At 61.8% G+C, this 56,497-nt stretch carries 53 protein-coding genes; 30 read left to right on the forward strand and 23 right to left on the reverse strand.

Annotated features, from left to right (window positions below; all coding sequences use genetic code 11):
- Positions 1–413 precede the first annotated feature (413 nt).
- The 6 genes from ABQX22_RS24375 to ABQX22_RS24400 all read right to left on the reverse strand — a co-directional run bounded on the left by ABQX22_RS24375 (position 414) and on the right by ABQX22_RS24400 (position 6,273).
- Positions 414–752: a hypothetical protein gene (locus tag ABQX22_RS24375; protein WP_349802446.1), complete on the reverse strand. Its 339-nt coding sequence runs from the start codon at positions 750–752 to the stop codon at positions 414–416.
- Positions 753–814: 62 nt separating this feature from the next.
- Positions 815–1,891 (reverse strand): nucleoside hydrolase, encoded by a 1,077-nt coding sequence (locus ABQX22_RS24380; protein ID WP_349802447.1) that lies wholly within the window; start codon positions 1,889–1,891, stop codon positions 815–817.
- Between the two features lie 139 nt (positions 1,892–2,030).
- A complete protein-coding gene (locus ABQX22_RS24385) occupies positions 2,031–3,344 on the reverse strand; it encodes an MFS transporter (RefSeq protein ID WP_349802448.1) in 1,314 nt (437 codons plus the stop codon).
- Positions 3,345–3,515: 171 nt separating this feature from the next.
- Positions 3,516–4,148: an N-carbamoylsarcosine amidohydrolase gene (locus ABQX22_RS24390; protein WP_349802449.1), complete on the reverse strand. Its 633-nt coding sequence runs from the start codon at positions 4,146–4,148 to the stop codon at positions 3,516–3,518.
- A gap of 161 nt (positions 4,149–4,309) precedes the next feature.
- Positions 4,310–5,128 carry an alpha/beta fold hydrolase gene (locus ABQX22_RS24395; protein WP_349802450.1) on the reverse strand — a complete coding sequence of 273 codons (819 nt, stop codon included), beginning with the start codon at positions 5,126–5,128 and terminating at the stop codon, positions 4,310–4,312.
- A complete protein-coding gene (locus ABQX22_RS24400; RefSeq protein WP_349802451.1) occupies positions 5,125–6,273 on the reverse strand; it encodes an FAD-dependent monooxygenase in 1,149 nt (382 codons plus the stop codon). Before ABQX22_RS24400 ends, ABQX22_RS24395 begins: the two co-directional genes overlap by 4 nt.
- Positions 6,274–6,611: 338 nt before the next feature.
- Here ABQX22_RS24400 and ABQX22_RS24405 point away from each other — a divergent pair, with 338 nt between their 5' ends.
- The 4 genes from ABQX22_RS24405 to ABQX22_RS24420 all read left to right on the forward strand — a co-directional run bounded on the left by ABQX22_RS24405 (position 6,612) and on the right by ABQX22_RS24420 (position 12,614).
- The gene (locus ABQX22_RS24405; protein ID WP_349802452.1) at positions 6,612–7,664 is read left to right on the forward strand and encodes a 2,5-dihydroxypyridine 5,6-dioxygenase; all 1,053 of its coding nucleotides are present in this window, start codon (positions 6,612–6,614) and stop codon (positions 7,662–7,664) included.
- A gap of 176 nt (positions 7,665–7,840) precedes the next feature.
- The gene (locus ABQX22_RS24410; protein ID WP_349802453.1) at positions 7,841–8,296 is read left to right on the forward strand and encodes a MarR family winged helix-turn-helix transcriptional regulator; all 456 of its coding nucleotides are present in this window, start codon (positions 7,841–7,843) and stop codon (positions 8,294–8,296) included.
- Between the two features lie 245 nt (positions 8,297–8,541).
- Positions 8,542–9,030, forward strand: a complete 489-nt coding sequence (locus ABQX22_RS24415; RefSeq protein WP_349802454.1) for a (2Fe-2S)-binding protein — start codon at positions 8,542–8,544, stop codon at positions 9,028–9,030.
- Positions 9,031–9,044: 14 nt separating this feature from the next.
- Positions 9,045–12,614: a molybdopterin cofactor-binding domain-containing protein gene (locus ABQX22_RS24420; protein ID WP_349802455.1), complete on the forward strand. Its 3,570-nt coding sequence runs from the start codon at positions 9,045–9,047 to the stop codon at positions 12,612–12,614.
- Positions 12,615–12,730: 116 nt separating this feature from the next.
- On the opposite strand, the gene ABQX22_RS24425 is transcribed toward ABQX22_RS24420, so the two are convergent.
- From ABQX22_RS24425 to ABQX22_RS24445, 5 genes are all read right to left on the reverse strand, one after another.
- Positions 12,731–13,372 carry a TetR/AcrR family transcriptional regulator gene (locus tag ABQX22_RS24425; protein WP_349802456.1) on the reverse strand — a complete coding sequence of 214 codons (642 nt, stop codon included), beginning with the start codon at positions 13,370–13,372 and terminating at the stop codon, positions 12,731–12,733.
- Between the two features lie 16 nt (positions 13,373–13,388).
- The gene (gene pssA, locus ABQX22_RS24430) at positions 13,389–14,732 is read right to left on the reverse strand and encodes a CDP-diacylglycerol--serine O-phosphatidyltransferase (protein ID WP_349802457.1); all 1,344 of its coding nucleotides are present in this window, start codon (positions 14,730–14,732) and stop codon (positions 13,389–13,391) included.
- A 528-nt stretch (positions 14,733–15,260) separates the two neighbouring features.
- Positions 15,261–16,265, reverse strand: coding sequence for an NADP-dependent oxidoreductase (locus ABQX22_RS24435; RefSeq protein WP_349802458.1), 1,005 nt, complete (start codon positions 16,263–16,265; stop codon positions 15,261–15,263).
- Between the two features lie 238 nt (positions 16,266–16,503).
- Positions 16,504–17,838: an ATP-binding protein gene (locus ABQX22_RS24440; RefSeq protein WP_349802459.1), complete on the reverse strand. Its 1,335-nt coding sequence runs from the start codon at positions 17,836–17,838 to the stop codon at positions 16,504–16,506.
- The gene (locus ABQX22_RS24445) at positions 17,835–18,545 is read right to left on the reverse strand and encodes a response regulator (protein WP_349802460.1); all 711 of its coding nucleotides are present in this window, start codon (positions 18,543–18,545) and stop codon (positions 17,835–17,837) included. Before ABQX22_RS24445 ends, ABQX22_RS24440 begins: the two co-directional genes overlap by 4 nt.
- A gap of 162 nt (positions 18,546–18,707) precedes the next feature.
- Between ABQX22_RS24445 and ABQX22_RS24450 the strand changes: the two genes are divergently transcribed.
- The 4 genes from ABQX22_RS24450 (at position 18,708) to ABQX22_RS24465 (ending at position 24,430) form a co-directional block, all read left to right on the forward strand.
- Positions 18,708–19,541, forward strand: a complete 834-nt coding sequence (locus ABQX22_RS24450; RefSeq protein ID WP_349802461.1) for an MlaA family lipoprotein — start codon at positions 18,708–18,710, stop codon at positions 19,539–19,541.
- Positions 19,542–19,612: 71 nt separating this feature from the next.
- Positions 19,613–21,082, forward strand: a complete 1,470-nt coding sequence (locus ABQX22_RS24455; RefSeq protein WP_349802462.1) for a mechanosensitive ion channel family protein — start codon at positions 19,613–19,615, stop codon at positions 21,080–21,082.
- A 77-nt stretch (positions 21,083–21,159) separates the two neighbouring features.
- Complete coding sequence (locus tag ABQX22_RS24460; RefSeq protein ID WP_349802463.1) at positions 21,160–22,089, forward strand: S66 peptidase family protein; 930 nt, start codon at positions 21,160–21,162, stop codon at positions 22,087–22,089.
- 370 nt (positions 22,090–22,459) lie between these two features.
- Positions 22,460–24,430, forward strand: coding sequence for a methyl-accepting chemotaxis protein (locus ABQX22_RS24465; RefSeq protein WP_349802464.1), 1,971 nt, complete (start codon positions 22,460–22,462; stop codon positions 24,428–24,430).
- 137 nt (positions 24,431–24,567) lie between these two features.
- Here the strand turns inward: ABQX22_RS24465 and ABQX22_RS24470 are convergent, their stop codons facing one another.
- Both ABQX22_RS24470 and ABQX22_RS24475 read right to left on the reverse strand, forming a co-directional pair.
- A complete protein-coding gene (locus tag ABQX22_RS24470) occupies positions 24,568–25,758 on the reverse strand; it encodes a benzoate/H(+) symporter BenE family transporter (protein ID WP_349802465.1) in 1,191 nt (396 codons plus the stop codon).
- Between the two features lie 202 nt (positions 25,759–25,960).
- Complete coding sequence (locus ABQX22_RS24475; protein ID WP_349802466.1) at positions 25,961–26,425, reverse strand: MarR family transcriptional regulator; 465 nt, start codon at positions 26,423–26,425, stop codon at positions 25,961–25,963.
- 81 nt (positions 26,426–26,506) lie between these two features.
- Here ABQX22_RS24475 and ABQX22_RS24480 point away from each other — a divergent pair, with 81 nt between their 5' ends.
- Genes ABQX22_RS24480 through ABQX22_RS24490 form a run of 3 tightly spaced genes read left to right on the forward strand, consistent with a single transcriptional unit; the run spans position 26,507 to position 28,746 of the window.
- Positions 26,507–27,673: an aminotransferase-like domain-containing protein gene (locus ABQX22_RS24480; protein WP_349802467.1), complete on the forward strand. Its 1,167-nt coding sequence runs from the start codon at positions 26,507–26,509 to the stop codon at positions 27,671–27,673.
- A gap of 44 nt (positions 27,674–27,717) precedes the next feature.
- Entirely contained in the window at positions 27,718–28,320 is a 603-nt protein-coding gene (locus tag ABQX22_RS24485) for a glutathione S-transferase family protein (RefSeq protein ID WP_349802468.1), read from the forward strand.
- A gap of 33 nt (positions 28,321–28,353) precedes the next feature.
- The gene (locus ABQX22_RS24490) at positions 28,354–28,746 is read left to right on the forward strand and encodes a lysozyme inhibitor LprI family protein (protein WP_349802469.1); all 393 of its coding nucleotides are present in this window, start codon (positions 28,354–28,356) and stop codon (positions 28,744–28,746) included.
- Between the two features lie 110 nt (positions 28,747–28,856).
- On the opposite strand, the gene ABQX22_RS24495 is transcribed toward ABQX22_RS24490, so the two are convergent.
- The gene (locus tag ABQX22_RS24495) at positions 28,857–29,222 is read right to left on the reverse strand and encodes a glutaredoxin family protein (RefSeq protein ID WP_349802470.1); all 366 of its coding nucleotides are present in this window, start codon (positions 29,220–29,222) and stop codon (positions 28,857–28,859) included.
- A 69-nt stretch (positions 29,223–29,291) separates the two neighbouring features.
- Positions 29,292–29,837 (reverse strand): GTP cyclohydrolase I FolE, encoded by a 546-nt coding sequence (gene folE, locus ABQX22_RS24500; RefSeq protein WP_349802471.1) that lies wholly within the window; start codon positions 29,835–29,837, stop codon positions 29,292–29,294.
- Positions 29,838–30,057: 220 nt separating this feature from the next.
- Here folE and ABQX22_RS24505 point away from each other — a divergent pair, with 220 nt between their 5' ends.
- Positions 30,058–30,264 (forward strand): hypothetical protein, encoded by a 207-nt coding sequence (locus ABQX22_RS24505; protein WP_349802472.1) that lies wholly within the window; start codon positions 30,058–30,060, stop codon positions 30,262–30,264.
- A 104-nt stretch (positions 30,265–30,368) separates the two neighbouring features.
- On the opposite strand, the gene ABQX22_RS24510 is transcribed toward ABQX22_RS24505, so the two are convergent.
- From ABQX22_RS24510 to ABQX22_RS24520, 3 genes are all read right to left on the reverse strand, one after another.
- The gene (locus ABQX22_RS24510; protein WP_349802473.1) at positions 30,369–30,926 is read right to left on the reverse strand and encodes a Smr/MutS family protein; all 558 of its coding nucleotides are present in this window, start codon (positions 30,924–30,926) and stop codon (positions 30,369–30,371) included.
- A gap of 93 nt (positions 30,927–31,019) precedes the next feature.
- Positions 31,020–31,340, reverse strand: a complete 321-nt coding sequence (locus ABQX22_RS24515) for a hypothetical protein (RefSeq protein WP_349802474.1) — start codon at positions 31,338–31,340, stop codon at positions 31,020–31,022.
- Positions 31,341–31,444: 104 nt separating this feature from the next.
- Entirely contained in the window at positions 31,445–32,047 is a 603-nt protein-coding gene (locus ABQX22_RS24520) for a cysteine hydrolase family protein (RefSeq protein ID WP_349802475.1), read from the reverse strand.
- A gap of 220 nt (positions 32,048–32,267) precedes the next feature.
- On the opposite strand from ABQX22_RS24520, the gene prmB reads away from it, so the two are divergent.
- Positions 32,268–33,218, forward strand: coding sequence for a 50S ribosomal protein L3 N(5)-glutamine methyltransferase (gene prmB, locus ABQX22_RS24525; protein ID WP_441005324.1), 951 nt, complete (start codon positions 32,268–32,270; stop codon positions 33,216–33,218).
- 114 nt (positions 33,219–33,332) lie between these two features.
- On the opposite strand, the gene ABQX22_RS24530 is transcribed toward prmB, so the two are convergent.
- Together ABQX22_RS24530 and ABQX22_RS24535 are read right to left on the reverse strand one after the other, a co-directional pair.
- Positions 33,333–34,139, reverse strand: coding sequence for a hypothetical protein (locus tag ABQX22_RS24530; protein WP_349802477.1), 807 nt, complete (start codon positions 34,137–34,139; stop codon positions 33,333–33,335).
- Between the two features lie 104 nt (positions 34,140–34,243).
- Positions 34,244–35,239: an alpha/beta hydrolase gene (locus ABQX22_RS24535; RefSeq protein WP_349802478.1), complete on the reverse strand. Its 996-nt coding sequence runs from the start codon at positions 35,237–35,239 to the stop codon at positions 34,244–34,246.
- Between the two features lie 128 nt (positions 35,240–35,367).
- Between ABQX22_RS24535 and aroC the strand changes: the two genes are divergently transcribed.
- The 4 genes from aroC (at position 35,368) to ABQX22_RS24555 (ending at position 39,260) form a co-directional block, all read left to right on the forward strand.
- Entirely contained in the window at positions 35,368–36,459 is a 1,092-nt protein-coding gene (gene aroC, locus ABQX22_RS24540) for a chorismate synthase (RefSeq protein WP_349802479.1), read from the forward strand.
- A gap of 37 nt (positions 36,460–36,496) precedes the next feature.
- Positions 36,497–37,645 carry an MFS transporter gene (locus ABQX22_RS24545; protein ID WP_349802480.1) on the forward strand — a complete coding sequence of 383 codons (1,149 nt, stop codon included), beginning with the start codon at positions 36,497–36,499 and terminating at the stop codon, positions 37,643–37,645.
- An 86-nt stretch (positions 37,646–37,731) separates the two neighbouring features.
- Positions 37,732–38,277, forward strand: coding sequence for a 1,2-dihydroxy-3-keto-5-methylthiopentene dioxygenase (locus ABQX22_RS24550; protein ID WP_349802481.1), 546 nt, complete (start codon positions 37,732–37,734; stop codon positions 38,275–38,277).
- Between the two features lie 266 nt (positions 38,278–38,543).
- Positions 38,544–39,260: a helix-turn-helix transcriptional regulator gene (locus ABQX22_RS24555; RefSeq protein WP_349802482.1), complete on the forward strand. Its 717-nt coding sequence runs from the start codon at positions 38,544–38,546 to the stop codon at positions 39,258–39,260.
- Between the two features lie 156 nt (positions 39,261–39,416).
- On the opposite strand, the gene ABQX22_RS24560 is transcribed toward ABQX22_RS24555, so the two are convergent.
- The gene (locus tag ABQX22_RS24560) at positions 39,417–39,695 is read right to left on the reverse strand and encodes a DUF3509 domain-containing protein (RefSeq protein WP_349802483.1); all 279 of its coding nucleotides are present in this window, start codon (positions 39,693–39,695) and stop codon (positions 39,417–39,419) included.
- Positions 39,696–40,172: 477 nt separating this feature from the next.
- Between ABQX22_RS24560 and ABQX22_RS24565 the strand changes: the two genes are divergently transcribed.
- From ABQX22_RS24565 to ABQX22_RS24590, 6 genes are all read left to right on the forward strand, one after another.
- Positions 40,173–40,709: an ankyrin repeat domain-containing protein gene (locus ABQX22_RS24565; RefSeq protein WP_349802484.1), complete on the forward strand. Its 537-nt coding sequence runs from the start codon at positions 40,173–40,175 to the stop codon at positions 40,707–40,709.
- Positions 40,710–40,778: 69 nt separating this feature from the next.
- Positions 40,779–41,306: a hypothetical protein gene (locus tag ABQX22_RS24570; protein WP_349802485.1), complete on the forward strand. Its 528-nt coding sequence runs from the start codon at positions 40,779–40,781 to the stop codon at positions 41,304–41,306.
- Positions 41,307–41,410: 104 nt separating this feature from the next.
- Entirely contained in the window at positions 41,411–41,602 is a 192-nt protein-coding gene (locus ABQX22_RS24575; protein WP_268800545.1) for a PLDc N-terminal domain-containing protein, read from the forward strand.
- Between the two features lie 378 nt (positions 41,603–41,980).
- The gene (locus ABQX22_RS24580; RefSeq protein WP_349802486.1) at positions 41,981–44,053 is read left to right on the forward strand and encodes an LTA synthase family protein; all 2,073 of its coding nucleotides are present in this window, start codon (positions 41,981–41,983) and stop codon (positions 44,051–44,053) included.
- A gap of 151 nt (positions 44,054–44,204) precedes the next feature.
- Positions 44,205–44,441 carry a hypothetical protein gene (locus tag ABQX22_RS24585; protein ID WP_349802487.1) on the forward strand — a complete coding sequence of 79 codons (237 nt, stop codon included), beginning with the start codon at positions 44,205–44,207 and terminating at the stop codon, positions 44,439–44,441.
- Positions 44,442–44,694: 253 nt separating this feature from the next.
- Positions 44,695–45,033 (forward strand): ribonuclease E inhibitor RraB, encoded by a 339-nt coding sequence (locus tag ABQX22_RS24590; RefSeq protein WP_349802488.1) that lies wholly within the window; start codon positions 44,695–44,697, stop codon positions 45,031–45,033.
- 92 nt (positions 45,034–45,125) lie between these two features.
- Here ABQX22_RS24590 and ABQX22_RS24595 read toward each other — a convergent pair whose 3' ends face one another.
- Positions 45,126–45,398, reverse strand: coding sequence for a hypothetical protein (locus ABQX22_RS24595; RefSeq protein ID WP_349802489.1), 273 nt, complete (start codon positions 45,396–45,398; stop codon positions 45,126–45,128).
- A 141-nt stretch (positions 45,399–45,539) separates the two neighbouring features.
- On the opposite strand from ABQX22_RS24595, the gene ABQX22_RS24600 reads away from it, so the two are divergent.
- The 7 genes from ABQX22_RS24600 (at position 45,540) to ABQX22_RS24630 (ending at position 55,258) form a co-directional block, all read left to right on the forward strand.
- The gene (locus ABQX22_RS24600; RefSeq protein ID WP_349802490.1) at positions 45,540–46,949 is read left to right on the forward strand and encodes a circularly permuted type 2 ATP-grasp protein; all 1,410 of its coding nucleotides are present in this window, start codon (positions 45,540–45,542) and stop codon (positions 46,947–46,949) included.
- Between the two features lie 12 nt (positions 46,950–46,961).
- Positions 46,962–47,921: an alpha-E domain-containing protein gene (locus tag ABQX22_RS24605; RefSeq protein ID WP_349802491.1), complete on the forward strand. Its 960-nt coding sequence runs from the start codon at positions 46,962–46,964 to the stop codon at positions 47,919–47,921.
- The gene (locus ABQX22_RS24610; protein WP_349802492.1) at positions 47,918–48,775 is read left to right on the forward strand and encodes a transglutaminase family protein; all 858 of its coding nucleotides are present in this window, start codon (positions 47,918–47,920) and stop codon (positions 48,773–48,775) included. The genes ABQX22_RS24605 and ABQX22_RS24610 overlap by 4 nt, the downstream gene beginning before the upstream one ends.
- A gap of 1,436 nt (positions 48,776–50,211) precedes the next feature.
- Positions 50,212–50,709 (forward strand): hypothetical protein, encoded by a 498-nt coding sequence (locus ABQX22_RS24615; protein WP_349802493.1) that lies wholly within the window; start codon positions 50,212–50,214, stop codon positions 50,707–50,709.
- A 291-nt stretch (positions 50,710–51,000) separates the two neighbouring features.
- Entirely contained in the window at positions 51,001–52,206 is a 1,206-nt protein-coding gene (locus ABQX22_RS24620) for an acetyl-CoA C-acetyltransferase (protein WP_349802494.1), read from the forward strand.
- Between the two features lie 57 nt (positions 52,207–52,263).
- Positions 52,264–54,405, forward strand: coding sequence for a 3-hydroxyacyl-CoA dehydrogenase NAD-binding domain-containing protein (locus tag ABQX22_RS24625; RefSeq protein ID WP_349802495.1), 2,142 nt, complete (start codon positions 52,264–52,266; stop codon positions 54,403–54,405).
- Positions 54,406–54,535: 130 nt separating this feature from the next.
- Positions 54,536–55,258, forward strand: a complete 723-nt coding sequence (locus tag ABQX22_RS24630) for an amidotransferase (RefSeq protein WP_349802496.1) — start codon at positions 54,536–54,538, stop codon at positions 55,256–55,258.
- 137 nt (positions 55,259–55,395) lie between these two features.
- Here the strand turns inward: ABQX22_RS24630 and ABQX22_RS24635 are convergent, their stop codons facing one another.
- Positions 55,396–56,367 (reverse strand): magnesium and cobalt transport protein CorA, encoded by a 972-nt coding sequence (locus ABQX22_RS24635; protein WP_349802497.1) that lies wholly within the window; start codon positions 56,365–56,367, stop codon positions 55,396–55,398.
- Between the last annotated feature and the right edge of the window lie 130 nt (positions 56,368–56,497).

A 56,497-nucleotide genomic window follows, 5' to 3' on the forward strand; every position in this document is an offset into this window, starting at 1 on the left:
TGATGAAAAATCAGGAAGAGTACGTTACGAAACGGGCATAAAAGAAGTTGTTCCCAACCATAGAATCTCCCACGCCTTCGGCTGAGGCGGTGAAGCGTGCAGCGTGGCTTTTGATTCTGGCCGGAGGCCGTGGGCGCTTGGCTTGCCAGTTGGGGGCGAAGGCGCCGGAGTGTGGGTGAAATTCTGGGACCGCATCGCAGGTTTGCTGCCGGTTCCCGGCAGATCGCAGGCAAGCCAGCTCCCACGCCTTCGGCAGAAGCGGTGAAGCGTGCAGCCGCAGGTTTGCTGAGATCGCGGGCCAGCCAGCTCCCACGCCTTCGGCAGAAGCGGTAAAGCGTGCAGCGTGGCTTTTGATTCTGGCCGGAGGCCGTGGGAGCTTGGCTTGCCAGCGATGAGGCGCGTAGCGGCTCCTTTTACGAAACTTCGTCGCTGCGCGTGTCACTGCGCTCGGCCGGATAGAACTCGCCGTCCAGATTCAACTGCGCCAGACGCGCACGCACCGCTTCTTCTATCTGCAGCACCGCCGCGTCGTCATCAATGTTCTCGGCGATCAGCCACACGCGGGTGACGTTCTGGCCGTGGGTGCCTTCGCTGAGCATGTCGTGGGTGAACAGCTCGTTGGCGCGCCACAGGCACAGCTGGTCGTCACTCGGGCCTTGCTGCGGCAATTCAGACGAGGGCGTCAACCAGATTTCGTTGTAGGCGCCTAGGTCGGTCCCGGCGAGATCGGCCGGGGTAATCAGGGTTTTCATGGAGGTTCCTCGTGGGCGGGTGTATAGCTCTGACGCACGAGGAGCTCCAGGCGTTCAGCCTATTAACGCTTGACCGGTGCCGGCAGCGTCACCAGCGAGACATAGTCGTCCCAGAACGCTTTCTGATTGATGCCAAACACGACCTTCGCTTTCTGCGTACCCACCGGTGCCCCTTTCTTATAGGCCATCGAGCGGCCGTAATCCGGACCGAAATGCGCATCGACGTCGACCCACACGTCTTTGGATTCGGTGACCAGTTCCGGGTGCACCAGGTACAGCGCAGGCAAGCTGTCCCAGGTGAAGCTGTGGTACGCCGGGTCCTTGTCGAACTCCGGCCCGAGGACGGTTTTGTACAGGTCCGGGATCGTGCCTTTTTGCGCGATGACGCGGTTGTACACCGACGCATCGAAGATCACTTTCTCGCACACGTCGTTGGGGAAAATCACGTGCTCGATGGGCGAGCGCAGCACAATGCGCGCTGCTTCCGGGTCGAACCACCAGTTGAATTCCGCCGCCGGGGTGGTGTTGCCGGGGATTTCCATGGCGCCGCCCATGTACACGATTCGCTTGATCAACGGCACGATTTCCGGCGCGGTGCGAATGGCCAGTGCCAGGTTGGTCAACGGACCCACGGCCAGCAATGTGACCTCATGGGGGTTGCGCTTGACGCTGTCGATGATGAACTGCGCGGCGGATTCACTGCGCAGCTTAGTGTGAGTCGCCAGGCCGTCCGGCGGTGCAGTCAGCTGTGATGGGGACGTGGGGCGCGGGTGTTTGAAAGCGCCCGGCCAGCCGGAACCGAACAGCGCCTGTTCCTGCGGATAGGTGGCGACGTCGTGCAGCAACGGGTACGCCGCGCCGGAATACACGCCGATGTCCTTTTCAACGCCCATGCGCTCCACCGCCTTGAGGGCATCCACCTGGGCCTGATCGACCCAGGCGTTGCCGCTGACCAGGGTCATGCCCAGCAGGTCGATCTTCTTCTGCGCATGCAGTTGCGCCAGCATGATGAAGGCCTGGCCGTCATCGTTGAGCACGTTGAAGTCGGTGTCGAAGATCACTTTCTCGGCGGCCTGCAGTGAAGTGGCCGAGAGGCCGACGGCGACTGCCAGGGCGCAGTTTTTCAAGAATGCCTGCATGCTTTAATTCCCTTTTTCATGAAAAAAACACAGTCCCTTGTAGGAGCGCGCTTGCCCGCGATAGCGGTGGGTCATGCAACGAAGGGGTTGCAGACCCACCACTATCGCGGGCAAGCGCGCTCCTACACCTGGAAAGAGGTTAGCGATTCACCAACTTCGCCGGCAACGCCACCACCAACAGGCTGCTCAGAATCAAACACCCGGCGAAGAACCACAATGCCCCGGCGCTGCTGCCGGTGACGTCGATCGCGATGCCCATCATCGAGTTGCTCACCAGCCCTGCAATGTTGGCCAGCGAGCACGCCAATGCAAAACCGGTGGCGGCGGCGCGGCCCTTGAGGAAGGTCGCCGGCAGGCTGAAGAACACCGGCACGGCGCCGATGATCGCCGCCGAGGCGATGGCGAACAACACCACCGTCATGACCACGCTGTGGGTGAAGAAGGTGCTGGTGGCCATGGCCATCGAGCCGATCCAGAACGGCACGATGATATGCCAACGTCGTTCGCGACGACGGTCCGAGCTGGCGCCGATCATCAGCATGCCGATCAACGCGGCGACACTGGGCAACGCGGTCAGCAGGCCAATATGGAAGGTGTCCACCACGCCGGCATTCTTGATGAAGGTCGGCATCCAGAAGCCCATGGCGTAGGCGCTGAGCAGGATCGAAAAATCGATGCCGCCGAGCATCCACACTTTCAGGTTGAAGAAGCCGTCACGGAAGCTGTGTTTGCTGTCCTTGCCTTCAATGTCGTCCTGGCGCAATTCGCCTTCCAGCAACGCCTTTTCGCTGTCGTTCAGCCACGTCGCCTGTTGGGGGGTGTTGGGCAATGCCCAGAAGGTCAGCACCCCGAGCAATACGCTGGGGATGCCCTCGATCAGGAACAGCCACTGCCAGCCGCGCAGGCCGCCGGTCATGTCGAAGTGGCCCATGATCCAGCCCGACAACGGCCCGCCGATCACGCTGGAGAGCGGCAGGCCGATCATGAACAGCGCGATGATGCGGCCACGGCGATAGGTGGGGAACCAGGTGGTCAGGTAGAACAGCACGCCGGGCAGAAAACCCGCTTCGGCCGCGCCCAGCAAAAATCTCAGGATGTAGAACTGGGTGGAGGTGGTGACGAACAGGGTGCAGACCGAGAGCAAGCCCCAGGTGATCATGATCCGGGCGATCCAGATCTTCGCGCCGACCTTTTCCAGCACCAGGTTGCTCGGCACTTCAAACAGGATGTAGCCGACGAAAAACAGCCCGGCGCCGAGGCCGAACGCGGTTTCGCTCAGGTGCAACTGGTCGAGCATCTGCAGCTTGGCGAAGCCGATGTTGATGCGGTCCAGGTACGCGGCCAGGTAGCAGAAGCAGAGGAAGGGAATCAGCTTCCAGGTGATCTTGTGGTACAGCGCTTTGATCGGGTCCGTTGCGGCGAGCGCAGCGGTTTCTATATTCGCAGAGGGCATGGGTGGCTCCTGGTGTTTCGGGTTGGTGCTTATGACGGTTGGACGGTTTCTGGCGCAGGTACACCAATCCCCTGTAGGCGCTGACGAGCCCGGGCGAGGCTGCGATTGCGGTGTGTCAGCTGTACCGCATCGCAGCCTCGCCGGGGCTCGTCAGCTCCTACAGGGTCTGCGTTATTTCTGGAAGTACGCGATTGCTTCCTGCTTGGCCACCACATCCCCATATTTGTTATCGATATCGAACAGATTTGCTTCATGCGGCGCGGAATGCCGATCCCCGACGCATTCGCGCACGACGATGGTCCGGAACCCGTGCTGCACCGCATCCACCGCAGTGGCGCGGATGCAGCCGCTGGTGGAACAACCGGCCAGCACCACGGTGTCGATGCCCTGAACGTGAAGCAGCGAAGCCAGCGAGGTGCCAAAAAACGAGCTGGCGTATTGCTTGCTGATCACCACTTCCTCAGGCGTCGGCAGCACTTCTTCGCAGAACGCCGCCAGCGGATTGCCTTCGACCATGTCTTTCATGACCGGCGCCTTGATCACCCACATGCCGCCGTCGATGAAGTGGCCGGCGTGGTAACGGATGTTGGTGTGCACCACCAGAATCCCGTTCTCCCGGGCACTGGCCAGCAGCTCGACACTTTCCGCCACCGCAGTGACCACGCCCGGCGCGTACAACGGCGCGCCTTCCTGGGTGTAGCCCTGCATGAAATCGATCATCAGCAGCGCGGCTTTCTTGCCGAACCCGACCCGATTGCCCCACACGCCCTGATAGTTGGCGTCTGCACTTTGTTCGTTGCTCATGGCGCTCTCACTGTGCAATTAATTGTTCAAGCCAACGCCTGAAACCTGTGGGAGGGAGCTTGCTCGCGAAAGGTCAGTACAGTCGTTGCAGTTCCACTGCCTGAAACACCCATCGCGAGCAAGCTCCCTCCCACCCATACCCGTCCAATCCGGTTGTGCTCTTAGGTAAGCGGCTGGCCGAGGAAGTCACCGAAGGCGGCGAAGAAACCCGGGAGGTTATCCCACGGAATCATATGCCCGGCGTCTGCCACGTGAACAATCTTGATGGTCGGTTGTAACTGCCGGATCTCGGCTTCGTCCTCGGCCTGGATCACACCGCCGCGGGTGGCGACGATGAGCAGGGCAGGGACGGGCAGGTTCGGCAGGTCCTGATGAAAGTCTTCGTCGTGGAAATCGTTGAACGCCTTGATGATGGCCGGCTCGTAGCAGGTGTGCAGCCATTCAGCGCGCAGCTGCAGTTGCTCCACGGTCCAGGTGGCACAGAACGCGCGCATGTCATCGGCCGTCATGCCTTTTTGCGACTGGCGAATCGAGTCCACGTACCACGGCAGTTTGGCCGGGTATTCACGACGACCGGGACCGGACACCGGCGGGTCGATCAGCACCAGGCTTTTCAGGCCGCGCGGGTTGCGCACGGACATACGCACTGCAAAACGCGCGCCCATGGAGTGGCCGGCCAGGTGATAGCTGTCGATGTTCATGGCGTCGGCAAAGGCCGAGATGTCATCGGCGCAGGTGTCGACGCTGTAATTCAGGTCCGGTCCGGTGGAGGACAGGCCGCGGCCCCGCGCATCCAGTACGTAGGTGTCGAAATACTGGCCCAGGTGTTCGGCGACAAAACCCCAGGTGATCGCCGGGCTGGTGATGCCCGGAATCAGGATCAGTGCCGGTTTGCCCTGATGCTGCTCGCCGCCGTAGCGCAGGTAGTGCTGACGAATGCCATTGGCCTGGACGTTGCCGCCGTGGATGAAGGTGCTCATGCGCTGACCCCGGACTTCAGTGCCTGACCGTACAGGTCGTAACCGAAGACCCAGGCCGGATCTTCCTGGGTGCGCAGCCAGGTGTTGGCGTTCGACACGGCCTGCACGCGGGACGCGCGCTCCTTGCGGTTGGCTTCGTAGAGCTGGAACGCAGTGCTGTAATCGGTGAGCCCGGTTTCCTGCAGGCAGCGGGTCAGCATCGCCGCGTCTTCGATGGCCATGCCGGCGCCCTGGGCCATGTGCGGCTTCATCGGGTGGCAGGCGTCGCCCAGCAGCACCAGACGGCCACGGCTCCACAGCGGCAACGGGTTGCGATTGAGCAACGGCCATTTGGTCACGCTGGTGGTGGATTCGATCAAGGCCTGCACGGTGGGGTGATAACCGGCGAAGGCTTCATACATCTCGGCCTGGCTGCTGTCGACCCAACCGGTCTGGAAATCCCATGCCGGGTGTGGCACGCCGGTCACGTAGTAGTACTCATCGCGCTTGCCGGTGGTGTGGTAGACCATCATGTGACGGTCCTCGCTCCACCACTTCACGCAGTTCTCGAAGTCCAGTTTGTATTTGGTCAGCACTTCGCTGGGGATCAGGGCGCGGTGTGCGACCCAGCCGCTGTACAGCGGTTTTTCCACGCCCAGCAGTTCTTCACGGATGCGCGAATTGATGCCGTCGGCACCGATCACGATGTCGGCGTTGGCATGGGTGCCGTCGGCGAAGTTCAGGCGCACGCCGGTTTCGGTTTCTTCAAGGGTGGTCAGGCATTTGTTGAAATGCACGCTGCCCGGCGCCAGGGTCGACATCTGCAGCGCGTGCAGGTCGCCCCGGTGCACGGTGATGTACGCCGCGCCGTATTCCTTGACCGCGAACTCGCCCAGCGCAATGCGCGACAGGTAATCGCCGCTGGCGCCGTCACGGCTGAACCAGTAGTCCGGGTGCGAGCCCATGTCACTGAGCTGTTGCTCGATGCCCATACGGCGGAAGATCTTCATGATGTTCGGGCCCATGTGGATCCCTGCACCGATGCGCGAGAACTCGGCGGCCTGTTCGTAGACATCCACCGTGAAGCCCGCTTTCTGTAGCAGCGTGGCAGCCGCAGCCCCACCCAGACCTGAGCCGACGATGGCGATTTTTTGTGCGCTTGGCATGGGGCGTTTCCCTTGAGTCGTGAAAGCGGTTGTTTGTCAGGCGAACCCGTGGTGCCGCCCTGTTGCGTTTTTCCAGTGTATACACTGTTTTATTTAAATGTGAATAGGTGTTTCGAAAAATACAATCGTGCCGCTAAACGGGACCTGTCACCCGTAGTTACACCGTAAATACGGGATGTGTGTGCTTGGGTAACGAAGTGGCTCAGCTCTTGCAGACAGCATCCATTTGATGTCTGATCGCATTTAATAAGTGTGTACGCTTTAAAAAGTGCACTACTCTGAAGCGCGATGCCTTTCAATGGTGCATTTGGCAACGGCCGAATGACGAGGAGACGAAAATGGCGGTTAGTGATAGCGAATTGACGCAAATGTTTGAACACGTGCTGAAGCTGTCGAAAGTTGACAGCACCCAGAGCGTGGCGATTTTGAAGAGCCATTACTCCAATCCGCGCACCGTGCGTGCCGCGATGGACGCGGCCCAGCGCCTGGGCGCCAAGGTGTACGCGGTGGAATTGCCGTCGTTCAACCACCCGACCGCCATGGGCAACGACATGACCGCCTATTGCGGCGACACCGCCCTGACCGGCAACCTCGCCGCACAACGGGCGCTGGAGGCCGCCGACCTGATCGTCGACACCATGATGCTGCTGCACTCGCCGGAACAGGAACAGATCCTCAAGACCGGCACGCGCATTCTGCTGGCGGTCGAACCCCCGGAAGTGCTGGCGCGCATGCTGCCGACCCTGGCCGACAAGGCGCGGGTATTGGCGGCTGAAGAAGTATTGAAAGCGGCTCGCACGATTCAGGTGAAGTCCAAGGCGGGCAGCGATTTCCGCGCGAAACTGGGGCAGTACCCGTCGGTGACCGAGTACGGTTTTGCCGACGAGCCAGGGCGTTGGGACCACTGGCCCAGCGGCTTTCTGTTCTCCTGGCCGAACGAGGAAACCGCCGAAGGCACGCTGGTCGTCGACATCGGCGACATCATCCTGCCGTTCAAGAACTACTCCCGCGAGCAGATCACCCTGGAGATCGACAAGGGCTTCATCACCTCGATCCACGGCGGCTTCGAGGCCGAATACCTGCGCGATTACATGAAGTACTTCAACGACCCGGACGTGTACGGCATTTCCCACATCGGTTGGGGTTTGCAGCCGCGCGCGCAGTGGACGGCCATGGGCCTGCACGACAAGAACGACGGCATGTGCATGGACGCCCGGGCGTTCTACGGCAACTTCCTGTTTTCCACCGGCCCGAACACTGAAGTGGGCGGCAAGCGCAAGACCCCGTGCCACCTGGACATCCCGCTGCGTCGTTGCGACATCTACCTGGATGACCTGGCCGTGGTGCTGGGTGGGGAAGTGGTTGCGCCGCAGGCGTCGAAGGTTGAATGACCTGTAGGAGCGCGCTTGCCCGCGATTGCGGTGGGTCATCTGACATTTGCGTTACTGACACACCCAATCGCGGGCAAGCGCGCTCCTACAATGGATCTGCGGTGATCGATTCCCCTCCATCCCCGCACACGTTAATGTACCCACCCCAACCTTTCCCGCCGCGAAACGAGCCCTCCGTGTCCACCGACGACCCTTCCAAATCCGAGTCCTACGCCTTTTCCAATCAGGTTGGCCACCTGCTGCGCAAGGCCTACCAGCGCCATTTGGCGATCTTTCAGCAGAACGTCGGCGATTCGCAGTTGACCGCGGTGCAGTTCGTCACCCTGTGCGCCTTGCGCGACCACGGGCCCAGCTCGCAGACCGAACTGGTCAAGGCCACGGCGGTGGATCAGGCCACCATTCGCGGCATCGTCGACCGCCTCAAGGCCCGCGACCTGATCAGTCTCGAGCCGGACCCGCAAGACAAGCGCAAAGTCATCTGCAGCCTGACCGACATCGGCCTGCAACGGGTACAGGAAACCGTGCCCCGCGCCGCGCACATCAGCGAACTGACAATGAACAAACTCAACCCCGCCGAACGCGTGGCGGTGTTGTTTTTGCTGCGCAAGTTGATTGATGACAGCGAAGAATAAACGCATTCCCCTGTAGGAGCTGACGAGCCGCCGAAGGCTGCGATCGCGGTAGACAAACAACGCACATTTGTCTGCCACATCGCTTCGCAGCCTTCGGCGGCTCGTCAGCTCCTACAAAGGCGGGTTATCAGTAAAACCATCCTTCATCTTCCGCTTCCGCTCACTGGCACGCTTCCTGCTCCCATTTCATGAAGTAAACACTTCATCAAACGCCAGGGAAGGTGGGTAACAGGCGGGAGCGGAACATGAGTGAGCGTGCAGTCGCGGCAGAGAAGACCGTGACGCTGCGGGTCAACGGGCAGGCGACGTCGGTCACGGCCATGGCGGACACGCCGTTGCTGATGATTCTGCGCAACGACCTGCACCTCAACGGCCCCAAATTCGGCTGCGGGCTGGGCGAATGCGGGGCGTGCACGGTGATCATCGACGGCGTGGCCGCGCGACCCTGCGTGTTCCCGCTGGCCGGCGCCGAAGGCCGCGAGATCACCACCCTGGAAGGCATCGGCACCCGCGAGTGCCCGCACCCGGTGCAACAGGCGTTCATCGACGAGCAGGCCGCGCAATGCGGCTACTGCATGAACGGCATGATCATGACCGCCAAGGCGTTGCTCGACCGCAACCCGCACCCCACCGAAGCGCAAATCCGCAACGAACTCTCGGCCAACCTCTGCCGTTGCGGCACCCACATCGAAATTCTGCGCGCGGTGATGCGTGCCGCCCGCCAACAGCCTTGAACGGATCGACGACCATGACCCAGACCCCGCCTACCCGTGATCAACTGCTGGCGAAAAACGGCGTACTGCTGATCGTCGATGACATCCTGCCGCCGTCCGGCCCCGTCGCCAAAGGCGGCACGCCCACCGTCAGGCCCATGGAGCTGGGGCTGTTCATCGCCATCGATGAAGACGACACCGTCTATGCCTTCAACGGCCACGTGGACCTGGGCACCGGCATTCGTACCTCCCTGGCGCAGATCGTGGCCGAGGAACTGGACCTGACTATGGCCCAGGTGACCATGATCCTCGGCGACACCGAGCGCGCACCCAATCAGGGCGCGACCATCGCCAGTGCCACCTTGCAGATCTCCGCCATCCCGCTGCGCAATGCCGCCGCCGAGGCCCGGCGTTTTCTGCTGGATGAAGCCGCCGAGCGCTGGTCGGTGGATGCCCGTACTCTGGTCATCGACGCAGGCGTGATCAAGGCCGACGACGGTCGCACGTTCCGTTTCGGTGAGCTGGTCAGCGGCCGGCACGTCGAATTGCGCATCTCCGGCGACGCGCCGCTGAAGAAACTCGAAGACTACAAACTGGTGGGCCAGGCCGCCGCGCGGGTCGACATCCCCGGCAAGGCCACCGGCGAGCTGACGTACGTGCACGACATGCGCCTGCCGGACATGCTCCACGGCCGAGTGGTGCGCCCGCCGTACGCCGGTTACGACACCGGGGATTTTGTCGGCACCAGCCTGCTGAACGTCGATGAATCCTCCATCGCCCACATCCCCGGTATCGTGCGGGTGGTGGTGATCCGTGACTTCGTCGGCATCGTCGCCCTGCGCGAAGAGCAGGCTGCCAAGGCCGCGCTGGCGCTGAAAGTCACCTGGAAACCGTGGCAGCACAAACTGCCGGACATGGGCAACGTCGAACAGGCGATCCGCGACAACCCGAGCATCCAGCGGGTGGTCATGGACAAGGGCAATGTGGTCGAGGCGCTGGACGGCGCCACTGAACGGATGACCCGCACCTACCTGTGGCCCTACCAGATTCACGGCTCCATCGGACCGTCCTGCGGGTTGGCGGACTACCGGCCCGACGGCATTCGGGTGTGGTCCGGCACGCAGAATCCGCACATGTTGCGCGCCGATCTGGCCTGGCTGCTGGAGTACCCCGAAGACAACATCGAAATCATCCGCATGGAAGCCGCCGGCTGTTACGGCCGCAACTGCGCCGATGACGTGTGCGCCGACGCCGTGCTGCTGTCCCGGGCCGTGGGCCTGCCGGTGCGGGTGCAACTGACCCGCGAGCAAGAGCACGCCTGGGAACCCAAGGGCACCGCGCAACTGATGGAAGTGGATGGCGGCATCAACGCCGACGGCGGCGTGGCCGGTTATGACTTCCAGACCAGTTACCCATCCAACAACGCGCCGACCCTGGCGCTGCTGCTGACCGGTCGCGTCGACCCGGTGGCCACGATGTTCGAAATGGGCGACCGCACCTCGATCCCGCCCTACGACTTCGAGCACCTGCGCGTCACCATCAACGACATGGCGCCCATCGTGCGCGCTTCGTGGATGCGCGGCGTGTCGGCCTTGCCCAACACCTTCGCCCACGAGTCGTACATCGACGAGCTGGCGTTTGCCGCCGGCGTCGACCCGATTGAATACCGCCTGCGTTACCTGCACGACGAGCGCGCCGCCGAACTGGTCCGGGCCACCGCCGCCCGCGCCGAATGGGCGCCCCGCACCGAGCCGATGCAGATCCCCGAAGAAGACGGCGTACTGCGCGGGCGCGGATTTGCCTACGCGCGCTACATCCACAGCAAGTTCCCCGGCTTTGGCGCGGCGTGGGGCGCCTGGGTCGCGGACGTGGCGGTGGACAAGCACACCGGCGACGTTTCGGTGACCCGTGTGGTCATCGGCCATGACGCCGGGATGATGGTCAATCCGGCGGGGGTGCAACATCAGATTCACGGCAACGTCATCCAGTCCACCAGCCGGGTGCTCAAGGAGCGGGTGACGTTCGAGGAATCCACGGTGTCGAGCAAGGAATGGGGCGGCTATCCGATTTTGACCTTCCCGGAAGTGCCGAAAATCGACGTCATGATGATGCCGCGCCAGAGCGAACCGCCCCTGGGTGCCGGGGAATCTGCCGCCGTCCCAAGTGCCGCGGCGATTGCCAACGCCATATACGACGCCACCGGGATTCGCTTCCGTGAACTGCCGATTACCGCAGAGCGGGTGCTGGCCGCATTGAAAGGCGCGGGCGAGGCCGCCAACAGCAACCCGCCGGAATCGCCGAAAGCCAAGCGCTCGAAATGGCTGTTTGGCTCGCTGTTCGCCGCGTTCGGCGCCATTTTGGGTGTCGCCGCCACGGCGTTCCCGTTCAAATCCGAAATCGCCCCGATCACCCCGCCCAGCGCGGGCACCTGGTCGGCCTCGACCCTGGAGCGCGGCCGGCAACTGGCGGCGGTGGGTGATTGCGCGGTCTGCCACACGGCGCCGGGCGGGGTCACCAATGCGGGCGGCCTGGCGATGGAAACGCCGTTCGGTACGCTGTACAGCAGCAACATCACCCCGGACCCGGAGACCGGGATCGGCAACTGGTCCTACCCGGCGTTCGAGCGAGCGATGCGCGACGGCATCAGTCGCGATGGCAAGAACCTGTATCCGGCGTTTCCTTACACGGCGTTCAGAAACATCAACGACGCCGACATGCAGGCGCTGTATGCGTACTTGATGTCGCAGACGCCGGTCAAACAGGCGCCGAAAACCAATGACCTCACATTTCCGTTCAACCTGCGGCCGCTGATGTCGGGCTGGAACGCGTTGTACTTGCGCAAGGGCGAGATCCAGGTCCAGCCGCTGCAAAGCGAGCAGTGGAATCGCGGCAACTATCTGGTCAACGGCCTGGGGCACTGCGCGGCATGCCATTCACCGCGCAACGCATTGGGCGCGGAGAAGGGCGGTGCGTCGTTTCTGGCGGGTGGCATGGTCGATGGCTGGGAAGCGCCGGCGCTCAACAGCCTGTCGAAATCGCCGACGCCGTGGACCGAGGATCAACTGTTCAACTACATGAGCACCGGCTATTCCGATGCCCACGGCGTGGCGGCAGGTCCCATGGGGCCGGTGGTAAGCGAGCTTGCGAAATTGCCGAAGGCCGATGTACGGGCGATGGCGGTGTACCTGGCGTCGCTGAACGGTTCGGCCGAAGCGGCGGCAGTGCCCGTGAATCAGGAGGTCGCGCAGCCGAGTGTCAGCGCGGTGACATTGAACAACGGTCAGCGGATTTTCGAAGGCTCGTGCCAGGGCTGTCATGCCGATGGCCTGGGGCCGAAGCTGTTTGGGGTCAGTCCGTCACTGGCCACCAACACCAACGTCCACAGCGCCGTGCCGGACAACCTGGTGAACTTGATTCTGCAGGGGATTTCCAACCCGGCGACGCCGGACCTGGGCTACATGCCGGGCTTCAAGGACAGCCTGTCCAACACCCAGATCAGCGAGTTGAGCGCGTACTTGCGTCATCGCTTCGCGCCGAATGAGCCGCAGTGGACGGGGTTGACCGAGAAGGTGGCGCACTTGAGGGCCAATCCCGGCACTCATTGACCGGTGAGCTTGTTTGTAGGAGCTGACGAGCCGCCGAAGGCTGCGATTATGGTTTGCCTGACACACCGCTTCGCAGCCTTCGGCGGCTCGTCAGCTCCTACAAGACCGGCGCATGGCTATGGCAGCCTCATCACCCCCCGCACCACCAGGTCACTGATAAACACTAACCAATCCTGCCGCTGTTGCGGCTGGGCGATGTCTGGATCGAGGAACGAGGTCAGGGTGTGCAGGTTGGAGTTATAGAAGTAGCAGAGCGAGGCGATCATCAGGTACACGTGCTTGATGTCCAGGTCCTCGCGGAACAGCCCTTGCTGCTGACCCGCTTCGATGATCGGCCGGAGCACGCCCACCGCTTCCCCCGACAGGCGCCGCAGTTCGCTGGATTGCCGGGCGTGCTTGCCCTTGTGCAGGTTCTCGATGCTCAGGATTGCCACGAACTCCGGGTGGGTCACGTAGTAATCCCAGACGAAGCCCACCAACTGGCGCAGGGTCTGTTGGGGCGTCGACGGGTCGAGGCGCAGCGTGCTTTCGGCCAGGTTGAACTGCTCGTAGGTGTGCTCAAGCACCCGCACGAAGAGCTTTTCCTTGCTGCCGAAGTAGTAATAGAGCATGCGGTCGTTGGAGTCGGCTTCGGCGGAAATGCGCTCGATGCGGCCGCCCGAGTAGCCGTCTTCGGTGAACACTTTGATCGCCGCTTGAAGAATCCGCGCCCGGGTCTGGTCGGCTTGCTGGGCGCGGATACCGGTTTTCTTGCTCACGCTGGCGATCCCGGCATCACAGGATGCGGTACAGCAGGCGCTCGACCCGCACCCGGCTGACGCGACGCAGGAACGTGCGCACGCCTTCCGGGTACTCGCTCAGGGTGTCCAGCTCGTCGTAGCGGCCCACGCGCTGGGTGTTGCGCATCAAGTGCTCGATCTCCGCTTCCCGGGGTTTGAGCCATTCACCCTTGGGGTCATCGATCAGCAGGCCGTTTTCCAGGTCCAGCTGAAACGCTCGGGGGTTGAGGTTGTTGCCGGTCAGCAGGGTGTAGCGGTCATCGGCCCACAGGCCCTTCAGGTGAAAGGTGTTGTCGCCGTCCTTCCACAAGTGGATGTTCAACTGATGCTTGGCCACGGCTTCCTGATGCTTCTGCACGAAGCGTCGCAGGCTGATTTCATACAGATAGGGCAGCGCCGAAATCACTTTGAACGGCTCGTCGGGCGGGATGAAGAAGTCATTGGCGGTCTTGTCGCCGATGATGATGTCGATCTTCACGCCGCGCTTGAGGGCCCGGTTCAGTTCGCGCTTGATCACCAGCGGCATGTTGAAATACGGCGTGCACAGCGTCAGCTGGGTGTCGGCGGCGGCAATCAGGTCGCACAGGATGCGGCTCAGCGGGTTCTTGTTGCCGATGCCCAGCAGCGGAATGACCCGCAGTTCACCGTTGTCGGTCAGGCCGGCGTCGGTGTTGTAGCTGGCGCGCTTGAGGCGTTGGCGGAACTGACGGATTTCATTGCGCAGGCTGCGCGAACTCGGCGGGGAGGGCAGGTCCAGGCGATGCACGGCGTCGGAGGGCAGAATCTCGTCCTGAATCAGACGCTGAAACGAGTCCGCCAGCGCCTTGTTGCGCACCAGGTGATAGCGGTCGAGGCGGTATTTGCCCAGTTTGTCCAGGTACACGTTGTTGATGCTGGCACCGCTGTAGATCACGCAGTCATCGACCACGATGCCTTTCAAATGCAGCACGCCGAACAGCTCGCGGGTCTGCACCGGCACGCCGTAGGTGGGGACTTCTTCGTCGTGTTCCAGGTGCTGGGCCTGATACCAGGTCGAGTTGCCGGCCTGCTTGCCGGCCCCGATCAGGCCGCGCTGGGCACGAAACCAGTCCACCAGCACCACGATGTCGAGGTGTGGCCGGGCCGCTTTGGCGGCATAAAGCGCGTCGAGGATTTCCTGGCCGGCTTCATCCTGTTGCAGATAAAGCGCGACGACGTAGATGCGCTGTTCAGCGCTGGCAATCTGCTCCAGCAGGCAACGACGGTAATCGGCGGCGCTGGGCACAAGGGTCAGTGCGTCAACGGGCAATGGAAATCCGCGGAGTCTGGAAAGCGTGGAGCGTCGGAAGGTGGCCCGCATATGCCTCTCGGATGGGTCGAAATCAATAGCGCACGAGCTTACATCATCGTGCGCCTCCAGGTGGTTTTGGCAGCACGATCGATGAGTTGTTCAGGTTATTTACAGGCTCGCGGCAACTCCAGATGCCATGACGGGGACCCAACCTGTAGGAGTGAGCTTGCTCGCGATGGCGCCGGTAGGCTCAACATCAAGCGTGCGACCGGAAAAGCATCGCGAGCAAGCTCACTCCCATCAAACAAGGGATTTGTTGTTGATTTTGAAAGCTCAACAACCTTGTTTCTGCCCGGAAGGCGTGGGAGTCCGGCTTGCCGACGATGGGCTGCGCAGCGGCCCCAAACCTAAGTCCTCAGCCTGTCAGACGCGCCGCGTGCACAGGTTTCACTGCCGGTTCCCGGCAGATCGCAGGACAAGCCAGCTCCCACGGCCTGCGGCCAGAATCAAAAGCACCGTAGGCCTCCCAGTTTGCTGCGCGACAGCGCGGCGTATGGACGACGGGGGATCTCCTACAGTCAATCGGGTGCCGAGGGGTTACACCTTCAACACCAGCTTCCCGGTGTTCTCGCCCTTGAACAGCATCTGCAGGGTTTCCGGAAAGGTCTCGAGGCCCTCGACGATGTGCTCCTTGCTGTTGATCCTGCCCTGAGCCAGCCAGCCGGCGATCTCCTTCCCGGCGCTGGCGAAGTTCGCCACATGGTCCAGCACCACGAAGCCTTCCATGCGCGCGCGGTTGACCAGAAGCGACAGGTAATTGGCCGGGCCCTTCACGGCCTCCTTGTTGTTGTACTGACTGATCGCGCCGCAGATCACCACCCGTGCCCTGGGCGCCAGCCGCGTGAGCACGGCGTCCAGAATGTCGCCGCCGACGTTATCGAAAAACACATCTATGCCCTTGGGGCATTCGCGCTTCAGGCCGGCGTTGATGTCTTCACTCTTGTAATCGATGGCGCCGTCGAAACCGTAGTCGTCCAGCAGCGCCTTGCACTTCTCCGCGCCGCCGGCGATACCGATGACCCGGCAGCCTTTGATTTTGGCGATCTGCCCGGCGATGCTGCCCACTGCGCCGGCTGCGCCGGAAATCACCACGGTGTCTCCCGCTTTGGGCGCGCCCACGTCCAGCAGCGCGAAGTACGCCGACATGCCGGTCATGCCCAGCGCAGACAGATAGCGCGGCAACGGCACAAGCGACGGGTCGATCTTGTTGAAGCCCTTGGGCTCGCCGACGAAATAGTCCTGCACCCCCAGCGCGCCCTGGACATAGTCGCCCACGGCAAAATCCGGGTGCTGCGATTCGACCACCTTGCCCACGCCCAGCGCCCGCATCACTGCACCCAGTTCCACCGGCGCAATGTAGGACTTGCCCTCATTCATCCACCCGCGCATGGCCGGGTCCAGGGACAGGAACTCACTCTTCACCAGCACTTGCTGCGGCCCGACGGGGGCCGCCGGCACGGTCTGGAAGGTGAAGTCATCGCGGCTGGCGGGGCCGACAGGGCGTCGGGCGAGCAGAAACTGGCGGTTGTTCAAAGCGGTCATGGGGGGTTCTCGAGTCGAGGGACAAACCGGAGTGATAGCCGTTGAACGCGTCCAAGGCAAGGACGCGCAATGCACCGAATGCAATTCGATCCACTGCCGTGATGGTGCGCCAGAGGACACGTGGGAGGGAGCTTGCTCGCGAAGAGGCCGCTACATTCACCGCATGTTCTGCGTTCCGGGCGTCGAATCGCGAGCAAGCTCCCTCCCACGGGTTGTGCGTTCGGCGTGGGCGGGGGTGTCAGCCCACTGGCAATTCGATCCGGGCAATCAGCCCGCCTTCGGTCGCGTTGCGCAGGCTCAGCTGGCCGCCGTGGCCGATGATGATAGCCCGGGCGGCGGGCAACCCGAGGCCGACGCCGCCGGTGGTGCGGTTGCGGGACTGCTCCAGCCGGAAGAACGGCGCGAACACCTGCTCCAGCGAGGCCTCGGGGATGCCCGGCCCGCTGTCGACCACCTCAAGGGTCACCGCCCTGGTTTGCCGTGCCAGCCGCAGGTGCGGGCGCGTGCCGTATTTCACCGCGTTCTCGATCAGGTTGACAATGGCGCGCTTGAGTCCTTGAGGGCGGCCGGCGTATACCAGTCTGTGCGGGCCGTCGTACGCCAGGCGCACGCCCTGATCGCGATAGTCATCGATGATCGTCAGCAGCAGTTCGGCCAGATCAAAGGGCGTGCTCTGCTCCAGGCGCGCTTCGTCACGGAAGAACTCCAGGGCGGTGTTGATCATCACGTCCATTTCATCGACATCGCGGAACAGTTTGGACTGCTGCTCCGGGTCGTCGATGAATTCCCCGCGCAACCGCATGCGCGTCAGCGGCGCGCGCAGGTCGTGGGAAATGGCCGCGAGCATTTGCGTGCGGTCGGCAACGAAACGCTGGATCTGCGCCTGCATGGTGTTGAACGCCGCCGTGACTTCGCGGATTTCACGGGGGCCCACGGGAACGATGGGCGGCGCATGAAAGTCATCGCCAAAGCGTCGCGCCGCCCGTGCAAAGCTCTGCAACGGCCTGGCCAGCCGGCGGGTGGCGACCAACGCCACCAGCAGGGTCGACACCAGCATCAGCACGAAGACAATGCCGTTGCGCACTTCACTGTCCAGCCCCCAACTGCGCACCGGCGCCTCGAAGAACAGCCAGCTGTGGTCATCCAGTTCAACCAGCATGGCGTAGGTCGCGTGGCGTTGGTCATCCCCCCAGTCCTGCGGCTCGAACGCCTCGACGCCACGGTCTGCGCGGCCCAACAGGACGCGCAACGAGCGGGTAATGCCATGATCACTTTCAGTTTCGGGAGCAGGGGTCACCAGGTCCGCCTTGCGCTCATACCAGCGCACGCTATACGCCTGATTGCTCACGGCTGCGGCCAGGTGATCGCGCAAGGCAGGGGGCGCTGCATCAACCGCACGGCTGATGCTGGCGATCTGCTCGATGAGCCCGGTCTGGCGCAACGGCGGCTTGGCCCAGACCCCGGCGATCTGCGTGAACAGCAGGTTGAGCAGCAATAACACCAGCATCGCCATGGCAATCGTCAGGGCGATCCAGCGGCTGATGGTGTCGGGCACCCTGAACAGGGACTTCATGAGCGACTCACCCTGGCGGTAAACATGTAGCCGCCGTTACGCACGGTGCGAATCAGTTCCGGGCTGACGTTGTCCGGTTCGATCTTGCGCCGCAGGCGGCTGACCTGGACGTCGATGCTGCGATCGAACGCGTCGTGCCGTTGCCCCCGGGACAGGTCCAGCAACTGTTCGCGGGTGAGGATGCGCTGGGCATGTTCGACGAACACCAGCAACAGGTCGAACTCGCCGGCCGACAATGGCGTCATCACGCCGTCCGCAGAGCGCAGCTCGCGACGGGTGACGTCCAGTTGCCACTGATCGAACGCAATGACCGGCCGTTGCGGCTCACTGGCCGACAGCGGGTGATCGCTGACCCGCCGGAGCACGGCCCGCAGCCGCGCCAGCAATTCACGGGCATCGAACGGCTTGGCCAGGTAATCATCGGCGCCCAGCTCAAGGCCGACAATGCGGTCGCTCAGTTCGCCCATGGCCGTGAGCATGATGATCGGAATGTTCGATTCGGCGCGCAGGCGCTTGCACAGACTCAGGCCGCCTTCGCCCGGGAGCATGACGTCCAGGATGATGACGTCAGGGCGTTGCCGCGACAGGGCTGCCCACATCGACGGGCCGTCGCTGGCCAGGTCCACGTCATAGGAGTGCTGCACAAAGAACTTTTTGAGCAGGGCAAGGATTTCCACGTCATCGTCGACAATCAGCAGTCTGTTCACAGGGCATCACGTTCGGGTCATTCGAGGCGCTAATCTAAAGCCTTTTTCCCACGTTCCCCGATTATTTCAACGCGGTAACATTCTTGCCGCGCCGACAGAAACGCGACATACCGCCGCAAAAAACAGGCGCCACCGTGGGGCATCCATTCAGGGAGTCCCCGCATGTCGAAATCAGTGTTTACGCTGTCCCGTCGTTATCCCTCCGGTCCGCGAGCCTTCACCTGGGGCCGGATTATCAGTGATGCGCTGTTTCTGCGACCGTTGGCGCTGGGCCTGGCCATGTCCAGTCTGCTGGCGTGCGCTCAAGTGGCGCCGCAAAACCCGTGCGACAGCGCCCCGACCGAGGTCCATGACCCCGTCGAATCCTTCAATCGCGATGTGTTCGGCTTCAACCAGGTGCTGGACGGGTACGTGCTCAAGCCGGTGGCCCGGGGTTATCGTGCGCTGCCCGACTTCGTGCAGAGCGGCGTGCACAACTTCGTCAGCAACTTCGCCGAGCCCAAAGTCCTGATCAACGACCTGCTGCAAGGCAACGTGCGACGCTCGGGTAACACCCTGGCCCGCTTCACCTTCAACACCACCGTCGGCTTGCTCGGTTTTATTGACGTGGCAACGCCCATGGGGCTGGCGCACCACAGCGCCGATTTCGGCCAGACCTTCGGCGTCTGGGGCCTGGCGAACGGGCCTATCGTCGAATTGCCGCTGTTGGGCACGCACAACACCCGGGACACGGCGGGTGTGCTGCTGAGCTTTTTGGTCGATCCCTTCGGCAGCGGCAACAGCGACACCGTGGATGCGGTGAGCAGCGCGCAAGGGGTGGGCGGGGTGGTCGATGGTCGCGCTGAAGCATTACCGCTGACCGACACGCTGGAGACACGGCCGGATTATTACCGCGCGCTGCGCGACAGCACGGCGGTGAGGCGCGCCGAGAAAGTGGCCGAAGGCAAAACAGGCGCCATTGGGCCTGAAGCGCCGCACGCCTGCCCGCTACCGTAACCAGGGCACCGCTTCTCATGCCGATCGGCTAAGCTGCGCTGCATGGGCGGTTTCCGGCATGAGGGCTCTTGATGGATCACCTGTGGTTCGCTTATCCGTTGATCAGCGCAGCGCTGCTGCTGATCGCCGACATGGTGCTGTGGCAGTGGGTGCCGATGCGCCTCAAGCGCTGGAAAATGCTCGGTCGCGTGCTGCTGTTTGTGCTGTTCAGCATGGCCGTGCTCGACAGCGGCTTGAGCCCGCTGTATCCGGTGCCGGCAGGGTGGGACCCTGCGCGCCATGTGTTGGGCACGGTGCTGACCATCGCCTGGTGGCTGTTCGGTGCGCGCACGTTGACCATGGTCATGTTGCTGGTGATGGCGCCGAAAATCGGCGGCAAGGGGCATTTGCTCCAGGACCTGATGGGCGCGGTGATCTTCTTGATCGCCACCGTCGCGGCGGCTGCGTACGTCCTCGACCTGCCGGTCAAAGGCTTGCTTGCCACCTCCGGCGCGGTGGCGATCATCGTCGGTCTGGCGGTGCAAAGCACGTTGGGGGATGTGTTCTCCGGCATCGTGCTCAATGCCACCAAACCGTTTCGGGTCGATGACTGGATCGGCGTTGACGGCATCGAAGGCAAAGTCATTGAAATCGACTGGCGTTCCACACACCTGCTGACCGGCGAAGGCAGCATGGTAGTGATCCCCAACGCCGTGGCCGCCAAGACCCGCATCACCAACTTCAGTCGCCCCGATCATTTCCATTCCATCAGCCTGACCATCGAGCTCTCGAGCCGCCTGCGCCCCAGCCTGGTGCTGGATTCGCTGAATAAAGCGATTCAGGGCTGCCGCGAGCTGCTGGTGCAGCCCGGCGCATCGGCGTCGGTGGTCAGGTCCGGCATTCGCATCGTCGAATATGAGGTGACCGGCTACGTCAAATCCCGCGACCGCCGTTCAGCGGTGCGCAATCAACTGTTCGACCTGATCCACCGGCAACTGGCGTCCACCGAAACCCGCCAGGATCAGCTGCGTCCGGCGACTCGGCAGTCGGCGGTGCTCAACACGGTCGGCGCGTTGCGCATGCTCAGCGATGGCGACCGTGCCGAACTCGAGCGGCACATGCACCTGAGCGCGTTCGCCGCCCGGGACGTGGTGCTGGCGCAGGACATCGTGCCCGAGGCGTTGTACATCATTGAATCGGGCGTGGTGTCCGCGTCGGTGCTGCACGGCGACAGCTGGCTGGAAGTCGGGCGCATGGGCCCCGGCGAGCTGATCGGCGAGAGCGGTTTCGTCGACCAGACGCCGACCCTGGCGCGATTCTGTGCCTACACCGATTGCATGATTTACCGCATCGACCGCGCTGATCTGGAACCCTGGCTGCAGGAACACCCCGAACTGATCGGCGCGTTGGCCGGCCTGCAGAAGTTCCGCGCCAAGGCCAGGGCGGTGATGCTTGAAAGCAAGCCGCAAGTGGTGGATCAGAGCGGTTTTGTGGGTTGGCTGCGCGACCGGGTCAAACGTTTCCAGGGCCCGCGACCGGATTCCACCGACAAGCTCAGTTAACGCGGTGACTGGCGTGATCCGCGCTGCTGTTCTACATTGCGGCTCTGTCGAAATATGTTGAAACGCCGAGAGATGAGATGCCTGTGATCAGCCACACCCTGCACCCGAACGTCCTGCGCCCTGGCGATGCCGTCGCCCTGGTGTCCCCGGCAGGCCCGTTGCCCGAAGCGCGGGTGCAGGCAGCGGTGCAGGAACTGACCCGTTGGGGCCTGCGGCCGCGGGTTTATCCCCATGCCCTGGACACCCACTCGTTTTACGCCGGCACCGACGAGCACCGCGTCGGCGACCTCAACGACGCCCTGTCGGACCCGGAGATTCGCGCGGTGCTGTGCAATCGCGGCGGCTATGGCGTGCAGCGCATTCTGGCCCAGGTGGATTACGCAGCAGTGCGCCGCGACCCGAAGCTGCTGATTGGTTTCTCGGACATCACCGCCTTGCACGGCGCGCTGTGGACCCACGCCCGGCTGGCCACGGTGCATGGCCCTGTCGGTGCACAGTTGGAGCGCGGCGGCCTGTTCGCCAGCACCCTGCGGCACGCGCTGATGAGCACGGAACCGGTGGTGGTCGAAGCCAGCGCCGATGAGCCGACCTTCCGTGTGCGCACCTCGGGTGTCACTGAAGGCCTGTTGCTGGGCGGCAACCTGAGCATGCTCAGCACCTGCATCGGCACGCCGTATATGCCGGACCTTGAAGGCGCCATCCTGCTGATCGAGGACGTCAACGAACCCGCTTACCGCGTGGACCGCTTGCTCACCCATCTCTCCAACTGCGGCATTCTCCAGCGTCTGGCGGGCGTCGCCGTGGGGCAGTTCAGCGAACCGGGCAATGGCGGCGCCGTGATCAAACCGGCGGATGTGCTGATCGAACGTTTGGGCGGCCTGGGCATTCCGCTGTTGGGCGGGTTGTCCATCGGTCATGGCGATTGCAACATCGCGGTGTCGCTGGGCACCTATGCACGCCTGGATGCTGATCGCGGCACGCTTACCGTTGCCGCCGCTGCGCGCTAACGCGCTGTCACCGTCGCTGCCGCTGCGCGGTCACGCACTGTCACTGTAGGAGCGCGCTTGCCCGCGATGGCGTTGGGTCAGCCACATTAGATGTCACAGACCCGACGCATTCGCGGGCAAGCGCGCTCCTACAGTTGTCATCTGCGCCGCCCTGTCCGAGTGCAGGCATTTGACCACTGCCGCTTAACGCTCCCACGCATCCCGCCCACAACCATCCTGTAAACGACCTCCGCATAGCTAATTGCCATCATTCTGGCGTCAATCCCTTGTTTTACGGGCCGCCCGTTGCGAATCTGCACGGAAATTGAATGGTGAAGCCGTTATGGCCGCCATGTGTGCGCCTTCACGCTTTCAACAGGGATGAACCATCATGATGTCGGCCGTGAACACGCGTTTCGCCAATCTCTCCATGGCCAGGAAACTCGGCATCGGATTCTGTCTGGTGTTGCTGCTCACCGCGCTGGTGGCGGCCATCGGTGTCTGGTCGCTGCGCTCGGTCAGCGTGCATTTCGACAGCCTCAAAGACATGAACGCCCTCAACAGCGGGCTCAACCGTGTGCGCCTGATCGAGCAGGATTACGCGCTGCACAGTGACCCCAAACAGGTCGAAGCGTTGCACGCCGGAATAGAGGCGTTGAACGTCCAGGCCGAGCACCTCAAATCCGCCGCCACTGGCAACGACAGCATGATGACCCAGGTGCAGCAGGGCCTGGCCGCGTATCGCCAGGCCTTCGACGAGTTTGTCAGCCTCACCCAGAGCAAGGACCTGGCCCTGGAAATGGCCAGTTGGTCGGTGTCCAGTGTCGCCAATAACCTGGACGTGTTGCAGGCCGGTCTCGCCGACGACGGCGCCTACGCGCTCAAGGATTCCCAGGGCCAGCAAGGCGCCGAGTTCATCGAACAGGCCGGACAGGTCAGCCAGATTTCCAAATTGATGATGCAGGCCCTGGACGAGGCCCGCGTGCGCCTTGACCAGAGCCGCAAGACCGGCTCGGGGGAAGAGGCCAGGACCGGCAGGATCGAGCAGGCGGTGCAAGCCCAGAAACTGGCCCAGGACCTCAGCGGCCAGATCAAGGACGCCGGTTACCAGACCGTGCTTACCGAAGTCAGCGGTCACATCACCAATTTCGGCGACAAACTCACCGAATACACCGGGCTGCTGGCCGATGAGGCCAGGGTGTCGCAACAGCTGGCCGCCAGCGCCCGGTCGGTGGTGCAGGAGGTCAATCAGGCGTACGACGCCGAAGACCAGTCGGTGTCCAGCGAGCTGCAGACAAACACGCTGAACATCATCGGCGCTTCGGTGCTGGCGCTGTTGGCGGGGCTGATTGCGGCGCTGGTCATGACCCGTCTGATCGTGGCTCCGCTGCGCAGCGTCATTGCAACGGCGCAACGCATCGCCTCCGGGGATTTGACCGGCAACCTGGTGGTCACTCGGCGGGACGAGATCGGCCAGCTGATGTCCGCCATGCAGCAGATGGGTGCCGGGCTCAGCGGCATCGTCAGCGGTCTGCAAGCGGGGATCGAACAGCTGGCGAGCTCGGCGCATTCATTGTCGGCGGTCACCGAGCAGACCAACCTGGAAGTCAGCAGCCAGAAGGAAGAAACCGAGCAGGTGGCCACTGCCATGAACCAGATGACCGCCACTGTGCATGACGTGGCGCGCAATGCCGAGGAAGCGGCGCTCGCCGCGCAGACCGCCGACAGCAAGGTCGACAGCGGCCAGCACGTGGTGCGTCAGAGCATGGCGCGGATCGAGGCGCTGGCGACTTCGTCCCGGTCAGCCAGTGATTCGATCGAAAACCTCAGCGCTGAAATCCAGAACATCGGCAAGGTGCTCAACGTGATCAAAAGCGTGGCCGAGCAGACCAACCTGCTGGCGCTCAATGCCGCCATCGAGGCAGCCCGGGCCGGCGAGCAGGGCAGGGGCTTTGCGGTGGTGGCCGACGAAGTCCGGGCGCTGGCCAAACGCACGCAGCAGTCCACCGAAGAAATCGAGCATCTGGTCAGCCGTCTGCAAGCGGGCGCGCAGACCTCGGTGACGCAGATTCAGAGCAGCGGCGAATTGGTGAAGCTGGCGGTCAGCGACGCGTTGCAGACGGAAAGCGCCCTGGGCAGCATCGCCGCGGCCGTGTCGCTGATCCAGCAGATGAACCAGCAGATTGCCGCCGCCGCCGAGCAGCAAAGCTCGGTGGCCGAAGAAATCAACCGCAGCGTTACCAGCATCCGCGCCAGCGCTGATCAGTCCGCATTGGCGATGCGCGGCAATGCCGCGTCGAGCATTGAATTGGCGTCGTTGGGGATGGCGTTGAAAGGGATGGTGGGGCATTTCAGGTTGTAATCGTCACCGTCGCGGCGCGATAAACACGGTCGGTGGGAGGGAGCTTGCTCGCGATTCGCTACTCGGCAATCAGGCGATGTGTCGGATGGACCGGCGCACTCGCGAGCAAGCTCCCTCCCACCATGATGTCGCCGATTTCAGCCCCGGCGGCCATTGAGGATCACCAACGTCAATACCCCCGCCACAATTCCCCAGAACGCCGAGCCGACGGAAAACAGCGTCAGCCCCGAGGCGGTCACCATGAAGGTAATCAAAGCGGCTTCGCGCTCCTTGGGTTCGTGCATCGCCACGGTCAGGCCATTGATGATGGAGCCGAACAGTGCCAGTGCCGCAATCGACAGCACCAGCTCTTTGGGGAACGCGGCGAACACCGCCGCCAGCGTCGCGCCGAAGATGCCGGCGATGGCGTAGAAAATCCCGCACCAGATCGCTGCCGTGTAGCGCTTGTCTTTGTCCTCGTGGGCGTGGGGGCCGGTGCAGATGGCGGCGCTGATGGCCGCCAGCGTCACACCGTGGGACCCGAACGGCGCCCCGATCAACGAGACGATCCCAGTGACCGAAATCAGCGGCGAGGCCGGCACGGTGTAGCCATCGGCGCGCAGGACCGCCATGCCCGGCATGTTCTGCGAAGTCATGGCCACGACAAACAACGGAATGCCGATGCTGATGGTCGCGCCCAGGGAGAATTCAGGCGTGGTCCATACCGGCACCGCGACCTCCAGGGCAAAACCACCGAAATTCAGCAGCCCCAGCGCCGCCGACAACGCCACGCCCACCAGCAACGTCACCAGCACGGCGTAGCGGGGCGAGTAGCGTTTGACGATCAGGTAAGTGAAGAACATGCCCAGCACCAGGCCGGTGCGGTGCTGCGCGGCGACGAAGATCTCGCTGCCGATCTTGAATAGAATCCCGGCCAGCAGCGCGGCGGCCAGTGAGGCTGGCAAGCGTTTGACCAGGCGTTCGAAGCTGCCGGTCAGCCCGCAGATGATGATCAGCACCGCGCAGGTCATGTACGCGCCGATGGCTTCCGGGTAGGCCACGCCGCCCAGGCTGGTGATCAGCAGCGCCGCGCCCGGGGTGGACCACGCCACGGTCACCGGTGTGCGATAGCGCAAGGACAGCCCGATGTTGCACACCGCCATGCAGATGAACATCGCCCAGAGCCACGAAGAGATTTGCGCCGAGGTCAGACCCGCCGCCTGTCCGGCCTGGAAGATCAGGACCAGCGAACTGGTGCAGCCGGTCATCATGGCGATGAAGCCTGCCACCACGGCGGACAGCGAAGAATCGGCCAGCGGGCGCAGCGGCGCCTGAGTCGCTTCAGTCATGCAGAACGTTCCTTGAACGGCGGGGGTGCGATCGGTGTAAGCCTATACGCAGTTGTTGCACGGTGTTGCGGTACAGCCACCGGCGCATTGGTCGGCACAGTTGAGCAGCAGGGACACAGGTAGGAGCGCGCTTGCCCGCGAAAACGTTTTGTCTGTCGATAACCACGTTTCAGACACACTGCAATCGCGGGCAAGCGCGCTCCTACAGTTTCCCGGCAGGTTTAGCCGGAGGCTTCAGCGTATTCCCCAGCGCCTGATTCACTGCCAGCCAGCCATCCACGGCCTGCTGTCCGGCATCGGCGAACACCCGCTGCAACAGCTTGACCTGCTCCCGACGCAGGGACTCCTCGAACGCCGCGCCATCAGCGGTCAACTCCAGCAAGCGCTTACGTTTGTCGGCGTCCGGGGTGATGCTCAACACCAGTTCCATTTCAATCAGCTGCCGCAACGGTGTGTTCAGCGCTTGCTTGCTGACCCCGAGTACGCTCAACAGCTCCTTCACGCTCAGGCCCGGGTACCGCGCGATGAAGAAGACGATGCGCTGGTGCACGCGGCTTAAGCCGCGGCGGTCAAGCATCTCGTCAGCCTTGGCGGTGAACGCCTGATAGCCGAAAAAGAACGCTTCCATGGCAATTTGCTGAGTGGATGAATTTTTAAGGTCAAGCATATTGACGTATCCAGGTGTGGCGTCGTAATTTCGGTCAACCAGTTTGACGTATTTCCCTTTATTTCCGCTAGCGGTGCTGCCATGGCTTTTTCTGAACGTGTGACACGCTTGAAGAGTTCCCTGATCCGCGAAATCCTCGCCGCCGCCCAGCGCCCGGAAATGATGTCGTTTGCAGGCGGCCTGCCCGCCGAAAGCATGCTGCCGAAAACCGAATGGTCGGACATGCCGCGCAGCCTGGGCCAATACGGCATGAGCGAAGGCGAGCCTGCATTGCGCGAAGCCCTGGCCGCCGAAGCCCGGGCGCTGGGCGTGCCGTGCGATGCCAGCCAGGTGATGATCATCAGCGGCTCGCAACAGACCCTGGACCTTGTCGCCAAGCTGTACATCGACAAGGGCACTGAAATCCTCCTCGAAGGCCCGACCTATCTGGCGGCGCTGCAAATCTTTCAACTGTTCGGCGCCGAATGCCTGACCGTGCCTCTGCTGGCTGACGGCCCGGATCTGGTGGCCATGCGGCAGCGGCTGGAGCAGCACTCACCCGCGTTCGCTTATCTGATCCCGACCTTCCAGAACCCCTCGGCGGTACGCTACAGCGAGTCGGCGCGCGAAGCGGTGGCGGCATTGCTCGACGAGTTCGGCGTAACGCTGATCGAGGACGAGCCCTATCGCGAGCTGACGTTTGACGGCGGCAGCGCGCGACCGATTGTCAGCCGCTTGAAAAAAGCCAGCTGGATTTACACCGGCACCGTCTCGAAAACCTTGATGCCTGGGCTGCGCGTCGGTTACCTGATCGCCACGCCCGACCTGTTCCCGCACCTGCTCAAGCTCAAGCAATCGGCGGATCTGCACACCAACCGCGTCGGCCAGTGGCAGGCGTTGCAGTGGATCGGCACCGAGCACTATCGTGAACATCTGCTGGAGCTGCGCCGCTTTTATCGCCAGCGGCGTGATCTGTTTCAGACAGCCTTGCAGCGCCATTTCAGCGATCTGGCCGACTGGAACGAGCCTCAGGGCGGGCTGTTTTTCTGGCTGACCCTCAAGCAGCCGCTGGACACCCGCACGCTGCTGGACACCGCGCTGGCGCAAAATGTCGCGTTCATGCCGGGCGAGCCGTTTTTTAGCGATCCTGACGCCAACCCCGGTTATATTCGGCTGAACTTCAGCCATATCGACCCGGCGCGGCTGGATCAAGGGCTTGAGCGACTGGCCGCCGTGTTGCGCCAGGCGCTGGCAGCCAACGCTGCATGAACCCAACCGATTTCCAGGCGAAACAGGATCAGGAGAGCAAAGGGATGTACAAGGTTTACGGAGATTACAATTCGGGCAATTGCTACAAGATCAAGCTGATGCTCAACCTGCTGGGGGCCGAGTATGAGTGGATCCCGGTGGATATCCTCAACGGCGAAACCGAGACCGGAGCGTTTCTGGCCAAGAACCCCAACGGCAAGATTCCGGTGCTGGAACTCGAGGACGGCACGTACCTGTGGGAGTCCAACGCGATTCTCAACTTTCTCGCCGAAGGCACGCCTTACCTGCTCACCGAACCGCGCCTGCGCACGCAGATGCTGCAGTGGCAATTCTTCGAGCAGTACAGCCACGAGCCAAGCATCGCCGTGGCCCGCTTCATCGAGTTTTACCTGGGCCTGCCCGAAGAACGGCTGGACGAGTACAAATCGATGCACAAGCGCGGCTACAAGGCGCTGAAAGTCATGGAACAGCAACTGATGCGCACGCCGTTTCTGGTGGGCGATCACCTTTCCATCGCCGACATCGCGCTGTACGCCTACACCCACGTCGCGCATCAGGGCGGTTTTGATCTGACGCCGTTTCCCGCCATCACCCAGTGGCTGGCGCGGGTCAAGGAGCAGCCGGGCTATATCGGTATGCTGGATTAAGCTTTTTCACAGAACGGAACAGGAGTGTGGGCGATGCAACTCAGGATGATAGCGGTGGGCATGTTCATGGCGCTGGGCATTGGCTGTTCAGCCTCGGCCAGCACCGAGGACTGCGACGCCAACCAGGCCGCCATGAATCAGTGCGCGGCCAAAGAGCTGGCCACGCTGGATGCGGACCTGAACACGCAGTACAAGGCGCAGATGAATTACCTGAGAACGCCGGCGAAGAAGCAGGCGTTACAGGACGCGCAGAAGAAGTGGATTGCCTTTCGTGACGCCGATTGCGCGTACCAGGTGGGTAAGCGCGAAGACTCCGGCACCCTCTGGCCGCTGTTGCAGACCCACTGCCTGGCGGCGCAGACCAAAGTCCGGGTCGAACAGCTCAAGGCGTATGTGGCGTGTCGGGAGGAGGGCTGCCCGAAGTGAGCCGAGGTTGATCGTTCCCACGCTCTGCGTGGGAGCGATCAGCCGCAATCGCGAGCAAGCTCCCTTCCACAGGAACGTCTGGTCCATGTCGGTCAGTGGGGATTGTCGGGTTACACCGCCGAAAACCGCTGCTCCAGGTAATCAATGATCACCTTGGATTCATACATCCAGCGCGTCTGGCCGGCTTCTTCGATGCGCAGGCACGGGACCTTGATCCTGCCGCCGCCGGTGAGCAGCGCCTGGCGATCGACGTCGTTGTGCTTCGCGTCACGCAAGGCCACCGGGACGTTGAGCCGGCGTAGGGTGCGGCGGGTTTTCACGCAGAAAGGGCAGGCATGAAACTGATACAGCGTCAGGTCTTTGGCCGACGCGTCGACCGCTGCCTGCGCGGCGGCGGAGCGCTGTTTCTTGCCCGGCCGGGTGACGAAATCGCCGAGGATAACGAGTTGGCCCAGGCCTACTCTCAATGCCTTCATGAACACGATAGAAACCTCGGTGGGCGCACGCGCCGCGACGGTATGCCGCGGCGTTGGTGACGCGGTAAATCAGCGAAGCAGGCTGAGGAACTCGCTGCGGGTCGCGGCGTTTTCACGGAATTCACCGAGCATCACCGAGGTGATCATCGAGGAATTCTGCTTTTCGACGCCGCGCATCATCATGCACATGTGCTTGGCTTCGATGACCACCGCCACGCCCAGGGCGCCGGTGACCTGCTGAACGGCCTCGGCGATCTGACGGGACAGGTTTTCCTGGATCTGCAGACGGCGGGCGTACATGTCGACGATGCGCGCGACCTTGGACAGGCCCAGCACTTTGCCGCTCGGGATGTACGCTACGTGGGCCTTGCCAATGAAGGGCAGCAAATGGTGCTCGCACAGCGAATACAGCTCGATGTCCTTGACCACCACCATCTCGCTGTTGTCGGAGCTGAACAGTGCACCGTTGGTGACGTCTTCCAGGGTTTGCTCATAGCCGCGGCAGAGGTACTGCATGGCCTTGGCGGCGCGCTTTGGCGTATCCACCAGACCTTCGCGGGAAACGTCTTCGCCCAGCTGGCTCAATATCTCGGTGTAATTCTGTTCCAGTGTCACAGGGGTGTGTTCCGTGTGGGGTTCGATAAGGCGCACATAGTAGCGTAGCCGTCTCCAGAAGTGGACCGCCGCCGACCGACAAACGCTCGCCGGGCCTTGGCGCAGCGGTTATGTATCAAACCCGATACCCGACACCTACCAAACGCCTACGCGGTTTCACTCCTGCGCGCTGTCAGAGGGTGCAGGTAACAAATTGCCTGTCGTTCAGAGAGTACCCATTATGTTGAGTCGTATAGCTAAGTTCGCGATGGTTGTCGCGGTAATGTCGGCCATGACCGGTTGCTTCCCGTTCTGGGGCCCGGGTGGCGGCAGTCATGGTGGCGGCCACGGCGGTGGTGGCGGTGGCGGTGATCGCGGCGGTTATCAGGGCGGCCAGGGTGGCGGTCAAGGTGGTGGCGGTGGCCAGGGCGGCCCGGGTCAGCGTTGATCCCACCGCTTTAACCCGCAGCACTTCAAAGCCGGATCGATTGTTCGATCCGGCTTTTTTGTGCGTGTGGCTTCGGGTTGCCGTGAGTCAGCCAGTGGTCAGCGTTACTCGTCCCGACCTTCCATCATGGTGCGCTTGAGGATCACGTACACCGCGCCGGTGCCGCCGTGCTTGGGCAGGCACGAGGTGAAGCCCAGTACCTGGGGGTGTTGACGCAGCCAGGTGTTGACGTGGCTTTTGATCATCGGGCGTTTACCGTCCAGCCGCACCGCCTTGCCGTGGGTGATGCGCACGCAGCGGATTTCCAGTTTGGTGGCTTCGGCGAGGAATTCCCACATGGTTTCCCGCGCCAGTTCCACGCTCATGCCGTGCAGGTCCAGGCTGCCCTCGAAGCTGATCTGGCCCAGTTTGAGCTTGCGCATCTGGCCTTCCTGGACGCCGTCGCGGACCCAGTTGAGAGCGTCTTCGGGGCCGACGTCGATCACGAACTGATCGGAAAGACCGTCCACGGTCACCGAACCGGTGCGCACGGTGGCGGCCTGGCGCAGTTTGGCCAGGTTTTTGCGGTCGGGTTTGGGCTTGCCCGTGTCGGCGTATTCAACCTTGATCGGTTTGACGCCGCGGGTCTCGCTTCGAAACAGGGAAAAATCGTCGTCTTGCATGATGGCCTCCGCGAAGGCCGCCAGTTTAACCACGTCACGCCGCCAGCGGCGCGACTAAACGTGTTTGACGAACAATTTGCAGGCGGGGAGGTTTCAGTCGTGCTTCTTCATCAGATGCGGGGACATGTTCAGGCCGCCCGCGCTGCGACGGCGACGACGGCTGCGGCGCCACATCCAGACACCAAGGTAGGTAAACAACAGCCCGAACACAATGCTGACCACCGCGCCGGCGGGGCTGGCATTCAGTTCACCCAATGCGGGCGGGTGGCCGATCAGGCTGGCGACACCGGCCATCGCCAGCAGCACGCCAAACGTCGCCAGTACCGCCGCAAACGCAGCGCCCAGGCGCATCCGCCAATTGCTTCGGCCCTTGGGCCGCAGGCGGCGTGCATCAAAACCATCGGATATTTTCATTCCGATTTCCTCTATGGGTATCGGCGCTCTGACCGGCTTATGCCCGGGTGGTTCCCGTTGGGTCAGGTTTCTACAGCAAATGCGCAATGCATCCGCTATAGGGTCTAGATCAGGTCCTTGGTGGTGGCAAGTGTGGCGAAGTTGTCGGCCATGATGGCCATCTCGGTCTGCTGCACCACCTCGGCCTTGATCACGCCATTGGGCGTAGGCAGGTCGCGGGTGGCGCAGGCATCTTCGACGAGCGTGCAGCGATAGCCGTAATCCTTGGCCGCGCGCACGGTGGTGCTGATGCTGGAATGGCTCATGAAGCCGCAGACCACCAGGTCCAGATGACCGAAGCTCTGCAGCAAGTCATGCAGACCTGTTCCGTTGAACGCGTTGGGCAAGCGTTTTTCGACGACGGTTTCGTCGTCCTGCGGCAGCAATTCCGGCACGAACTCGCCGCGAGGGCCTTGCGGATCGAACATGCCGCCGACCGTGCCGAGGTGGCGCACGTGAATGATTCGGCATTTGGCCGCACGGGCCGCTGCCGCCAGCTGGACGATGTTGGCGATGGCTTCGTGGACCCCGGTCAGGGCCAGCGGGCCGCTGAGGTATTCCTTCTGGGCATCGATGATGATCAAGGTGGCATTACCCAATGTCGCTGCGGCGTAACCGCGGCCACTGAGTTGAAACATGGTCTTTTGACCGGAACTTGGAACAGACATCTGGGGCTCCTTCGAGTGGGGCTTTTGCCACATTGTCCACTGGCTGAGCGATTCTGTGAATCGCCATGCTCACAGGCCTCGCTTTTCGCCTGACGTGGGCCGTGCTCAACGCCGTCGAGCAGGTCGCGATTGCTGTCATATTGCCTGCAATCGCGTCGAAAGGCTGGGAAACTTTTTATTGGCGTTCGGCCATCATTGGAAGGCATCGTTTGTTGTTCCGATGGCTGCTAGAATCGCCGGTCGTTTTTTCAAGGAGTCTGCCGTGATCACTTCCCGCCTGCGCACCCTGCGCGACCATATCCGTTGGGCTGTCAGCCGTTTCCACGGGGAAGATCTGTTTCACGGCCATGGCACCGACAACGCGTGGGACGAAGCCCGCCAGTTGGTGCTGGGTGCGTTGCACCTGCCGTGGGAAATCGCCGACAGCTACCTGGACTGCAACCTCGAAGAAGACGAAGTGGTTCAGGTTCAGCGCCTGATCAAGAGGCGCATCGAGGAGCGGGTGCCCACCGCTTACCTGTTGGGCGAGGCCTGGTTTTGCGGGATGTCGTTCATTGTTGATGAGCGCGTGCTGATCCCGCGCTCGCCCATCGGGGAGCTGATCGAAAACCGCTTCGAACCCTGGCTGGCCGCCGACCCGGCGCGCATTCTCGATCTGTGTACCGGCTCCGGCTGCATCGGTATCGCCTGCGCTGACGTCTTCCCCGACGCTGAAGTGGTGCTGGCGGACCTGTCATTCGAAGCGCTGGAAGTGGCCAATCAGAATATCGAGCGCCACGGTGCGGATGCCCACGTCTACACCGTGCAGGGCGACGGGTTTGACGGATTGCCAGGCCAGCGCTTCGATCTGATCGTGTCGAACCCGCCGTACGTCGACGCCGAAGATTTCGCCGACATGCCGGACGAATACCAGCATGAGCCTGAACTGGCGCTGGCGTGCGGTGATGACGGCTTGAATCTGGTGCGCCGGATGCTCGCCCAGGCGGCGGATCACCTCACCGAGAAGGGCTTGTTGATCGTTGAAGTGGGCAACAGCCAGGTTCACGTCCAGGCGCTGTACCCGGAAGTCGACTTTGCCTGGCTGGAGTTCCAGCGCGGTGGGCATGGCGTGTTCATGCTGACGGCGGAGCAATGCACGGAGCATCAGGCGCTGTTTGCTTCGCGGGTTTAATGTTCAACGGACCCTGTTGGAGCGAGGCTTGCCCGCGAAGCCCACAACGCGGGGTGTCAGACAAACGGAGGCGGCAGCTTCGCGGGCAAGCCTCGCTCCAACAAGGTCGAGGCGCTAGCGATGCGTCGCAATCCAGATCAATAACCCCGCCTGAAACACCGCAAACGTCACCAGGCACGCGATGGTGAAGCGCAGGCCGCTGTCATCACGGCGGAACTTGGTGACCTTTTCTTCGGCTTTTCTGATCGTCACTTCCTGCTCGATCATCCGCTGCTCGGCTTGCTGCAGCATCTGCGCAGCATCGAGGATTTCGACGCGTTGCACCTTCTCGGCGTTCCAGCTGTTGTTGAGGTTTCCGACCTTGACGTCCTTGACGCTGCCCTTGAGGTGCTGAGCATCGGCATACGCCACGTCAAACCCTTGGGTCTTGAGGAAATGGTCGCGACGCAGGCGGGTGTCTTCCTGAAGCGCGTCCTTGTTGGCCAGCGCAGTGCCTTCGACCTTGTATTCCGACCAGCGCTTCTGCGCCCACACAATGCCCTGGGCCAGCATGAAACGCCCGAGACCCCGGTTCGCGGGCTCGATCTGCAGGCCCGACTCCGGCCCGACCCGCACCGTGCGGCTGGTGTGATCGACCCAGATGTCCAGATGATTCTGTTCTTTGCGTGTGTTCTGCGCCGGCAGTTGATAGCTCATGCGCAGCAGACTGAAGTCCTTGCTGTGGCGCTCGGCGCGTCCGAACTGGGCGAAACGCAACGGGCGCGCGCCGGTGGCGCGGTCAGTGGGCAGCGCCGACAAGCGCAACAGCACGAAGTGTTCGGCATGAACGTCGTCCCACAACACCGTGGCCGCGGTCGCTATTTCGCCGTCGGGGCTTGCGGGGGCTACGACGGGCTGGGCCAGGCCAGAGGTGTCTGTCATCACGGCGATCCTGTTCTCGACATTGCTGGGCAAGACAATGCCAGCAACTCGCTATCGGCCGGTTTCGTGCAACCTGAAGGGCAGGTGTGTGGCTCAAAACCGCCTCATGCGGCCGGTAAGGCACCCAGGAACCTCAGGATGCGGTCCGACACTTCGCTGGCCAGCGGTAACCGCGGATTTTTGTAAGACGCCAGCTGGCTTTTGACGTCATTGGGCACGATGCGCAACACGTGGTTCATGCCGTCGATGATGGCGATCTCGGAATCCGGCTTGGCCTGGTGCAGCAGCTGCGCATCGCCGACACCCACCTGCATGTCGTTGCGGCCCTGAATGATCAACGTGGGCACTTTCAATTTGCCGAACGCCGCGCTCGGGTTTTGCCGGAACAACGAAGTCAGGTACGGCTGCACGCTGGGTCGGAACACCACGTCCAGCGGCGCAGGGACGTTGGCGTCGATCTTGCCGGCCTTGATTTCCTCGATCAGCTCTTCGCTGCGGGCCAGTAACGGCGGTGGCAGCTGGTTCTGCAATTGCTCGCGAATCACCTGATCCACCGGCCGCCCCGTGCCTGCCACGGAAATGACCGCCGAAGCGCCTGCGTTTTCCGCGGCCAGGGCGGCCACCAGTGCGCCTTCGCTGTGCCCCAGGATTATCAGTTGCCCCAGACGCGGATCGGTCTTGAGTTTCTGGCCCCAGGCCTCGGCGTCCGCCACGTATTTTTCGATGCTCAGGTCGCGTTCGTCCGGGGTTGCCGGTTTGCTGGCGGCGACGCCGCGCTTGTCGTAGCGCACGCTGGCGATGTTGTGCCGGGCCAGCTCTATGGCCAGGCGCTTGAGGTAGTCATTGCGCCCGCCGTCGATATTGTTGCCATCGCGGTCCGTCGGGCCGGAGCCGGCAATGATCAGCACCACCGGCACCGGTGTGGTCGATTGCGGCAGCAACAGCGTGCCGAACAGCTCGCCGGTGGCGGTCATCAGGCTGATCGGGCGTTTCAGAACCACCGGGCTGGCGGCGTACACGACGCTGGTGAACAGGGTCAGGGTCAGGGCAACGGCTTGCAGGGACAGCAAGGCGCGAAACAGGGAAATACCACGTAGCATCGCAAGGCCACCATCTATTGAGTGCCGATTGGACGCAGCCAATCCAATAAGGTTCGAGGATGAACTACGCGAGCAGCCTGCGTATACTGGCGCGCTTGAGTTTTGATCGAATTTTCGGAGCGTCACGCATGTCCGGCAATACCTACGGCAAGCTGTTCACTGTCACCACTGCCGGCGAAAGCCACGGCGCGGCTCTGGTCGCAATCGTCGATGGCTGTCCACCGGGCCTGGCGCTCTCGCTCGAAGACCTGCAACGGGACCTGGACCGCCGCAAGCCGGGCACCAGCCGTCACACTACCCAGCGTCAGGAAGCCGACGAAGTCGAGATTCTGTCCGGCGTGTTCGAAGGCAAGACCACCGGCAGCGCCATCGGCCTGCTGATCCGCAACACCGACCAGAAGTCCAAGGATTACTCCGCGATCCAGGACCTGTTCCGCCCGGCCCACGCCGACTACACCTACCACCACAAATACGGCCTGCGCGACTACCGCGGTGGCGGTCGCAGCTCTGCGCGGGAAACCGCCATGCGCGTGGCCGCCGGGGCCATCGCCAAAAAATACCTCGCCAGCCTCGGCATCAGCGTGCGCGGTTACATGAGCCAGCTGGGCCCGATTGAAATCCCGTTCAAGACCTGGGATTCGGTCGAGCAGAACGCCTTTTTCAGCCCGGATCCGGACAAGGTGCCGGAGCTGGAAGCCTATATGGACCAGCTGCGTCGCGACCAGGATTCGGTGGGCGCCAAGATCACCGTAGTAGCCGAGGGCGTGATGCCCGGTCTGGGCGAGCCGATTTTCGACCGCCTGGACGCCGAACTGGCCCACGCGATGATGAGCATCAACGCGGTCAAGGGCGTTGAAATCGGTGCCGGTTTCGCCAGCGTCGCCCAGCGCGGCACCGAACATCGCGACGAGCTGACGCCCCAGGGTTTCGTGTCGAACAACGCCGGCGGCATTCTCGGCGGTATTTCGTCCGGGCAGCCGATTGTCGTGCACCTGGCCCTCAAACCCACGTCCAGCATCACCACGCCGGGCCGCTCCATCGATGTGCACGGCAATCCGGCCGACGTGATCACTAAAGGTCGGCATGACCCCTGCGTCGGCATCCGCGCAACACCGATTGCCGAAGCGATGATGGCCATCGTGCTGCTGGATCATCTGTTGCGTCATCGTGGGCAAAACGCGGATGTGCGCGTGACCACGCCGGTTCTGGGTCAGCTGTAATGCCCGACTCGGACAACGCTGCCGGGGCGACCTGACCTTGGCGGCGGTTCCCTACTGGCGACTGTCCAGCTTCTATCTGTTCTATTTCGCCCTGCTGGGTTCGACGGCGCCGTTCCTGGCGTTGTATTTCGATCACCTGGGGTTTTCCAGCGCGCGCATCGGCGAGCTGGTGGCAATCCCCATGCTGATGCGCTGCATCGCGCCCAATATCTGGGGCTGGCTGGGGGATCACACCGGGCGCCGGCTGGCGATCGTACGGTTCGGCGCGGTCTGCACGCTGCTGACGTTTTCCCTGATCCTGTTCGACAAGAGCTACGCGTGGCTGGCAATGGTCATGGCGTTGCATGCGTTCTTCTGGCACGCCGTGCTGCCGCAGTTCGAAGTCATCACCCTGGCCCACCTGCAAGGGCAGACCGCCCGTTACAGCCAGATCCGGCTGTGGGGCTCGATTGGTTTCATCCTGACCGTGGTGGCGCTGGGCCGGTTATTCGAGTGGTTCAGCCTCGACACCTACCCGCAGGCGTTGTTGTTCATCATGCTGGGGATTGTCGTGAGCAGTTGGTGGGTGCCGAATGCGCAACCGGTCGCTTCGAGCCAGCGCACAGAGGTCGGCGGCTTCGTCAAACAGCTCACCCGGCCCGGTGTGCTGGCGTTTTACGGCAGTGTCGCGTTGATGCAGGTCAGCCACGGGCCTTATTACACCTTCCTCTCGCTGCACCTTGAGCGGCTGGGCTACAGTCGCGGCGTGATCGGCATGCTGTGGGCCGTGGGCGTTGTGGCCGAAGTGCTGATGTTCATGGCCATGAGCTGGCTGTTGCAGCGCTTTTCGGTCAAACAGGTGCTGATGACCAGCTTTCTGCTGGCCGCCGTGCGCTGGATCCTGCTGGGCAATTTTGCCGATCACCTGTCGTTGCTGATCGTGGCTCAAGTGCTGCACGCCGCGACCTTTGGCAGTTTCCACGCGGCTGCCATTCACTTCGTGCAGCGCAGCTTCGGGCCGCAGCAGCAAGGCCAGGGTCAGGCGCTGTATGCCGCGCTGGCTGGCACCGGCGGCGCGATCGGCGCCTTGTATTCGGGTTACATCTGGAACGGGCTGGGCGCAGGGTGGACGTTCAGCATTGCCAGCGTCGCGGCGGTGGCCGCTGCCATCCTGTGTGCTACCCGCATGCAGGAGGCGCGTGCTTGAACCGCTGCCTGAAGCTACCTTTCAACCGCCACACCTGACCAAAACCAGCGCAATCGGGTGGGTGCACGAACCGAGGAAATACCGTCATGAGCGTATTGTCTGTCTACCACGTTTCATCCCCCGAGCAGCCGTACAAGGTACTGACCCATCTGGAGGACATCGCCTCGACGCTGGCCGAACAGGGCGTGACGTTCGAGCGCTTGCGGGCCGACACCCCGCTGACGGCGGGCATCAGTGAAGACCACGTCATCAAGGCTTGCCGCGCGCAGATCGATACCTTGATGACCGAACGCGGTCACGTAACGCTCGAGGTCATCAGCGTGGGCAACCGTCACCCGCAGAGGGCCGAGGTGCGAGCCGGATTTCTGGAAGAGCGCCAGCATGGCGCAGACGAAGTGAGATTTTTCGTCGCCGGCCAGGGGTTGCTCAATCTGCACATTGGCGACTTCGTCTACGCGGTGCTGTGTGAACGGCACGACCTGATTTCACTCCCGGCGGGCACCCGTCACTGGTTGGACATGGGCGAATTTCCCCAGCTCGTCGCCATTCGTTTGTTCAACGCGCCTGAGGGCCAGACCGCGACCTTTACCGGCGACGACATCGCCGCCCGCTTTCCGGGTCTGGACGATTGACTGCCATTTTCGCCCCGCACATTTGGTACGCCAGTACCGTTATCTACCGGCCAATTCCCGAGTACTGGCCGGGTTTGGGATTGAAACGGTAAAGATGTAAGTAAATTTTTGCAGTCCTGTGGGAAGTGGCCTGTTTACCGGTCAGTGATGCCTGTTTGTTTTCGCCTTTATGTTTAACCCCTGTTGACTGTGTAACCCTTCGTCTGTCGATCACTTACAACAAATCGCCAACAGGGACGACACATCCAGGGGTTGAAGGAGGGGACATGAAAAACACGGAAGCGGGGACGCTGAACCCGCTGATACAACAAATGGTCACCAGCATCACAGACCAGGACGGGGAGGCGGCAATCGCCAACGCGCTGGAGTGGATCAGGGCCGAATGCGGCTGCAAGCGGGCCATGCTTTACCAGTACAGGAGCGGGACGCTGCTCAGTTGCATCACGTCGAACGTCGACGGGTACTGGAAAGATCTTTACTGCCGGGGACGGCTGATGATTGAAGACCCGGTGGTGCGTTATTACCGCCACGCCATGGGTTTCCTCGACTGGCGCGAAGCCTTTGATACTTACCCACCGTCTTGCGCCTACCTGGCGGCGGTGGAAGATTGCGACCTGCTGCCGGGATTTTCCTACGGCTATTCAAACCAGAGCCGTGCAAGCGATGGCGTGGTCACGATCTGCTCACTCAACGGACTGCAACGCGCGCTGACCCACAACGACCGTTATTTGCTGGCCAGCCTGGTGCCCATGCTGCATGTCGCCGGGAACGGCAGGCAGTTGCATCATCGTTCGTTGAGCCTCAAGGAAGTGGAAATCCTCAAGTGGGCCAGGCAAGGCAAAACTGCCTGGGAGATCGGGCTGATCAAGGACGTGTCGGAAGCCACCGTCAAGCATCATTTCAAAAGCATCTACGCCAAGCTGGGCGTGTCCAATCGCGCGCAGGCTGTGGGTGAGGCGCTGTGCCGGGGGATCATTCAGTAGGGAGAGCTGCAAGCTACAAGCTACAAGCTTGAGGCTTACCGCGACCAAACGCTGTGCAAAAAAAACCGCGAGGGCCCGGGGGCTCTCGCGGCAAAAAAGTGACTCAGGGAGCAAAGCAGGTGTTGCGATAGAGCGTGATGCTAAGTCTTCAGCCGATCAGCGAGTGTGGTAGGTCGGCAGATCGAATCGGTGCTGACTTTGCAGCATCGAGATTGCCGGCAGTTCACTGGCCTGAGCGGCGAGGTCACGACGAATCGCGCTGATCACCCACTCAAGTTGAACAGGGGTGTGCAGCTGTGCGTAGGAGACCGAACGACGGGTTTGCTTACCTTCGCTGTTGCGCAAGGAAAGCAGGACACCACCATCAGGACGGGCTTGGGTGGTGACTTCGAATTCGGAAAATACGGAAGAGAATTTTTCTTGGATAAAAGTCATGTCTAGTAGCTCCATTGCTCAGCGATAACAAGCGTTGGTAGTACTAGTGCAGCGACTGTGCCAGCATTTAAATTCTTATAAAACCGTTACAAAACAGATACTTATGGAAAATCTATTTTTTCTGCTTCGTGCATATTGCATGAACGGCCATCAAGGGTCCTGCAATTTGCCGGAATGGGAAGGAGGAGGGATGCTGAATCGAGGAGGGCGTACGGTGAGTTGTCATGACCTCTGACCGCGGTCTGTATGTTTTATTTCATCGAGCTGTTGGATTTTTCCTGTCTGCTTGCCCTATCCCGACCATTGGCAGCGTCTACCTCGTCTTCTATGGCCGCGATTAAGAAGGCTTTCTCGCTGGAAACGGACCGCAATGGCATTGTCGTCGCCCGCCAGTGAAACTTGACCGCCACCGCGAGGGTCTGAAAATCCTGACCTGTTTCAATCTATTACGCGCCCGGGGCGCCCAAGGAGCACTGTATGTCCGACGATTCCAAACCCGCGGGTTCTGCCACGCGCATGACCGACGACGAAGCGTTGGAGTTTGCCGAACAGGTATTTGACCGCGCCCGGGCAGGCGACGCGGTGATGCTGGAGCGTTTGCTGGAAAACGGACTCACGCCCAATCTGCGCAATCACAAGGGCGATACCTTGCTGATGTTGGCCAGCTATCACGGTCATCAGGACGCCGTGCGCGTCCTGCTCAAGTACAAGGCCGATCCGGAGTTGCGTAACGACAACGGCCAGAGCCCCATTGCCGGCGCGGCGTTCAAGGGCGACCTCGAAGTGGTGCGTCTGCTGGTCGAAAGTGGCGCTGAAGTAGAGGGTGCTTCCGCTGATGGCCGCACGGCCTTGATGATGGCTGCCATGTTCAACCGCACAGCCATCGTCGATTACCTGATTGCCAAAGGTGCTAATCCCCATATTAAGGATGCCAAGGGCGTCACCCCGCTGATGGCCGCCCACACCATGGGCGCCACGGAAACCGCTGAGCAGTTGAGCAAGCTCGGGCAGTGATGCCGTAGAGGCGTGAAGCGTTTCCGGCTATGCTTCGCGCCTGTTTTTTTGCCCCGGACCTCCAACGCCATGAAAGCCCAGCTCATCGAATTCATCCGCAAGATCAGCTCCGGCTGCCTGGGCGACGACGAGATCGACACGATTGCGGCTGAAGCCGTTCAGGCCTACGCCGACCCGCAGGCTTTCCTGGCTGCCAATCCCGACATCAACTACGACGAGACCTTCCCCATTCCGTTGGGCGAGTGGGTGGTGATCGGCAGCCTGCCGGACACGGTGATTTTCCAGGCTGACACCTACATGGAGCTGATGGAGCAGATCATTGCCTCTTTCGGGCCCGGCGTGACCTTCAACATCAAGCCCAAACAACTGGCCAAGGCCGAGCCATTGACGGCGCTGAACCGGATTCAGATCCAGTTGGGCAGCATGAACAAGGACATGGGCGGTTATGTACTGATGAACATCAGCCAGCCGCTGGACGACGAGTTGCAGGCCGTGCTGGTATTCGGCAACGATCAGGCGCGGGTCATCGAACTCGGCGCGGCCATCGGCATTTCCATCGAACCCGCTCTTGAAGCCCATCGCCGCGCGGCGCTGTAGGCGGCAATGTGTCGGCCAGGGCTGCAAATATGCCACCCGCCCCACGGAACCCTTGCCGAGCGGCGCTTTCCTAAGCAGGGCAAGCCTCATCTAGGAGCAACACCATGGGTTCTACCTTCAACGGCCTGGTCGGTCTGATCATTCTGGCTCTGGATATCTGGGCCATCATCAATGTCCTGAAAAGCGGTTCCGAAACCGGCATGAAAATCCTCTGGGTGTTGTTGATCGTGCTGCTGCCCGTCCTGGGTCTGATCATCTGGGCCATCGCCGGTCCACGAGGCAACGTCCGCATCTAGCGGCTGATTTGCCTGTCACATCCCGACGCCTGATTGCTTTGCAATCAGGCGTTTTTTTATGACCAAATACTGCAGGGTGACACTACATCTTCGGCCACTACTCGCCTTATCCACGCAACACGTGCATCGCTAACGGCCAACGAGGAGCTGGCGCAACACGCCCCAAACGTACTCGCCGCCATCCAGCATCCCCTTGGGCTGTACGAAAAGTCATTCGCCTGAGACCGTCACATCAAGGCGCCAGGTATGAAGAATCAGTTGGATCAGTGGTAAACGCTGAGCGATCACGTACTATTTGCCACCGCGAACCCTGACCGACGTCTTTTGTCTGGGCACCGCTCTGTGAATATCAACCTGAATCCAACGGATCCTAGAACAATGGCCAAAACGGACGCTCCAGCGCGCTCGCCGCAACCTACCGTCAAATCTCACCTGGCTTACACGCTGCTCAGCGGTCTGGTGTTGATGGTGCTTTACACCCTGTTGCGCGTTGCGCTGCTGGTCTATAACCGCGAAGGGATTGGCCAGACGCCGGCTTCGACCTTTATCGAAGCCTTCGTCAACGGTCTGCGATTTGACCTGCGGTTGGTCGTCTACCTCCTGATTCCCCTGCTGTTGGCGCTGTTCAGTGCGCGCCTGATGGCGGCGCGCGGCGTGTTCCGTTTCTGGCTGACGCTGGTCGCCAGCCTGACCACCTTCTTCGGCCTGATGGAGATGGATTTCTACCGCGAATTCCACCAGCGTCTGAACGGGCTGGTGTTCCAGTACGTCAAAGAAGACCCGAAAACCGTGCTGAGCATGCTGTGGTATGGCTATCCGGTGGTGCGCTATCTGCTGGCATGGGCCGTGGTCACCTGGCTGCTTAGCCTGGTGTTCAAGGGTGTGGATCGCGCCACCCGGCCTGCCGGTCAGCTCAATCTGAGCAGTTCCAGCAATCGCAAGGTGGCGCCGTGGTATGCGCGCATCGGCGTCTTTGTGGTCTGCCTGCTGATCGCCGTGGTCGCCGCGCGCGGTACCTTGCGCCAGGGCCCGCCACTGCGCTGGGGTGATGCTTACACCACCGAATCCAACTTCGCCAACACCCTGGGCCTCAACGGCACGCTGACCCTGATCGCTGCCGCCAAGAGCCGGATGTCCGAAGACCGCGACAACATCTGGAAGGGCACGATACCGCCCGCACAGGCGCAACAGACCGTGCGCGACATGCTGCTGACCGCCAACGACAAGCTGGTGGACCCGGACACGGCTGCGGTGCGTCGCGACTTTTCGCCACCGGCCGACAAGACCCTGCCGATCAAGAACGTCGTCGTCATCCTGATGGAGAGCTTCGCCGGTCATTCGGTCGGCGCGCTGGGTGACGAATCCAACATCACGCCGTATTTCGACAAGCTGTCCAAGGAAGGCCTGCTGTTCGATCGCTTCTTCTCCAACGGCACCCATACCCACCAGGGGATGTTCGCCACCATGGCCTGCTTCCCGAACCTGCCGGGTTTTGAGTACCTGATGCAGACGCCCGAAGGCAGCCACAAGCTGTCCGGCCTGCCGCAACTGCTCAGCGGCGCGCGCAAGTACGATGACGTGTATGTCTACAACGGTGATTTCGCCTGGGACAACCAGTCCGGCTTCTTCAGCAACCAGGGCATGACCAACTTCATCGGCCGTAACGACTTCGTCAATCCGGTGTTCTCCGACCCGACGTGGGGCGTGTCCGACCAGGACATGTTTGATCGCGGCGCACAGGAACTCAAAGCCCGCGAAGGCCAGGACCGTCCGTTCTACGCCCTGTTGCAGACGCTATCCAATCACACGCCGTACGCACTGCCGGCCAACCTGCCGGTGGAACGTGTGACTGGCCACGGTTCGCTGGATGAACACCTGACCGCCATGCGTTATTCGGACTGGGCGCTGGGTCAGTTCTTCGAGAAGGCCAAGAAAGAACCGTACTACAAAGACACCCTGTTCATCGTCGTCGGCGACCACGGCTTCGGCAACAACGAGCAGATCACCGAAATGGACCTGGGTCGCTTCAACGTGCCGATGCTGATGATCGCGCCGGGGCTGCAGGACAAGTTCGGGACGCGCAGCAGCATCGTCGGCACCCAGATCGACATCGTGCCCACCATCATGGGCCGTCTGGGTGGCGACACCGTCCACCAGTGCTGGGGCCGTGATTTGCTGAACCTGCCGGAAGGCGACAAGGGCTTCGGCGTGATCAAGCCGTCGGGCAGCGAACAGACCGTGGCCATCGTCACGGGTGACCGCATCCTGATCGAGCCCAAGGACATGGAGCCGAAAATCTACGCCTACACCCTGGGCAACAAGCCTCATGCCGAGCTGGTTCCGGATGCGCCGGACGTGTCCGAGCTGCGCAACAAGCTCGACAGCTTCCTGCAAACGGCCACCAAGAGCCTGCTGGACAACACGGCCGGGGTCATCGACGCCAAGCCGTAGGCTGGAAAAACGCTGTTGAAAAAAGAGGCCACTGCGGCCTCTTTTTTTGCCTGACACGCAGCGCCCAGGGCCACAAACAGGTTGAACGAAACAACAAGACCCGAAGTCCGATTGGGGTAGGCCGGTGTGCGGCCTGGTTGAGGAGATATTGATGAAAGTCTGGACCATTTCGTTTCTGGATAAAGATGGCGTACAGCAGACCCTCGATCTCGAATCCGAGCAGCGTCCCAGTGAAGAGGAAGCGGCTCAGCATCTGCGTCCGGCCCTGTTTCCGGTGGCCAGCGACCTGGATCTCAATGATCTGGACGGCCGAACAGCCGAGCCCACCGTAAAAACACTTAAAGAGCAGAACGCCGTACAGATCATTTCCATCGTCGAAGCGTCCTGATCTTCGACCCTCGATTACGCCCGCTGCGGCAATTGGCAACTCGCTATTAATGGGCGTAGTCTGCAAATGAGGCCGGTGAATCATCTACCCGAGCCAGCTCGAGTCTCGATGTCCGGTTTGTACAAACAGCGCCGGCCTTGTAGCGACATGCTTGAGTCCCGCACGGCAGATTGTCTGCCGTGTAACGGCCCTCTGGGAGAGGACGTTCGGGGATAGTTGAAACTCTATCTATCGTTGTATAGGAGGACGTTTCATGAGCACAGCCTATCAAGAAGACATCAGCAGTAACGTACTGCGCCGCATGAAGGAAGGCGGTTTCGACTTCGCACGTATCCATCCCATCGAGTTCTACGCTGTCTTCCCGGACGAGGAGCGGGCACGTCAGGCGGCTGATCAATTTCGCGGTGAATCCATCAACGCTCAAATCAATGCGCGGGACGACGGCGCATGGCATTTGCAGCTGAGCAAAGTGATGTACGCCACCTATGACGGGATCGGCGATTTCGAGCAGGACCTGCAGACCGTCATTGACCCGCTGGACGGGGAGGTGGAAGGGTGGGGCGTGACACAGGAGATCAAGCGGCTCAATTGACGCCGGGGAGCAGCTGCAAGCCTCAAGCTTCAAGCTGTAAGCAAAAACGGATCAGGTCTGTGGCTTGAATCCGGGCACTTGAAGCGTGAAGCTTATGGCTTGCAGCTTGCAGCTTGCAGCTTGCAGCTTGCAGCTTGCCGCTGTCCCCCACGATTCATCTCCGCTGCACCCCAAAAATCAGCCAAAAAAAAGCCGCTCAATCTGAGCGGCATAAAGGGAAGTCTTGTGGCGATGACGGCAGTCTTGCAGACGCCTGTCGGCCGGTATGGGGCGAGTATCAAGAAATAAACCGCGGCCGTGAAATCAACTCTGACTATGCTGGTAATAGTTTTTTCAGCGGCGGCACGCTTCTCTTTGAGGCGCATGGGAACGGGTCAGGGCGCTTCTTGCACAGGAACGGTGCGAAGGTCTGGTCGGTAATGTTCAACCCGTTGATTATCAAGCGTTTATGCCGCTGGCACGGGCCTTGCGAAGGCTCATGTGTCCATGGTGACAAGGAGTACGGCATGATCCGCACCTTTTACGACGAAATGTACGATGCAGGCGGTGTGGTCCGCCCGCATTATCGGGAATTCGCCCGCTGGTTGGGCGAAGCGCCACCTGAGTTGCTGGCTCAGCGTCGGCGTGAGGCCGATCTTCTGTTTCATCGCGCCGGGATTACCTTCACGCTGTACGGTGACGAGCAGGGCACTGAACGCCTGATTCCGTTCGATACCATTCCCCGCAGCATCCCCGCCAGCGAATGGCGCGTGGTCGAGCGCGGTTGCATCCAGCGCGTCAAGGCGCTGAACATGTTTCTCGCCGACCTCTATCACGATCAGCGCATCATCAAGGCCGGGATCATTCCCGCCGAACAGGTGTTGGCCAACGAGCAATACCAGCTGGCGATGCAAGGGCTTAATCTGCACCGTGACCTGTATTCGCACATCTCCGGTGTCGATCTGGTGCGTGATGGGGACGGAACCTATTACGTCCTGGAAGACAACCTGCGCACCCCAAGCGGTGTGAGCTACATGCTCGAAGACCGCAAGATGATGATGCGCCTGTTCCCCGAACTGTTCGCCGCGCAACGCATTGCCCCCATCGATCACTACCCCAATCTGCTGCTCGACACGCTCAAGAGTTCCAGCCCGCTGGACAACCCCAGCGTCGTGGTGCTGACCCCTGGACGTTTCAACAGCGCCTTTTTCGAGCACGCCTTTCTGGCGCGGGAAATGGGCGTGGAGCTGGTGGAGGGCGCGGATCTGTTTGTGCGTGACGACCGAGTGTTCATGCGCACCACCGACGGTGCCAAGCCGGTCGACGTGATTTACCGCCGCCTGGACGATGCGTTCCTCGACCCGCTGGCGTTCAATCCGGATTCGATGCTCGGTGTGCCGGGCCTGCTGTCGGCCTATCGGTCGGGCAATGTCGTGCTGGCCAACGCCATTGGTACCGGCGTGGCCGACGACAAATCGATCTACCCGTTTGTCACTGACATGATTCGTTTCTACCTCGATGAAGAGCCGATCCTGAAGAACGTGCCGACCTGGCAGTGCCGCAAGCCCGAAGAGCTGTCCCACGTGCTGGCTAACCTCGGCGATCTGGTTGTCAAGGAAACCCAGGGTTCGGGCGGGTACGGCATGTTGGTCGGCCCTGCTGCCACGGCGGCCGAGATCGAGTCCTTCCGTGCCCGGCTCAAAGCCAAGCCCCACTTGTACATCGCTCAACCCACGCTGTGCCTATCCACGTGCCCGACCTTTGTCGAAAACGGCATCGCTCCGCGACACATCGACCTGCGCCCGTTCGTGTTGGCTGGCCGCGAAACCCGTGTTGTCCCCGGGGGACTCACGCGCGTTGCGCTGCGTGAAGGATCGCTGGTGGTCAACTCGTCGCAGGGTGGCGGAACCAAAGACACCTGGGTGGTCGAGGATTAAGGATGCCTGCCAATGCTAAGTAGAACTGCCTCGGATTTATATTGGATGTCGCGCTACCTGGAGCGGGCTGAAAACCTCGCGCGGATGCTCGACGTCAGCTATTCGCTGTCCCTGATGCCGCAGGATGGCAGCGGCGACGGGCTCAACGAAATTGCCATGCCGCTGTTGATCACTGGAACCCTGGACGACTACCTCGAGCGCCACGGCGAATTGCACGCCGAACGCTTGCTGCATTTTTTCGCCCTGGACCCGGAGAACCCCGCCAGCATCTACAGCTGCCTCGGCGCGGCGCGGGCCAGCGCCCATGCGGTGCGTGGGCGGATTACCGCCGACATGTGGGAAAACATCAACGCCACGTACCTGGAAATTCGCGGCATCGCCGAACAAGGCCTCAGCCGCTACGGCATGAGCCGGTTCTGCGAGTGGGTCAAGGAGCGGTCGCACCTGTTTCGCGGTGCCACCTACGGCACCATCATGCGTAACGATGCCTTCCGTTTCATTCGCCTGGGCACCTTTATCGAACGTGCGGACAACACCCTGCGCATGCTCGACGCCCGCTACGAAATGCTCGAATTGCGCGGGCCGCAGGCTAACGCCGCTGCCGACAGTTCCGCGGCCGGCTATTACCAGTGGAGCGCGTTATTGCGCGCGTTGTCCTCGTTCGAGGCCTACACCGAGGTCTACCGCGATGCACCGGGCGCCCGCCAGGTCGCGGAATTGCTGCTGTTGCGTGCCGATATTCCGCGCTCGCTGCGCGCGTGCCTCGAAGAACTGGACATGATTCTCGCCAGCTTGCCTGGCGCCAATGGACGCCCGGCACAACGCCTGGCGGCCGAGCTTGATGCACGTCTGCGCTACACCGGCATCGACGAAATCCTCGATGAAGGCCTGCATGAGTGGTTGAACGAATTCATTCCGCTGCTGGCCCAACTGGGTAGTGTCATCCACACATCTTATCTGGAGGCTGCATGAGACTCTCAATTAGCCACGAGACCACCTACCACTATGAGGATCAGGTCCGCGCCAGCATCCAGTATTTGCGTCTGACCCCCCATGACAGCGAACGCCAGCAGGTCCTGAGCTGGCACTTGACCCTGCCGCGCCCGGTGCGCGCCCAGATCGATCCGTTCGGCAATATCCTCCACGTCCTGACCCTGGACGAGCCTCACGAAGCCATCGTCATCGGCGCTCGCGGTCAGGTCGATATCGATGAAAAACGCGAAGCCGAACATGAGTCGCAATCGGCACTGCCGTTCCTGCGCTTCACTCGCCTGACCGAAGCGGACGAGGCCATCCGCAGCTTCGCCGCCAAGGAATGCGCCAGGCGCCGGGACCGCACCGGTCTGATCGATCTGATGCACGCGCTCAGCCAGCACATCACGTACACGCCGGGGGCGACGGAAGTGCACACCAGTGCCGCCGAAGCGTTTGCCAGCAAGGCCGGCGTGTGTCAGGACCACACCCACGCGTTCCTGGCCTGCGCCCGCAGCCTCGGGGTGCCGGCACGTTACGTGTCAGGCTATTTGTACAGCGAGAACAGTGAGCATCTGGCGAGTCACGCCTGGGCCGAAGCGTGGATCGATGACGCCTGGTACAGCTTTGATGTGACCAATCAGCTGGCGATTCCCGAGCGCCATTTGAAGCTGGCGGTGGGTCTGGATTACCTGGACGCCTGCCCGGTACGCGGCATGCGCCGGGGCGGCGGCTGTGAGCAGATGCACGCCAAAGTGCTGGTGTCCCCAACAGTTCCGGTGGCCACCCCGACGCCAACCCCAACGCCAAAAGCGGTGCCCGCGCCGATGTTGCAGGTTCAGCGGCAGAGCTGAGCCCACTGCTTACGCGGTTACCAGTAGGCGCTGCCGAGCTTGCGCGCGACCGATGCGGCTCACCTGACACGCCCGGTCGTCAGCGGGTGACGCGGACTCCTGTAGGAGCATTCGGAGGTAACGACGGGCGCGATGCGGTGTGTCTGACAGGGTTGGTTTGTGTGTATATCCATTATTGGGGGCGTGACTGATATCGGTTCCGCCCTTACGGCGGGTCACTTTTGCCAAACGCCGCAAAAGTAACCAAAAGGTCTCGCTCCCGTGTCCGGCCCCTCCTTCGTCGGGGTTCCCTCGCTCCGGCATTGCTCCGGGGACGCGCCGCCAACGGCCATCCATGGCCTGGGGCGGCTAGCGCGGCATCCATGCCGCGCTGTCCCCTGCGCAACGCCTGCGCTCGGCCTCCCAAAGTCGCAATTTATGTCGTCTGCGAAATCTCCACACGCCAGAAGAACCAGAAGAATGTAGTGGTCAACTATTCTGATCGCTCCCACGCTCCGCGTGGTAGCGGCTCTCATGACGCTCTGCGTTATTGGACGCGGAGCGTCCAGGGCTGCATTACCACGCGGAGCGTGGGAACGATCAGGCTTCTTCATTCGCTTTTGATCTTCATCCACGCCAGTCCAGACACCACAAATCGCGACTTGGGTGCAGGCCGAACGCAGGCGATGCGTAGTGGGATACCGGGCATGGATGCCCGGTAAGCGCCGTCAGGACATGGATGTCCGTTCGGCGCGTGCCCACGGAGCGTCGCCGGAGTGAGGGAACCCGACGAAGGAGGGCCAAACCAGGAGCAAAGCGTTTTTGGTTACTTTTGGGGCGCCTTTGCCAAAAGTGACCCGCTGTAAGAGCGGAACCGATATCAGCAACACCCGCAATAACGGATATTCACACGATCTGGGGTGTGTCAGACAAACCGCATCGGTCGAGCGCGACCCCGGAGCCTCGCACGGGCTCGTCAGCTCCTACATGGGCCGTGTGATCCACCCCGCGCCACAAGCAGACGTCACCGTAAAAAAACCGGACGTTTTAGACCATGTAAATCTGGCGCGAGCGGCTAGGCTCAGTCAGACGAACAGCCGTGTCTGATTGCTCCTACGCTCCGCGTGGTAGCGGCTCTCATAACGCTTTGCGTCATTGGACGCGGAGCGTCCAGGGCTGCATTACCACGCGGAGCGTGGGGACGATCAGAGCGCAAAGCGCGCTTTGCTTTTGATCTTCGTCCACGCCAGCCCAGGCACCACAAAACGCGACTTGGGTGCAGGCTGAACGCAGGCGGCGCGGAGTGGGCAGCGCGGCATGGATGCCGCGCTAGCCGCCCCAGGCCATGGATGGCCGTTGGCGGCGTGCCCACGGAGCGTCGCCGGAGTGAGGGAACCCGACGAAGGAGGGCCAAACCGGGAGCAAGAGCGCTTTGGTTACTTTCGCGCTTTTCGAAAGTGACCCGCCGTAAGGGCGGAACCATAACAACAGCGCACACAAAAAACGGATATTCACCCAATCGCAATATCCAGGCGCGTCAGACATACCGCATCGCGACCGTCGTTACCTCCGATTGCTCCCAAAAGGGCCGTGTGATCCGCCCCGCGCCACAAGCAGACGTCACCGTAAAAAAAACCGGACGTTTTAGACCATGCAAATCTGGCGCGAGCGGCTACGCTCAGTCAGCCGAACAGCCGCGTCATATTCGGCAAAATCAGCAACAGCGTGGTAGCGAAAACGATAAGTCCCGCCTGACGTACTTTCGAATGCTTGAACATGGCGTTTGCCTTCTTTTTGTTATTCCTGAGCGACAGAAGCTCACCGGCTTCATCCGTAAAGAGAAGCGGGCAGCTGGCAAAGGTGAAGTCAAAAGAGCAGGTACCCGGGCAAAAAGACCACAGGCGTGGGCGCTTAAAGGAGAGTCATTGTTATGTGCGCTTCTGCTACTGACTTAACCTTAGAGTCGGCGTGCGACGCGCCTTAGATCGGTTCGCTATTAGTCTCATGCCGTTTGGCGATAAAAAGTGCATTCAAATGAGGGCGGTACCCAGTCACACCCTTGCTAGACGGGTCGGGCACCCTAATCCGGAACCCGATAGCTCACTACCGTTCGTCCGAGGCCGCAACATCCGACCATGAACAACCTGTCACCCAGTCCACACGCTTTACCACTTCAATCGGCAACCCGATTGAGATGACCGTTTGGGTGTCAGCATAAAAAAAACAAGCAGGCAGCGAGGGATCCGATGACCGAAGCGTTCATATTCGACGCGGTGAGAACACCGCGGGGCAAGGGAAAACCCGGAGGCGCGCTTTACAGCGTCAAACCGGTGCAACTGATGGCGGGGTTGCTGAGTGAACTGCAGGTGCGCAATCACCTGGACACCTCGCAGGTCGATGACATCGTACTGGGCTGCGTGACACCCATCGGCGAGCAGGGTGCCGACATCGCCCGGACCGCCGCCCTGGTCGCCAACTGGGCAGTTGAGGCGGCGGGCGTACAGATCAACCGCTTCTGCGCGTCGGGGCTCGAAGCGGTGAACATGGGGGCGATGAAAGTCCGTTCCGGCTTTGAAGACCTGGTGGTGGTCGGCGGAGTGGAGTCGATGTCGCGGGTGCCCATGGGCAGCGACGGCGGCGCCTGGGTGCTGGACCCGCAAACCCACCTTCACACCCATTACACCCCGCAAGGCATTGGCGCGGACCTGATTGCCACGGTGGAAGGATTCAGCCGTCACGACCTCGACGTGTTCGCCCTGGATTCCCAGCGCAAGGCGGCGCGGGCTCAGCAGACCGGGGCATTTCGCAAATCACTGGTCGCGGTCAAGGACCAGAACGGCACGTTGTTGCTGGACCACGATGAGTTGGTCCGCGCGGAGTCGACCCTGCAAGGGCTCGGCGCGCTCAAGCCCAGCTTCGAGGCCATGGGCAAAAGGGGCTATGACGCCACCGCGCTGCGGGTCTACAGCCACGTCGAACGCATTGACCACGTTCACACCCCCGGTAACAGCTCAGGGATTGTCGACGGCGCGGCGGCCATGTTGATCGGCTCGGCCGAGAAGGGGCGCGAACTGGGGCTCAGGCCTCGGGCGCGGGTCGTTGCCGCAGCCGTCACCGGCACCGATCCGACCATCATGCTCACCGGCCCGGCGCCCGCAGCACGCAAGGCGCTGGCCCGGGCAGGGCTGACCCTGGCCGACATCGACCTGTTCGAAGTCAACGAAGCCTTCGCCTCGGTGGTGCTCAAGTTCATCAAGGACACCGGGGTGGACGCCAGCAAGGTCAATGTCAACGGGGGCGCCATCGCGTTGGGTCACCCGCTGGGCGCCACCGGCTGCGTCATCCTCGGGACGCTGCTCGATGAACTGGAAACCCGTCAGTTGCGCTACGGCCTGGCCACGTTGTGCGTCGGCGGCGGCATGGGCATCGCGACGATTATCGAGCGGGTCTGAGTCACGCTTGCGCCCACTCCAGGCCCTCCCTAAAACAGTTTCAGGAATCACGACCGCATGACTGACCCCATTCAGTACGCCACGGGCCCGGATCAGATCGTTACGCTGACCCTCGACCTGCCCGATCAAAACGCCAACACCCTGAACAGCACCTACCGCGAGGCCATGTCCCAGGTCGTGGCCCGGCTGATCGCCGAAAAAGCGCACATCACCGGGGTCATCATTACCTCGGCCAAGAAGACCTTTTCCATGGGCGAAGACCTGATTGAACTGATCCAGGTCGACTCTTCCCGCAGCCAATGGTTGTTCCAGATGATCCTCGGCCTCAAGGCGCAGCTGCGGGTGCTGGAAACCCTCGGCAAGCCGGTGGTGGCGGCGCTCAACGGATCAGCGCTCGGCAGTGGCTGGGAGTTGTGCCTGGCCTGTCATCACCGCATTGCCCTGGATCACAAACAGCTGCGGGTCGGTTTACCGGAAGTCACGCTGGGGCTATTGCCCGGCGGCGGGGGCACGGTGCGGCTGGTGCGGATGATCGGGCTGGAAAAAGCCCTGCCGCTGTTGATGGATGGCAAGACCCTGAATGCGCGGCAGGCGCTGAAAGCCGGGCTGATCGATCAGCTCGCTGCGGACATCGACGATCTGCAGGACAAGGCGCGGCAGTGGATTCTGGCCAATCCCTCGCCCCTGCAGCCGTGGGACGTGCCCGGCTATCAACTTCCCGGCGGCACACCATCCCATCCGGCCATGGCGCACATGCTGGCCATGGCACCTGCCGCCTTGCGCGCCCGGACCCAGGGTTGCTACCCGGCGCCTGAGAAGATCCTCAGCGCCGCCGTTGAAGGCGCCCAGGTGGACTTCGACACCGCACAGCTGATCGAAGCGCGTTACTTCACCGAACTGGTCACCGGGCAGGTCGCCAAGAATATGATCGGCAGCTGGTTCGAGCTCAATCGGGTCAACAGCGGCGGTTCTCGGCCAAAGGGGCCGCCGCCTTACACCACCCGCAAAGTGGGTGTGATCGGCGCTGGCATGATGGGCGCAGGCATCGCCTACGTCAGCGCCTGCGCCGGCGTCGACGTGGTGCTCAAGGACGTCAACCTGACGACTGCACAGAAGGGCAAGGACTACGCGCAAAAACTGCTGGATAAACAGCTCGCCGCCGGACGTATCAATGCCCAGCACCGTGACGCCACATTGGCGCGGATCAGGACCACCGGCCGCGACAGTGACCTGGGCGGCTGCGACCTGATCATCGAAGCGGTGTACGAAAACCGCGAGCTCAAAGGCCAGGTCAGTGCGTCGGCCGAGCAGTTCGTCCTGACCAACGCCGTGATTGCCTCCAACACCTCCACCTTGCCGATCACCGGCCTGGCGACCGCAGTATTGCGTCAGGAGCGCTTCATCGGCCTTCATTTTTTCAGCCCGGTGCACAAGATGCGGCTGGTGGAGATCATCAAGGGCGCGCGCACCAATGACATGACCCTGGCCCGGGCTTTCGACTTCGTCCAGCAGATCGGCAAGACCCCGATCGTGGTCAGCGACCGTCGAGGTTTTTTCACCTCACGGGTGTTCGCCACGTTTACCCGGGAGGGCATCGCGATGCTCGGCGAAGGCGTGTCGGCGGCGATGATCGAAACCGAAGCGCGCAAGGCGGGCATGCCGGTGGGGCCCCTGGCGGTCTCGGACGAAGTGTCCTTGAGCCTGATGAGCCACATCCGCAAGCAAACACAGAAGGACCTGGCCCGGGATGGCGTGAAGGCGCCCGCGCATCCGGCCGATGCCCTGATCGATTTGCTGGTCAATGAGTACAAACGCCTGGGCAAGGCGGCCGGGGCCGGGTTTTATGACTACCCGGACGGTGCGCCCAAGCGCCTGTGGCCCGCGTTGAAAACCCTTTTCGAGAAAGCGGATGTGCAGCTTTCGGCGCAGGACATCCGCGACCGTTTGCTGTTTGTCCAGGCCATCGAAACGGTGCGCTGCGTGGAGGAAGGGGTCTTGCTGTCGACGGCCGATGCCAATACCGGCTCGATGCTGGGCATCGGCTTTCCGGCCTGGACCGGTGGGGCGCTGCAGTTCATCAATCAGTACGGGCTCAAGGACTTCATCACTCGCGCGAACCTGTTGGCCGACCGCTACGGTGAACGTTTCACGCCGCCCTCCCTGCTGCTGGAGAGGGCGCTGAGCGGCAAACGGTTCTGAGTACGGCGCATAAACCGGACGCGGGTTTACGCGCTATTGCACAGCGCTCAAACGGGTCTTGCCTTGATGTGACCATTCAAGGCAGGCTTGAGCCTGTGCATTTTCGCCTTCAGCGCTTCAGGTAATTTTTATGTCGTTACGCATCTGCATTCTGGAAACCGACGTCCTGCGCCCGGAACTGGTCGAGCAGTATCAGGGCTACGGGCGGATGTTCGAATCATTGTTCGCGCGCCAGCCGATCCCGGCCGATTTCACGGTCTATAACGTGATGCAGGGTCAGTACCCCGCCGATGACGAACAGTTTGACGCTTATCTGGTGACCGGCAGCAAAGCCGACTCCTTCGGCACCGATCCCTGGATTGAAACCCTCAAGATTTACCTGCTTGAACGCTACAAGCGTGGCGACAAGTTGCTGGGCATTTGCTTCGGCCACCAATTACTGGCTCTGTTGCTGGGCGGCAAGTCCGAACGCGCGACCCAGGGCTGGGGCGTCGGCATTCACCAGTACACCCTCGGGCCTGCCACGGCGTGGATGTCGCCGGAAGTGGACACCCTGACGCTGCTGATCAGCCACCAGGATCAGGTCACCGCGCTGCCCGAAGGCGCCCAAGTGATTGCGTCCAGCGATTTCTGCCCGTTCGCGGCGTACCACATCGGCGATCAGGTGCTGTGCTTCCAGGGCCACCCGGAATTCATCCACGATTACTCGCGCACGCTGCTGGATATCCGTCAGGAGGCCTTGGGCGAACAGGTTTACACCCAGGGCATCGCCAGCCTGAATAAAGACCATCACGGCATCACCGTGGCGGAATGGATGATGCGGTTTGTGGCGGGTGGGTCGAAAGCGGCTTGAACCCGCGTCTCTGTAGGAGCGAACTTGTTCGCGAAGCGTTATCTGACACACCGCATCAGCCGCTTCGCCAACAAGTTGGCTCCTACAGATTGCATTGGGTTGCGCTTGGCCAACACGTTGGCTCCTACAGCATCACCCTACAACCACCCCGACCGCTTGAAGCTGGCGAACAGGATCGAACACCCCCCCACGATCACGCCCAGCACGGTGAAGTAGCCGTAGTGCCAGGTCAGCTCCGGCATGTTCTCGAAATTCATGCCGTAAATGCCGGCAATGGCCGTGGGGAACGCCAGAATGGCGGCCCAGGCGGCGAATTTGCGCTGGGTCAGGCTTTGCCGCGATGACTCCAGCAGCAAGCCGATTTCGATGGTCTGGCTGGCGATGTCACGCAGGGCGGCGAGGTCTTCCATCTGCCGCTTCACGTGAATCTCCACATCGCGAAAGTATGGCCGCATGTTCTTGTCGATAAACGGAAAGCTCAGCTTCTGCAGCTCTTCGCCGATCTCGACCATGGGCGACACGTACCGCCGCAGGCGCAACAGGTCGCGACGCAGGCTGTGGATGCGATGGATGTCCGATTCATTGAGGTCAGTGCTGAGGACGCTCTGTTCCAGTTCCTCCAGCTCGAAGTGAATGGCCTCTGTCACCGGTTGGTAGTTCTCGGTGACGAAGTCCAGCAGTGCGTACAACACGAAATCTTCCCCGTGCTCCAGCAGCAACGGTCGCGCCTCGCAGCGCTGGCGCACCAGTCCATAGGATTTGGAGTCACCGTTGCGCGAGGTGATGATGTAGCCCTTGCCGGCGAAGATATGGGTTTCGATGAAGATCAGCTTGCCGTTCTCGCGGATCGGCGCGTAGGTGACGATGAAGAGTGCGTCGCCGAAGGTCTCCAGCTTGGGCCGGCTGTGGACCTCCAGCGCGTCTTCGATGGCCAGCTCGTGCAGGCAGAACTGCTTTTGCAGCACTGCCAACTGTTCTGTGCTGGGCTGCTCCAGGCCGATCCAGACAAAATGACCGGGCTTGGCGGCCCATTCGGCGCCCTGATCGAGGGTGATGTCGGTGACTTTCTTCCCTTCACTGTACACGGCGGCGGCAACGACTCGGCCCATGATGGATTCGCTTCTTGTAGGAGTGGCAGGGGCGCAGCGTGGCGCGGTTCTACCTGATCAGAGTCAGCCGAAGGTCGTGAGTTCGCAGGGGTTTTTGGCGCTTATGAATGACGCCGGAATTCGCCCGTCG

The organism is Xanthomonas sp. WHRI 1810A, from assembly GCF_040202885.1.
GTDB lineage: Bacteria > Pseudomonadota > Gammaproteobacteria > Pseudomonadales > Pseudomonadaceae > Aquipseudomonas.

Excerpts from the sequence above, each read along its gene's own strand:
- ABQX22_RS24625 (WP_349802495.1), top strand. The coding sequence starts at position 52,264 with ATGACTGACCCCATTCAGTACGCCACGGGCCCGGATCAGATCGTTACG.
- ABQX22_RS24395 (WP_349802450.1), bottom strand. The coding sequence starts at position 5,128 with ATGAGCACCTTCATCCACGGCGGCAACGTCCAGGCCAATGGCATTCGT.
- aroC (WP_349802479.1), top strand. The coding sequence starts at position 35,368 with ATGTCCGGCAATACCTACGGCAAGCTGTTCACTGTCACCACTGCCGGC.
- pssA (WP_349802457.1), bottom strand. The coding sequence starts at position 14,732 with ATGCGGGCCACCTTCCGACGCTCCACGCTTTCCAGACTCCGCGGATTT.
- ABQX22_RS24470 (WP_349802465.1), bottom strand. The coding sequence starts at position 25,758 with ATGACTGAAGCGACTCAGGCGCCGCTGCGCCCGCTGGCCGATTCTTCG.
- ABQX22_RS24495 (WP_349802470.1), bottom strand. The coding sequence starts at position 29,222 with ATGAAGGCATTGAGAGTAGGCCTGGGCCAACTCGTTATCCTCGGCGAT.
- ABQX22_RS24620 (WP_349802494.1), top strand. The coding sequence starts at position 51,001 with ATGACCGAAGCGTTCATATTCGACGCGGTGAGAACACCGCGGGGCAAG.
- ABQX22_RS24535 (WP_349802478.1), bottom strand. The coding sequence starts at position 35,239 with ATGCTACGTGGTATTTCCCTGTTTCGCGCCTTGCTGTCCCTGCAAGCC.
- ABQX22_RS24450 (WP_349802461.1), top strand. The coding sequence starts at position 18,708 with ATGTCGAAATCAGTGTTTACGCTGTCCCGTCGTTATCCCTCCGGTCCG.
- ABQX22_RS24575 (WP_268800545.1), top strand. The coding sequence starts at position 41,411 with ATGGGTTCTACCTTCAACGGCCTGGTCGGTCTGATCATTCTGGCTCTG.
- ABQX22_RS24505 (WP_349802472.1), top strand. The coding sequence starts at position 30,058 with ATGTTGAGTCGTATAGCTAAGTTCGCGATGGTTGTCGCGGTAATGTCG.
- ABQX22_RS24515 (WP_349802474.1), bottom strand. The coding sequence starts at position 31,340 with ATGAAAATATCCGATGGTTTTGATGCACGCCGCCTGCGGCCCAAGGGC.
- ABQX22_RS24480 (WP_349802467.1), top strand. The coding sequence starts at position 26,507 with ATGGCTTTTTCTGAACGTGTGACACGCTTGAAGAGTTCCCTGATCCGC.
- ABQX22_RS24520 (WP_349802475.1), bottom strand. The coding sequence starts at position 32,047 with ATGTCTGTTCCAAGTTCCGGTCAAAAGACCATGTTTCAACTCAGTGGC.
- ABQX22_RS24590 (WP_349802488.1), top strand. The coding sequence starts at position 44,695 with ATGAGCACAGCCTATCAAGAAGACATCAGCAGTAACGTACTGCGCCGC.
- ABQX22_RS24485 (WP_349802468.1), top strand. The coding sequence starts at position 27,718 with ATGTACAAGGTTTACGGAGATTACAATTCGGGCAATTGCTACAAGATC.
- ABQX22_RS24475 (WP_349802466.1), bottom strand. The coding sequence starts at position 26,425 with ATGCTTGACCTTAAAAATTCATCCACTCAGCAAATTGCCATGGAAGCG.
- ABQX22_RS24380 (WP_349802447.1), bottom strand. The coding sequence starts at position 1,891 with ATGCAGGCATTCTTGAAAAACTGCGCCCTGGCAGTCGCCGTCGGCCTC.
- ABQX22_RS24465 (WP_349802464.1), top strand. The coding sequence starts at position 22,460 with ATGATGTCGGCCGTGAACACGCGTTTCGCCAATCTCTCCATGGCCAGG.
- ABQX22_RS24455 (WP_349802462.1), top strand. The coding sequence starts at position 19,613 with ATGGATCACCTGTGGTTCGCTTATCCGTTGATCAGCGCAGCGCTGCTG.
- ABQX22_RS24375 (WP_349802446.1), bottom strand. The coding sequence starts at position 752 with ATGAAAACCCTGATTACCCCGGCCGATCTCGCCGGGACCGACCTAGGC.
- prmB (WP_441005324.1), top strand. The coding sequence starts at position 32,268 with ATGGCTGCTAGAATCGCCGGTCGTTTTTTCAAGGAGTCTGCCGTGATC.
- ABQX22_RS24435 (WP_349802458.1), bottom strand. The coding sequence starts at position 16,265 with ATGACCGCTTTGAACAACCGCCAGTTTCTGCTCGCCCGACGCCCTGTC.
- ABQX22_RS24550 (WP_349802481.1), top strand. The coding sequence starts at position 37,732 with ATGAGCGTATTGTCTGTCTACCACGTTTCATCCCCCGAGCAGCCGTAC.
- ABQX22_RS24585 (WP_349802487.1), top strand. The coding sequence starts at position 44,205 with ATGAAAGTCTGGACCATTTCGTTTCTGGATAAAGATGGCGTACAGCAG.
- ABQX22_RS24490 (WP_349802469.1), top strand. The coding sequence starts at position 28,354 with ATGCAACTCAGGATGATAGCGGTGGGCATGTTCATGGCGCTGGGCATT.
- ABQX22_RS24605 (WP_349802491.1), top strand. The coding sequence starts at position 46,962 with ATGCTAAGTAGAACTGCCTCGGATTTATATTGGATGTCGCGCTACCTG.
- ABQX22_RS24595 (WP_349802489.1), bottom strand. The coding sequence starts at position 45,398 with ATGCGCCTCAAAGAGAAGCGTGCCGCCGCTGAAAAAACTATTACCAGC.
- ABQX22_RS24610 (WP_349802492.1), top strand. The coding sequence starts at position 47,918 with ATGAGACTCTCAATTAGCCACGAGACCACCTACCACTATGAGGATCAG.
- ABQX22_RS24600 (WP_349802490.1), top strand. The coding sequence starts at position 45,540 with ATGATCCGCACCTTTTACGACGAAATGTACGATGCAGGCGGTGTGGTC.
- ABQX22_RS24440 (WP_349802459.1), bottom strand. The coding sequence starts at position 17,838 with ATGAAGTCCCTGTTCAGGGTGCCCGACACCATCAGCCGCTGGATCGCC.
- ABQX22_RS24630 (WP_349802496.1), top strand. The coding sequence starts at position 54,536 with ATGTCGTTACGCATCTGCATTCTGGAAACCGACGTCCTGCGCCCGGAA.
- ABQX22_RS24385 (WP_349802448.1), bottom strand. The coding sequence starts at position 3,344 with ATGCCCTCTGCGAATATAGAAACCGCTGCGCTCGCCGCAACGGACCCG.
- ABQX22_RS24405 (WP_349802452.1), top strand. The coding sequence starts at position 6,612 with ATGGCGGTTAGTGATAGCGAATTGACGCAAATGTTTGAACACGTGCTG.
- ABQX22_RS24510 (WP_349802473.1), bottom strand. The coding sequence starts at position 30,926 with ATGCAAGACGACGATTTTTCCCTGTTTCGAAGCGAGACCCGCGGCGTC.
- ABQX22_RS24555 (WP_349802482.1), top strand. The coding sequence starts at position 38,544 with ATGAAAAACACGGAAGCGGGGACGCTGAACCCGCTGATACAACAAATG.
- ABQX22_RS24460 (WP_349802463.1), top strand. The coding sequence starts at position 21,160 with ATGCCTGTGATCAGCCACACCCTGCACCCGAACGTCCTGCGCCCTGGC.
- ABQX22_RS24580 (WP_349802486.1), top strand. The coding sequence starts at position 41,981 with ATGGCCAAAACGGACGCTCCAGCGCGCTCGCCGCAACCTACCGTCAAA.
- ABQX22_RS24390 (WP_349802449.1), bottom strand. The coding sequence starts at position 4,148 with ATGAGCAACGAACAAAGTGCAGACGCCAACTATCAGGGCGTGTGGGGC.
- ABQX22_RS24530 (WP_349802477.1), bottom strand. The coding sequence starts at position 34,139 with ATGACAGACACCTCTGGCCTGGCCCAGCCCGTCGTAGCCCCCGCAAGC.
- ABQX22_RS24415 (WP_349802454.1), top strand. The coding sequence starts at position 8,542 with ATGAGTGAGCGTGCAGTCGCGGCAGAGAAGACCGTGACGCTGCGGGTC.
- ABQX22_RS24635 (WP_349802497.1), bottom strand. The coding sequence starts at position 56,367 with ATGGGCCGAGTCGTTGCCGCCGCCGTGTACAGTGAAGGGAAGAAAGTC.
- ABQX22_RS24565 (WP_349802484.1), top strand. The coding sequence starts at position 40,173 with ATGTCCGACGATTCCAAACCCGCGGGTTCTGCCACGCGCATGACCGAC.
- ABQX22_RS24420 (WP_349802455.1), top strand. The coding sequence starts at position 9,045 with ATGACCCAGACCCCGCCTACCCGTGATCAACTGCTGGCGAAAAACGGC.
- ABQX22_RS24560 (WP_349802483.1), bottom strand. The coding sequence starts at position 39,695 with ATGACTTTTATCCAAGAAAAATTCTCTTCCGTATTTTCCGAATTCGAA.
- ABQX22_RS24400 (WP_349802451.1), bottom strand. The coding sequence starts at position 6,273 with ATGCCAAGCGCACAAAAAATCGCCATCGTCGGCTCAGGTCTGGGTGGG.
- ABQX22_RS24570 (WP_349802485.1), top strand. The coding sequence starts at position 40,779 with ATGAAAGCCCAGCTCATCGAATTCATCCGCAAGATCAGCTCCGGCTGC.